Source organism: Synechococcus lacustris str. Tous (genome assembly GCF_003011125.1).
GTDB lineage: Bacteria > Cyanobacteriota > Cyanobacteriia > PCC-6307 > Cyanobiaceae > Synechococcus_D > Synechococcus_D lacustris.
Genome location: NZ_PXVC01000031.1, coordinates 1 through 41,760 on the forward strand (window position 1 = coordinate 1; position 41,760 = coordinate 41,760).

The following is a 41,760-nucleotide window of genomic DNA, read 5'->3' on the forward strand; positions in this document are numbered from 1 at the left end:
GCCCCTGGCAATCCTGCATATCAGCAAAAAAGAAGAGGAGGATCGCCGCTTAAAAGAGGCTGCGGAACAAGCAGCAGTGGAAGCTAAGGCTCAAGTTGCAGCCAGCAAGGTGCAGCCCAAACCAAGCTTTGAAGGGCGCAGCACCAGCAACGATATGGAGGGCCTCACCATGGCCGATCTTCTTGGTGCTGCAGAAAAGAAACGGGAGCCTCAAGCCGTTAGCAGCAGCCGCAGGCAAGTTGATGATTTTGATTTTGATGAAGAAGCTTTCCTTGCCGCCCTAGACGAAAACGAACCGATCGGTGCCACCGGCGATGTAGTTACGGGCACCGTGATCGCCCATGAAAGTGATGGCATCTACGTAGATATCGGTGGCAAGGCTCCGGGATTTATGCCAAAAGCCGAATGTGGCCTCGGTGTAATAACCGAGCTAAAAACCCGTTTCCCCAAAGGTATTGAGGTGCAGGTACTTGTTACCCGCGAGCAAAATGCCGATGGAATGGTAACGATTAGCTGTAGGGCCCTAGCCCTGCGCCAGGCTTGGGAAAAAGTGCGCCAGTTAGAAAAAGACGGCAAGGTTGTTCAAGTGAAGCTCACAGGCTTTAACCGCGGCGGCTGCACCTGCGATCTGGAGGGGTTAAGGGGCTTTATTCCCCGCTCTCAATTAGAAGATGGCGAAAACCATGAAGCCCTTGTGGGTAAAACAATTGGGGTTGCCTTCCTTGAAGTAAATCCCGAAACACGCAAGCTGGTGCTATCAGAAAAGAAAGCTTCCACCAGCGCCAAATTTGCCAACTTAGAAGTGGGCCAGTTGGTGAGCGGTCAGGTTGTGAGCCTCAAGCCCTATGGCTTTTTTGTAGACCTTGGCGGCGTGAGTGGTTTGTTACACCAAAGCAGCATCACCGGTGGTGCCCTGCGCGATCTGCGGGAGGCATTTGAAACCGGTGAAACAATTCAGGCATTAATCATGGAATTGGATCCAGGCCGTGGTCGCATCGGCCTAAACACCGCCCTACTAGAAAATCAACCAGGTGAACTACTGGTTGATAAAGCAAAGGTGATGAAAGAAGCAGAAGACAGGGCTAACCGCGCCCGCAACATGATCCGTCAAAAGGAACAATCGGCGGGATGAATAGCCTGCCGGCGGATTGGGAGCTCGATTACTACTCCCGGCCCCTTCAAGATGCCAACGGCAAAAAACGTTGGGAATTGTTGCTGAATAGCTCCAATAACAGCTTCCGCTGGCAGCGCTTTTGCCCAGCTGAAAGCGTTAATTCCCAGTGGCTTAACCAGGCGCTCAGCGATGCCATCAGCGAAGCGAAAGCCGAGGGCATTGAAATAGCTCCACGGCTGCGTTGCTGGCGTCCATCGATGCGAACGATGGTGCAGCGGGCCGCAGAGCCCCTGGGCCTTGAGGTGATCGGCAGCCGCCGTTGCTATGGCCTAATCGAATGGATTCAAGAACGGGAGGCCGAGGTATATCCAGCCATGGAAGGCTTTTTGGTAGGTCCTTTAGCGCCACCCCCAAGCCCCATCAAGCCCTTGGCCCTGCCCCTACCGGAAGCGGTAAGGGGTGATCAATGGAGCTGGGCCAGCCTTCCAGCTGCAAGCCTGGCGGAGGCAAACCAATGGCCGATCGATTTTGCCGGCTTGATTCCCCTACCTGAGCTATCAAAAGCTGCATCGATTCCTGGCGTGAGGTTATTTAGCCCCAGCCGTGCCCTAGCCCTAGCGGGTTGGTTAAGCGGCCTTGAACCTGTGCGCTTGGAAGTTCGCGATCAACAACTAGTGCTGGAAGCAGGCATTGAGGATCGCTGGTTGGTTAGTGACCTAGCGCCAGAGGCGGCAGATGCCGCTAAGCAGGTATTGAATGAAGCCCGCAGCAATGCCGGCGGCTTGCAATTTTTGGCGGTGCAAAGCAGCGAGGCAGTGAGCAACTTTTCTGGCTTTTGGTTATTGCGAGATCTAGCCGATGGCTGAGGGCCCGTTTAACAAACCCGATAAAGGTTTCAACAACATTCCCGGCTGGACCTGGATTGGCACCTACGGCGGCTACTACCTGCAATGCAACCAACTTGAGGAATTTGAACACGGCTTTTTCACGCGCCAATGGCATGGCCGCGGCCCAGAGGAGCTCGTGGGCTATGTGAGCTCTGGGGTGAGCGTGCATCGCCCCCAACAGATCCATAGCGCCTTGGTGCTCCCAGCCCCCCAGGCCAGCCAAGCGCCATGGCCGGAGGCCGATGGGTTAGTGAGCACAAAAGGAGGGCAAAGTTTGTGGGTGTGTGGTGCTGATTGCACCCCTGTGCTGGTGGCCGATGCCGCCACTGGCCGGGTAGCCGCCTGCCATGCAGGCTGGCGTGGGGTAGCGGGCGGCATCCTCAAAGAAGCAATCCAGCAAATGGAAGCAGCCGGTAGCAAACGCAAGGATTTACTAGTGGCGCTGGGACCGGCCGTAAGCGGGCCCAACTACCAAGTGGAAAGGCAGGTGAGCAGCCAATTGGGCGAAATTGAGCAGCTGCAGGCTATTGCTGCGGTGCTGCCAGATTCAAAGCCTGGCTGCGATCGCCTAGATATCCGTAGGGCTGCCTGGTGGCAACTGAAGCAACTGGGCCTTACGGAAGCGCAAATCAGCAGCTGCCCCCTCTGCACAGTGGCTGAACCAGAGTTATTCCATTCCTGGCGCCGCGATCAGGTAAAAGCAGTGCAGTGGAGCTGCATCGTGAGCTCTAGCAGCGTTGAAATGCAACGGTGAGGTTGTTTGCTGGCATCGGCCAACGGCCAAACAGTTCAAAACCATGGTGCTGGGCAAGGCTGCTCACCTCCCCAAGGCAGCGAAGCCCCCAACTTGGATCTCGCTCCTGCAAGGAGTTATCAAAAGCTTGATTACTTGGGCTTAGCGGCAAGCCAACTTCACGGAAGGGGCCATAGAGCACGAGCAAATTCCCCGGCAGTAAAAGCTGCGCCCCATGGACGAACAGTCCCTCGGTGGCGGCCCATGGGGCGATATGGATCATGTTGATGCAAAGCAGCAAAGCTGGCTGTTCGCCAAGGTTTGGCCAATGGGCCGCCATGGCATCAAGCTCAAGCGGAGCCGCCATGGCAGCTAAACCAAAATGCTTGGCCCAAGCCGCAATGCTGGCTCGATGGGCCGGTTCAGGGTCGCTACCGCGCCAGCGCAAATCAGGGTGGCTGCTGCTAAATCGCTGCTGCAAATAGCAAAGATGTTCGCCACTGCCACTGGCGATTTCCAACACCAAACCAGCCTGCGGCAACAATGGTTCCAACACAAGCGCAATAGCTTCGCGATTACGTTCAGTTGCTGGAAAACAGAGCCGCTCAGCATCCCTAGCTTCAAAAATTCCGTTCACAATTAACTGCATCCGATTATTCATTTTTCAGCATGGCCCATCCCTTTTGGTCGTTGAAACCCTGGTGGTGTCAACCCTGGACAATCCTGCTCACGGGCACGGTTGCTATCACCACCAGTTGGCTAGTGCTGCACATTTGGTGGTTAACCGCTGCCATTGCCGTGCTGGTGCTGGCCTGGTGGTGCCTATTCCTCTTGATTGTTCCCAACATCACCCCCGTTGAGCAATAGCAATGCCGCCACAGGAGCCAAGGCACCAGCTGAACTAATCAGTTGACGGTGATTCCACACGGGTAAACGCTGCACGCTGCCCACCGCTAGGGCGGCACTCCAGTAGGGCATCACCATGGCATCCAGCAAGCAATAAAAGCTGTGGCATTCCACGCCATCGAGGCAGTGCAGGTTCGCATTAAGTGAGTTGAGCAATGGGCTGCCGGGTTTCATATCGGCAATTCCCGGTAAAAGCCAACGGGGACAGGGCAGGGCCGTAATCGTGCCTTGGTGGGGGCTGCCAATGCTCACAAAACGTTTGGTGCGCTGGTGTCCCCCTAGAAGCTGCAACCAGCAACGCAGCACCAACCCACCCATGGAAAAACCCAACACATTTAGGGGTTGCTCCGCTCCATAACGGAGCTGTAATTGCTGCTCTAATTGCTCAGCTAAAGCAATTAATGGCGTGTCGCCCAAGCGATGGGGCAGGTGGGGGCAAAAAATTTCAAAATCTGCGGGGGCGAGATATGCCCTTAAACGATTAAAAACAGCGGGATGATCCCAGAGCCCATGCACAAGAACTAAAGGTGGCGCCATCACCAGGCTGATCTGACCATCTGGAGCCCCTAACCTTAGGGGTCGTTTTGCGATAGCAATTAGGCCATGGCCAATGATCACTATCTCGTATGCCTGGCCCTTCTTAATCAAAATGGCAAACGCCGCCTACCAATTGGCGGGGCATCATTGGCTGAACCCATTGCCGCTGATGCCGATCCAGGCCAACAGGGGGAGGCCTTAGCCCTCGATCTACTGCTTAGGCTCTGGCAACAAACCAACCTTGGACCAATCCAACGCCATGGTGAAGAAACTAATCTGTTATTGCTTGAGATGCCAATGGCAAAGGTATTAGAGGATTTACCTCGTTTAAAAAAAGCTTGGCTTGCCGGTGGTAGCGATGCTGATTTATATAGGGAATTAAGGCAACTAACTGAACGGGGCTGGAGTATTCAAACGGCTAAATACAGCAAACCTAGCTTTCAAATCTGGTGAACAAATTTTTTTCTTTCCTGCTGAGCTTTCTGCTTCTAATTGCCCCCACCGCCAGCTCCGGCGAGCAATTATTTAACCAATATTGCATCGGCTGCCACATTAATGGTGGCAACATCATTCGCCGCGCTAAAACATTAAAACTGGCAGCATTGCAAAAGAACGGCATTTTGGATGCAACTGCCATAAGCGCCATTGCAACCCAAGGCAAGGGTTCAATGGGTGCCTATGGAGCCCTTCTCGGCCCTGATGGCGCCGATGCTGTGGGCGAATGGGTTTGGCAACAGGCTCTCACTAACTGGCCTTCATAGGGCTTGGATCCAGGGATAGATTTCAAAGGCAGTCCAAATACCTTGAAGCCAGTAGATATCGTTTTTGATTAGTTCTTCCACCTGGAGTTTTGTTTCAGCTTCATAGATGCCAAACACATGGCTGGTTGTTTCTGTGGGGCCAAGGGTAATCAAAATCCCTTCTTCCTTTTGACGCCTTAAACCAGCTAGATGCTGCTCCCGATAGGGGGTGCGGGCCTCAAGGGCATTGGAGCAATAGGTGCCCCAGAGCACAAAACGCATGGCCAAAAAAGAAACCGCTGCTGCTTATTTAACTATCAAGGGCTGTGCGCAATTCGCTGCAGAACTGCTGGGCAGCGGCAACAGGCTCAGCCAAAGCCATGCGTTTTACCAAGGCACTACCAACGATGGCGCCATCGGCGCCCCAATCGCGCACCTGAACTGCTTGTTCCACCCCTGAGATGCCAAATCCCACCGCCACAGGGGTTGGACCTAAGGCCTTGATTTGCTGCACTAAGCCAGCAACCCTTGTTTCCATTTGGCTGCGTTCCCCCGTAACACCCGTAACACTCACCAAATAGGTAAAGCCCCTGCTGGCTGCAACGATGCGGGCCATCCGTTGCGGTGGGGTGGTGGGGGCAACTAGCAGCACTAAATCAAGCCCTGCCGCTGCTGCTATGGGTGAAAGACGCTCCGCTTCCTCCAGGGGTAAATCAGGCACCAACAGGCCCGCTGCCCCTGCCGCGGCAGCCTGTTGGCAGAAACTCTCCATTCCACAATTTAAAAGTGGATTGCTGTAGGTGAATAACACCACTGGCAGCTCCAGCTCTCCTTTAAGGCTGCTGAGCAGCTCTAAAACACCAGCAAGGGTGGTACCCGCAGCCAAGGCGCGGCCAGCCGCCGCTTGAATAACGGGCCCATCAGCCAAAGGATCGCTATAGGGGATCCCCAGTTCCACCAAATCTGCGCCAGCCTCCTGGAGGGCCAGCAGAGCAGCCCTAGTGGTGGCGAGATTTGGGTCTCCGGCGGTGAGGAACGGCATCAGGGCGCAACGACCCTCGGCCCGCAAGCGCTCAAAACAGCTGGAAATAGCAGATTTCATTGACCCACTTCCTTGAGCAGGGCCTGCTGCTCCTCTGGGGAAAGGCTTTCAAAACGCTCGCGCAGCTGTTCGGTAGTTAGGGCGTCGTAGGCAGTGCGATAGCGGCGCCTTTGCTCCATGAAGGTCATGCGGCCAGTAACCACCCTGAACAGGTAGCTGCCGGTCCAACCCACAACCAAAAGCACAAGAACTGCCTCTGCGGCGATACCGGCATCAATGCCCCCCAGGCCTGCGGCTTTAAAGCCCCAGTAACCCAAACCACCAAGCACAAATACCGCTAAGCAAAGCCATAGGGCACGGGCTCTGGTCATGGCAATCAAGCCTCACCCTGACCTTGAAGGCGCAGGTTGAGGAAGGGAGCAAAAAGGATTAAGCCCGGAAAAAATAGGAACACCAAGCCGTAAACAAAAGTGCGTTCAAATTTGCCCATCAGGTGCCAGCGTTTATTCATCCAAAGAAAAAGCAGCAGCGGCACCACCAGCAGATAGGCACCAGCCAGAAGGCCATAGGCCAGAAACACCAGCAGGGTGCCTTGGGGCAGCTGGGAGAGCAGGTGCTGAAAAGGCAAGGGGTACTCCTGGAAGAGCTGGTTTTTAAGTGGTGCCCGTGGCGGGATTCGAACCCGCACTGGAGCGATTTTAAGTCGCTTATCTCTGCCGTTGGATTACACGGGCAGGCACACTCAACCATCATCAACTAACGGCCTATCCCCATGGCTGAGGAGCAGCTGCAACAGTTTCTAGAGAAGGTGGCACAACTCAACCAGCTGGTGGCACTGATTGAGGGCAATCCCCAACTGCGAGAACGCCTAAGCGCCTGCAGCAATCACCTGGAGGTGGTAGCCCTCGCTGCAGACCAGGGTCTACAGATCGGGCAACGCTGGGGAGAACCAATATTGCAAACAAATGCGGCTGTAAACAACCTTTGGGCCAGTGCAGCGCCGCCACCAGGCGGCGAACGGGTGCAGTTATTGCTGGAGGGCAAGGGTTTGCGCTTGGAATTAATCCATTCAGTTGCTGCCAGCACCCCTTCTGGCCAGTGGTACAACCAGCCCATGGGGGAGTGGGTTGCCCTTCTAACAGGCAGTGCGCAACTGCGTTTTGCCGATGAACCCACGGCCCGCAACCTTGGGGCAGGGGATTGGTTTTGGATCGCCCCCCACCGTTGCCATCGGGTGGAAGCTTGCAGTGGCAGCAGCGGTTGCCTATGGCTCACCCTGTTCATTGAGCCAAAATTGATGGCAATAGAACAGTTCAACCCCTAGCTTTTTGAAATGAAAATTCCCCTTTTTGCACTGTTGGCCCTTTGCTTTGCTTGCCCAGAGGTGCATGCCCAAGCGGCAAAGCAAACCATGGCAGAAGCAGCCCAGGCCATGGATGTGTGCCGCCGGGTGCCGAAGGCCGACCGCGATGAGATGGTTGGTGAACAGGTGAGCCGCGCCTGGCTTGCTACGGGCCCCAGCGCTGCAGCTGAAAAGCAAGACAAATTAAACCTGTTGCGCAGCATGGTTGATGCCTACGCAAAAGCAATGCAGGCCGATGGCCAGCTGATCGCGATGGGATGCAGCCAAGGGGTTTTAGATCGGGTGCAAAATTTGAATTGGAGCCCGTTTCATGCCGGTGTTCAAACGGTGCTGAAAGCAAATGGATTAGCTGATGTAATCAAGCCTTGAGTTGATTGCCACCACGGCTAATCAACCAATAGGCGGCACACAGGGCCAAGGTGCCAAGGCCAAGGCTTGCCACAAGAAGGGGCTTACCGCCCACATCCGCCGGTAAAACAATGATCTTGCGGGCCATTGCTGTGATGGCGGTTGCCAACACCAACTCCACCTGAATCCTGTGGTCTTTTAGATAGGCGGTGATATTTTCCAGCACTTCGATGGTGATTAACAAAGCGAGCACATCGCCCAAAACCCGCTCTAATTCAGGGCCTAACAGGGGACTATTGCCCGGTGACACCTCAGTGCCAATAACAACCAACAGCTGGATAGTGGCAGCGATTATCACAACCACCATGGCAATGGCTAGCACCTTGGCTAGGGCCCGCTGGAAGCGGCTCAAACCCCGTTGAAAAAGTTGGTCGTTTCTAAAAAATTGGAGCAACATTTTGCTCAATTATTGAAATAATTGGTTTGGGGCTTTGCCTGGGTGTCGCCCGCTGGATTTTCAATGCGCGTGTCGCAGGTGGTGGAACCATCTGGATTGGTAACGCAATTGACGGTTTTCAGCGTTGAGGCGGGCCCAACATTTGAACCAGGTCCCAGGAGATAACTCTCGGATTGGGCCAAAACCGCACCAGGAATTAAAACCAACGCACCCAAGAAACTGAGTGCTAAGCGGCAAAAAATAGAAGCCAAGTTCAGTTCCTAATCAACTACAGCCACTTTGCCCCAAAAAGGTTCAGCTGGCGTCGTTACGAATCGATTGAAGGAGCAGATCGAGCTGGGCTAATTCCTCGCCAACTACCGGCGGGCTGTGGTGCTGCCATTCAGCCTCGATGCTGCAAAGCCTTTCGGCTAAACCCACCACACCGGCTTGCATCACCGTGCGTTGCAGCTCCTGCAATAGGGCTGGCATACGAATCGAGCCAGCCCTAAGGGAGCGCCTTAAATCCGCCTGGGTGCGACCGCTATGGCGCAGCCAATCCTTGAGGAACAGCTCCAGCTGCTCCAGCTGATCTGGATTGAGCGTGGAAGCAGGAGGGGCCATTGCAGCAATTTAGACATCAACCGAAAGTGCCAGTGGCTTCCACCAAACCAGATTGAATCCCGGCACGGCGCAATTTACGCAGGGACCTTTGCACCACCTGACGGCAATATTCGCGGCTGCAACCCATCTGCCTTGCCACCTCTGCCAAGGTGCGCCATTCATTGCTGCCATCAAGGCCGAAACGCAGCATCACAACAGTGCGCTCCTTAGGGGTGAGGCTTGATTCATCGAGGAGGGTCCATACCGCCTGGGAGCGCTCATCCTGTTCAGCCCGCTCCATCGGTGGGATCTCTTCACTGGCCAATAAGTCGAGCAGTTCGGAGGGATCGGATTTTGATTTCACCACCCCCTGCAAACTAACGGTGATGCTGCGCAATTCACAGCCGAGGAGATCTTCCACTTCATCGAGAGGAAGTTTGAGGCAATCAGCCAAATCGCTGCTGGAGGGGGGCCTGCCGGTGGCTTGAAGCAAACGCGCTTTTGCCGCCCGAAGTTTGGTTAGTTTTTCATTCACATTCACCGGAATTCGAATTGCACGACTTTGGGTAGATAGGGCGCGATTTAAACCCTGGCGAATCCACCAATAGGCATATGTACTGAATCTGTGTCCGCGGGTGGGATCATATTTTTCCACCGCACGGGTGAGGCCAATGGTGCCTTCTTGAATAAGGTCGAGCAGATCTAAACCCTTGCCTTGATACCGCTTAGCCAGATTCACAACTAAACGTAAATTTGCAGTGATCATCTGGTTTTTAGCCCTTTCCCCCAAGCGCAGTTGCCGCCTTTCATCTGCGGTTAGTTCAGTTGCACTTTTTTCCAGCAGGGGAGCCATGGCCTGCACCTTGCGGCCAAGGGTTAATTCCTGTTCAGGGGTGAGTAGCTGATGCCTACCAATCTCACCAAGAAAGGCACTGAGTGAACTGCTCATTAGCGAACCTGGGCGGGGGCATTGATTTGAACCTAGGGGAACTGTTTGATTTTCTAGAAACCGTCATAAAGGCTTAGTAGTTTATGTTTTATTCGTTATTGCTTCCAGCTCAAAAATCAACTAACAAATGCTTTACCATTGCAACGAAAAGCCACAAAAGATAGGCCTTAAGGCAATTGAATTCCAAAAAGTAGTGGGCTTGCTCGCAGTGGGCTTGATAAACGGTTACTGTCCCGGCGGTATCGGATTGTTTCGATGGACGCTTCCGTAGTAAGCCGCGCGGGCATGGCCTACGCCCATGAACTGAGCTTCATGCTGTGTTTTGCAGCCCTCACCGCCGAACGCTTTTTAATTCGTGCCAACCCCGATCGCAGCACCGCCACAAAATTAATCATCACCGACGTGGTTTACGGCCTTGCTGCCCTCACGCTCCTGGGCAGTGGTGTGTTGCGGGTGCTTTATTTCGGCCAAGGGGCTGATTTCTACACTGAAAATCCGCTTTTTTGGTGGAAGGTGGGTATCTATCTCAGCGCCGGTGCCCTTTCGCTTTATCCCACCATTACCTATGTGCTCTGGGCCATTCCCCTGCGCAAAGGTGAAACCCCTAACTTTTCCGCCGCCGCTGCCCAACGGATCGGTTGGGTAATAAATGTGGAGTTGCTCGCCTTTGCAACCCTGCCATTCATGGCAAGCCTCATGGCCCGTGGGGTTGGCAGCGGGGGATGATCCCCTGCCCGCCGGTGGAGATGCGGGTTGCAGCCCCAGAGGTTGCCCCTATGGCCAGTATTTCCCCTGGCGATAGGCCAGGCTATGCAGCAGCCCTGGAACCATCGAGAAGGGGTTGGGTAACCCTGCCCTTGTGGTGCGTGTGGGTTGAACCCCCAGGCCCTGATTTATGGAGTAAGCGCTGGCATGGGGCCGTGGAAACATCATTGGCCACCTGGGCCACCCACCTGAAATTAATTCGAGTTAAAAATGCCAGCGATGCCCACCTGAGGCTGTGGCGTCGCAATCCACCCCTGCAGGGGGGCAGAGCCAGTAATGGCAGGGCCCTGCTCAGTTTTGAACTGGTGCAAAGGGGTGGCAAAAAAATAGTTGAACCCCTTGTTGATTTGTTGATTAGCCCCGGCATCCGCCAGGAGGCAATCGAAGCCACCAGCCTGCATGAATTGGGCCATGGCTTTGGCCTATGGGGCCATAGTGATCAGCCCACTGATGTGATGGCAGCAAAACCAGGGCCCACGCCGATTAAACAATTGAGCAAAAGGGATCGCCTCACCTTGAACTGGCTCTACAACCAACCCAGTGGGGTTAGCCCCTAGGAAGCAATGGCGCAAATAGCAACCGTGTGGGCGGTGTTTCAAGGCCTATTGCTAGAGGCATTGCCATTTTTATTAATTGGCGTTGCCATTTCCAGCCTGGCAAGGGCATTGGATCCCAGTGGCCATTGGCTGCAAAAACTACCCAAGGGGGCGCTTTTGGGGCCCCTGAGTGGAGCACTGCTCGGTTTTGCTTTACCCGCCTGCGAATGCGGCAATGTGCCTGTTGCCCGCCGTTTGCTAGCTGTGGGCGCCCCCCTGGGCACAGCATTTGGCTTTTTGTTTGCGGCGCCGGTGCTCAATCCGGTGGTGCTGCTGAGCACCTGGGCTGCCTTCCCAGATAAACCTTGGTTATTGCTGCTGAGGCCCGCCGGCAGTGTGGTGATTGCACTTGTGCTTTCAGGTTTGCTGCAACTGATATCAGAAGCAAAACTTTTAAATTCCGAATTGCTGGCGGAAAGGCGCTTAAGCCAACCATTGGCAGCGTTTTCCCTGCTGGAGCGCTCAACAGGCCTAATCGGCCAACCATTGGCGGCGCTAGCAACGGATCTAAAAGCGAGTGTTCAAAACAAACCAGCTGGGCTACTAAGCCATGGGGTAAATGAATTTCTTGAATTGGGCAGTTTGCTGGTGCTGGGTTGTGCCGTGGCTGCCTTAATTCAAACTTTGATCCCAAGGGATCTGTTCCTTGCCCTGGGCCAAGCACCCACCCTTTCAGTGGTGAGCCTGATGTTGCTGGCACTTGTGGTGAGCGTGTGCTCAAGCGTTGATGCATTCTTAGCCTTGGGTTTTGCAGATCAAGTAACCCCGGGGGCGCTGCTGGCCTTTTTATTACTCGGCCCAGTGATTGATCTAAAAAGTGTGAGCCTTCTAGGCCGGGTATTTACCTTGCGAGCCATGGGGCTTGTGCTAGCTGGTGTTTCCCTCACGGTTTTGCTAATGGGCCAGGCCTTGAATTTGCTTTTGCTATGAAATATCTAGTGCTGGGGTTTCTCGGAGCGGTGCTGCTCAAATGTTGGCTAGATCAACGCCTTAATTTGTTATTGCATAGCAATTTCCATAGCCTTGTTCTAATTGCTGGGCTAGTGCTATTGATGATTGCTATTGCCGGCTTCTGCTCAGCAAAAGTAAGCAACAAAGCAACTAAAATCTGGCCGCTTATTGTGCTGAGCCTCACGGCCATGGGCCTATGGATTTGGCCGCCAAAACCATCACTCTCAACCCTGGCGGCTAATCGCTCAGGCGCCCAATTAGGGCAAAGCGAACTTTCATTTCTTTCGCCACCAGAACAACGCAGCCTCACCGATTGGGTGCGGCTGCTCAATAGCCAACCCGACCCCAATCTCTATGGGGGCGATCCCGTTCAGGTGAGTGGTTTTGTTCTTGATGTGCCGGGTAAACCGCCTGAGATCGCCAGATTGCTGGTGCGCTGTTGCCTTGCTGATGCCACACCGGTGGGTTTGGCCGTTAGGTGGCCCAAAACAAAATCCAGCAACGGCTGGCCCAAGCCAGATCAATGGCTGCAAATAAAGGGGGTGATGGCAGTGGAAAACCACCAAGGCAGCCTGCGATCGGTGCTGGTGGCAAAGCAGATCAAAGCAATAGCGGCCCCAACTAGGCCCCTGGAACCATGAAAAAGTGGTGGCTGGTGCTAGGGGCAGGCCTTGGCCTTGCACTGCTGCAACAGCAATTGCTATTGAGGCGGCCGCCGCGATTGCTTGCAATTGAAGCGATAGCGCCTGGCCGTAATAGCGGAGCCCTAAGCATTCGTTTTAGTCGTTTGATGGATGGGGAAAGCTTGCGGCGCGGCTTGCAACTAAAGCCGCAAGTGGCCCATCAGTTACTAGGCAATGGCAACAATTACACACTATTAATTGAAGCAAAAGGGCCAATTAAGCAGCCGTTTGAATTGCAATTAAAGGGCAAAGATATCCGCGGGGTGCAGTTTAAACAGAGCCGCTGGCTATGGGAGCTGAGGCCAACATTATTAGCCGCAAGGCCAGTGGTAGGCGGTGATCAAATCCAACGCTGGCATGATAATAGCTGGCAGCCGCTATCACCGGTGCGGGGCCTGATTCAAAGCTTTTTACCCCTAGGCAATGGCAGGGGTGTGGCTGTTGTTAATAACCTAAAAGCAATGGATAGCCAGGTGTGGGTGCTGATGCTTTCTGCTCAGGGAACACCGCTACGGGAAAAACAAATTAATAAAAATCCATTGATTTTTGCTGCCCTTAGTAGTGACAATAAAGGTGATCTTTTAGTGCAATCTTCAAACGCAAAGGAACCGGGCAGCCGGGTGGAGTTAAGCAGATTTGAAGCTGCTGATTTACAACAACCCCAACGGCTAGCCGTGGAGGCAAGCGGGCCGATTCAGCTGGTTCCCCAGGGCCATCAGCTGGTGGTGCCACAACTTGATGGTTTAAGCCTGCAAAGCCTGCCTCCACTGCCTGCCAAAAAGGAATTGCTGCCCGGCAGCCGCGACCTGAGTAGTTTTTGCCCGCAACCAGGCCGAGCCCTTCTGGTGCGCCATTGGCCTGATTACCGCCGCTCGCTTGAACTACTGGAGCCAGGAAAAGCACCAAAACAAATTTGGCTTGGCAGTGAGGCCCTTCTGGCAACAGCTTGCGCTGGTGGCGGAGAGAGAATTTGGCTGCTCTTACTGAGTGGCATCCGCAAACCCTTACTTGAGTTAATAGAATTAAATAAGCATGGAAAATTAATGCATAGGTTGCCACTAACTGGCAGGGAGCTTGATCCAGGCAGCAAGCTTCACTACGATTCAACACGCCAAGTGTTGCTACTTTTATTAAAACGCCAAATCAGTGATTACCAAAAATCCCTACCAGCGCAGGTTCATCTTATTGAGGTAAATAATTATTTAATGAAAGCAATTCCAGGGGCAGCCACCCATACCGGCTGGCTGCCCTCAAGGCAGTTGCAGCACCTAAACAACCAACATCCCCGTAAATAACCTATAGTATTGGAACCCACGCCCCCCAGCGGCCACCTCTGAGCCCTGAAATCTCCACTTTAACTTTTTAAAGTTTTAGTAACTGATCGGGCCTGGCCTTATTGGCATTTACAAATCAGGTTATCAACCTGAAAGTTAATTTGTTTTCACCACCGGTGGTAACAAAAGCTGCTTTAGTTTATTGCGAAGGCAACTTTGCAGGGCTAGACGGCAAAACAGCCCATGGTTTAGTTCGCTTCTGTGAGGCTTTCAAAATCAAGGCAGTTATCGATAGCCAATTGGCGGGTAACGATGCCGGACTGCTTCTAGACGGCATCAGCAATGGCATACCAATTGTTGCCGACCTGGCCACGGCGTTGGCCTTAAAGGGGCCACCTGTCACCACATTTATCTACGGCATGGCCCCTGCCACTGGCCTCTATGGAGATGCCGATCGCCGGGCACTGCTAGCCGCCATGGCAGCGGGATTGGATCTGGTGAGTGGCATGCGCGAATTCCTCAATGAAGACCCCGAATTCGCAGCCGCCGCTGCCCAGCACAACGTTTCGATCAGAGATGTGCGACGTCCGCCTGATTTAAAAGATCTACACCTCTTCAACGGCTCAATCGCCACAGCAAGCTGCGTTCGAATCGCCGTACTCGGCACCGATGGCGCCATCGGTAAACGCACCACTGCCACTCTGTTGGTGCAAGCCCTTAATGAAAGTGGCATTCACGCTGTTTTGGTTTGTACAGGCCAAACAGGCCTCATTCAGGGGGGCCGCTATGGCATTCCCCTAGATGCAATTCCATCCCAATTTTGCTCAGGGGAAGTGGAGGCGGCTGTGGTTGGGGCCTATCGCAGCGAAAAACCAGCTGTGATTGTGATTGAAGGTCAAGGGGCCCTCAGTCATCCGGCCTACCTCTCCTCAAGCTTCATCCTGCGGGGCAGCCAACCCCAAGCAGTTGTTCTGCAGCATGCCCCAGCTCGCCGCCAGCTCAGCGACTTCCCATTTATTCCCATGCCCACACCTGCCAGTGAAATTAAGCTGATTGAATCCTTTGCATCAACGCGGGTAATCGGCCTAACCCTGAACCACGAGGGGATGGATGACGCCGAGGTGAGCGCAGCAATCGCCCTTTATTCGGCCGAACTTGCAATTCCCGTAACCGATGCTGTAAGTCGCGCACCCGCTGCCCTAGTGGCAATGGTGCTGCGGGCGTTTCCTGAATTGTGTACCCCAGCCAATCCAAAGCCTTGAGCGCTCCAAGGCTAGAGATTCATCTCGAGCACCTTCAACACAACGCAAGAACGATGGTGAATCGACTTGCGAGCCAAGGCATAAAGATCACTGGTGTAAGCAAATCAACGCTGGGAATGCCTGAAATAGCACGCACCTGGGTAGCAGCAGGGGTGCATTCGATTGGAGAAGCGCGCATTGAATCAATTGAAATCCTGAATCGTTGCGAATTAGGTGTTCCCTTGCTTCTGATTCGTTCACCAATGCTCAGCCAGGTGGAGCGGGTGGTGGCCCATGCGGCCATCAGTTGCAATAGCGAACTAATCGTGCTCAAAGCCCTTGCTGCGGCGGCGGCTTGCCAGGGAGTACGCCATGGGGTGATGTTGATGGTGGAGCTTGGGGATTTGCGCGAAGGCGTCCTCGCCGCAGACCTGGAGGCGATGGTGGTGCTTACCTTGGCGCTACCAAGTTTGTTGCTGGTGGGGATAGGCACCAATTTGGGTTGCCAGCACGGGATCGCTCCTGATCCAACCAACATGGCGGAGCTATCGCGGCTAATTAATGCCATGGAGGCACGTTTTGGCATCAAATTGGAGTGGTGTTCCGGTGGCAACTCCGCCAATCTTCCCTGGCTAGCAAGCGGTGGGAAGCCAGGCCGGATCAACCACCTGCGCCTTGGCGAGGCACTGCTACTCGGCAGAGAACCTCTCACCCGCAAGCAAATACCAGGGCTCTATACGGATGCCATAACCCTGGTAGCTGAGGTGATTGAGTGCAAGCTAAAACCAAGCCAACCGTGGGGAACACCCCACTCCACGAGCTTTTCTAATGAACCAACAACATCACAAATAACTCCACAAATAACGCCAGCTCAACCCATGACAAGGCGAGCCCTACTTGCCCTTGGCGAGCAGGATGCAGATCCAGCGGGCCTTAGCGCAGCTCAACTCACCATTGAGGGAGCCTCCAGCGACCACCTAGTGGTTAGCGGAGCAACCATGAAACTTGGGGTTGGAGACGAGCAACGCTTTCAGATCAGCTACAGCGCCCTATTGAGGGCGATGACTTCACCATTCGTGAGCCGTTGTTTCATCTGAAATATTTTTAGCAGCAAAATTTAATGAATAAAAGAAAGCGCTCCACCCAACACAAGCAAAGTGATCGCTGCTGTTTTTCTATAGGCAATTGCTGATTTTTTCAGCAGTAAATAAGTTCCACCGGCTATAACAGCGGAGCTAAAAAGTGCAGCACTCCACCAAATCAAACTTGTGTTGTCTTTAGGTGCTTCCAAGCCATGCAACATGGCGTGAATTGAAACCGCTGCTGCCACCACAATGCCGCTGATTTTATTTGCGCTGAAGTTATTAGGAAATCTCCAAGACAGCAGAGAAATGCCAGCGAGCACGGATATGGCCAATGCTGCCAACAGCTCAGCTGATCCAAGCTGGAAACCTGAAAAGCCCACTGCGGCGCCAACAACAGCACCAGCAAGGGCCCACAACAGCAGCTGGGAGGAGATGGAAGCCGCTGCGGTGCCAACAGCGATCAGCATCAACAGATGATCAAAACCCAGCAACGGGTGGGTAGCACCGGCAAGGGCACCTCCGGTAGCGCTGCCGTGGGCCATGGCGGCTGATCCAACGCTGAATGCCAGCAAAAGAGCAATAAAGCGTTTCATTGGTTTTTCTTGTTCTAGCCATTAATATAGTTGCGAAAGGCTTGATTTCACAACCAGCCCAAAACCAGTTATCACCATGCGGGACGACGATTTTTCTTTAGCAGACGATATGGCGGAAGATAATGGCCATGATGAACTTTCCTCCATAGCTGATTTAGGTGCTGAGCACTGGCAGGAGGAGATCGAATTCTTGGAACAACGATTACGGGGAGATCAAGGTGAAATAGATAAAGACGACAGGGAAACCTGCCAAGTTGCTTTAGAAATCGCTCGGGATAACCTCCAAAACTGCCTTAAAGGCAAAAAAGATTAAGTTGGGCGGGATTTAGCGGTTTGGCCGGTTTTGCAAAACTCACAATTGGTTTTGGGTAGGAGCTACCAATCACACAACCAACTCGATCTTGGGTTTGTGGATCCATAGTCCACGGTTGATGTAGATATACCGCTGGCACACGGCGTAATTCAGGTAGCCATCTACGAATAAAATTGCCGGATAAATCGTGATCAAGACCTTGCTTAAGGGGGTTATATATACGCACGGTTTTATTTCCCGTGGTGCCAGATTGCATTTGGCACTGGCTCCAATGGATGCCAGGCTCATAATCAATAAATAGGCGGGCTAAATGCATGCCGCTTTCGCGCCAGGGGAGCAGCAGTTGGTAACTCGCAACGGAAATAAGCATTGCCCGCATGCGGAAATTAAGCCAGCCGGTAGCAATTAAAGAACGCATGCAGGCATCTACAAACGGCAGGCCAGTGCAACCCAAAGCCCAGGCCTTTAAACGTTTTTCATTGCTGCTGCGCTGCACAAACCTGCCGCTGTAAAGCTCTTGATATTCAAGGCTGGGCTTACTTTCAAGCTTTTGAATAAAATGGCAATGCCAGTGAAGGCGATTGTCAAAGCGCTGCAAAGATCTGCTCCAGCTGCGCTCTGCGGGGCTATCGGCAAAACAGAAACGACGCTTTCTTGTGAGTTGCACCACTTCACGCAATGAAAGGGTGCCCCAGCTCAAATGGGGGGAGAGGCGGGAGCAGCTGGCGGCCGCGGTTATCGGGCTTGAGATATCAGCCTGGTAGCGACGGCTGCGTTCAGTTAAAAAGCTTGATAGCAACTGAACAGCCTCACGGCTGCCTCCATGCTGCCTGCGTGGCAATAAATCGGGCTCTAGGCCCAGCCCATGGGTAGAGGGAATTTCACCAATTTCTATGCCCTCCAAGGGTGTTAAGCGCTCCGGCGGCGGGGTGAGCATTTCAGCCATGCGGCCCTCCCAGCGGCGGGCCCAACCCTTGCGGTTTTTTAGCCCGCGAATAACACCGAACTGGGCAAATTCATGCCACCTAATCGAATGCCGCCTCGCCCAGGCGGCCACCCGTAAATCACGGGCGTAGGTAAAACCATTACCGGTTTCCTCATGGCTCCAAAGGCCAGCGATGCCAAATTGATGGTGGGCCCGCTCCAACACCTGTTCCACCTGGCCGCAGCGCACCACTAGGGGTTGCCCTAAACGGGCTAAGGACAACCTCAACTCCAACAAGCTTTCAGCACAGAATTGCCATTGCCTCCCAGAACAATCGCTTTGCTGCCAGTAGTGGGGTTCCACCACATAAAGGGGAAGTACCGCACCTAGCCGGCTGGCTTCCAACAGCGGTTTGTGGTCTGCAATACGCAGATCCCGCTTGAACCACACAACCTGCAGGGGGCCCTTCACAAGCTCTAGTGAACCAAAACCGCTTCTTGTTAAAAGATAGAAGAAAAAGCAAGCGATCTAACGGGAAAACTACTTATTCATGCCAGCGCATGCTCTCGAGGTGTTCTAAAATATTTTTACGAACTTCCATTAATTCATTAAAGCATTCTTGATTATGGGCACAATTGCGAAGTTTTGGATCTGGCTTTAAAACCGATTCAATAAACAGATCCAAGCCGCGATTCCACTTATCTTTTTGATCAATCACCAATCAGCCCTCCAGGCTTGCACATAAAAGCAGATTTACTTTTACAAATTTGGATCCGATTTCAATGGTTTTGAGTTGAACTCCTAACAAGGGCGCCATGGGAGCAAAGGGAAACTCCAGTGGCCCAAGCAGATTGGGGCAATTTACTTTCCGCCCTGCACTTATCCAATCTCATTTGCTCAGAGGCTAAGGCGCCAAGCAGAACAAAAAATGCACCGGTAATTATACTCAGCAAAGCGGATAAGGTTTTGGGGTTCGCCTGCCCGTTTAAGGCAGGCTTTACACCCTCATCACTAAACATTGGCTCACCAGAGATTAAACATGATTAGGAGCTCAATGGCCGCAGCTTCTGTATCAAGTGATGCGAAATAACAAAACAACTTTTCAATGGATTTCAGCTTGGCTAGGTTTAGGGCTTGCTTAGCTTTGCTCAAAATGGATATCCCCCTCCAAGAGCAAAATCAAAAGTGGTTTAAAAGCCACCTACTTGATCGATCCATAGAACTTCAGGAGCTCTATGAGCTCCCCCAGGGGGAGCTCGACCTGCTTTTGGCTGAAACAGCGGAGCTGAGGAGCGACTCAGTGAATAGAGATCGCAACCATGGCAAGTGGTGCACTGCGGGCTATTTCCTTGAGCTTGCCCGACTAATTGATCAAAGGCGGGGGCGCGAAACGAGCACCTAGGGGCCATAAAGGGAGGATCTTTACAATCCGTTACAAAGCCTGTAATATTTCGCAACACGCAAACCAGCAATGGACAACTCCGCCAGCAACAGCAAATTGTTCCAAGCCCGCGCCGAGCAGATGACCCACATGGAGCAATTGCAAAAAGTTGAGCGCTTCAATGGCCGTGCGGCCATGGTTGGCATCGTGATTGGAGTTGTTGTAGAAGGCCTCACTGGCTTTGGCATTGCCCACCAGATTGGCCTTGGCGCGTTAGTTGATGGCTACGCCGCCTGCAGAGCTCAATTTTTACCCTTCTGTTTTTGAGTTTATTTTTGAACGATAATTATTTCTAAATTTCTCTTTTTCATCCTGCTTCCAAATTTCTAAAACCTCAGGGAATTGATCTTCCATGCAGGCATCGCAAACTCCATGGCTGAAATTGAGGCTGGATCGCTTAGATAGATACTGATCTAGATATTGCCACTGTCCATCCTCATTTTTTGCTTTGCGACAGTAGGAACAGGTGGAGATAATATTGGGCGAGTGATCCAAACTACAATATGAATCTAGTAATCGCACAGCCCTAAGCCTTAGGTCTAAGAATGAAACCGCCTGCCGTGCAAGCGCTTCCATAATTTTAATTTGGGATTTGTTCAAGGATTTTGGCGTTCTATCAATAACGCAGAGAGTACCAATTCGATGATCTTGATTATTCTGGAGAGGGAAACCTCCATAAAACCTTATATTGGGTTCGCCGCAAACTAATGGATTATCGTGGAATCGTTGATCATTCAAAGCATCTTCAACAATTAAAGGCTCAAATGTGTGAATAGCATGGGCGCAAAAAGACCAATCTCTTGGTGTTTCCAACACATCAACACCAACTTTTGCCTTAAACCATTGCTTATTTTCATCCACCAAACTCATTAATGCAATTGGAGTATCACAAACCTCTGCTGCTATTAATGTTAAATCGTTATAAGACTGTTCCGGCTGGGTGCCAAGAATTCGGTATTCCTGCAGGGCGTGCAGCCGATCTGCTTCGTTGAAAGGAATGCTGGCTGCTTTCATGGCCAATTTCCCATTTGCTCTATCTCTAGGGGATCTATCTCTAGGGGAAATTTGTTCCTAACAAGAATTACTCATTCAAACTTAATCTATTTTTTGTGCAGCCTCTAATTTTCCCTCCTGGGGGCATCCCTTCGGCCCGCCAACACCTCTTGCACCTGCCGCCAGCTAACGCCGTGATGGGCTAGGGCCACCTGAAGGTGAAATAACAAATCAGCAGCTTCTGCGGCAATTTGATCTGGGGCATTGTCTTTACAAGCCATCACAAATTCAACGCTCTCTTCGCCAATTTTTTTAAGAATTCGATTATCACCACCCTCCAGCAATTTATTTGTGTAGCTGCCAGGTTCAGGATCCTTCAGCCGCCCCTGGATAACCCTTGCCAATTCCGTGCAGGCATCGACAGGCGGTGGCAGCGCCGCAGCACCGCCGGAGCTGATTTGGTTTCCAGAGCCATAAAAACAACTGCGGGCACCCGTATGGCAGGCGATGCCGCCCTGCTGTTCGATGCTGAGCAACAACACATCGGCATCGCAGTCGTAGCGAATCGCCTTGAGGTGTTGGAAATGGCCACTGCTGGAGCCTTTGTGCCACAGCTCCTGGCGGGAGCGACTCCAATAGTGCACCTGGCCGCTGGCAAGGGTTTGCGCCAAGGCCTGGCGATTCATCCAAGCAAGCATCAACACCGCCCCATCAAGCCAATCCTGGGCAATGGCAGGAATCAGGCCGTCGGGGTTAAAACGCAGCTCTTCTAGGGGTAAAGCCCAAGGAGCATTCATGGCCGCAGGGGAAACTGATTAAACAAGCTTCGCAGCGCACTGGCGCACCTATGTACACCTGCTCTAAGCAGTTCGAGGGATTCCCCTGCTGCCACCGCCAACCAAACCATCCTGGCCACTGCCATTTTGTGCATGGCTACAGCCGTAGCTTCACCTGTTGGTTTGGCTCAAAAGAACTAAACCAGCATGGCTTTGTGGTGGATTTTTCCAGCCTCAAGGCATTACGTCAGGTTTTGGATCAGCAATTTGATCACACCTTTTTGGCAAATGCCGATGATCCCCTGCTGCCGGAATGGCAGCGGCTGCACGAATTGGGCGCCTTGGATCTGCGCGTGATGGCAAATGTTGGCATGGAAGGCAGTGCCCACTGGGTGTGGGAACAAACCAATGCGCTTCTCTACGCCAGGGATGCTGGCCGCAGCTGGTGCTGGCAGGTGGAAGCTCGGGAAAACAGCAAAAATGCCGCCTATTGGCAATTGCCGCCGCCTTGGGCAAACCAGCAATAGGAATCATTTTTACTACAGTTGCTAAGAACTGGAGTGCTCCATGGTGCTGAGTTCGGCAACCAGGCAAAACCTGCTGCTTGATGTGTTGCGCAGCAGTGAGGAGGAATTAAGTGGTCAAGCCCTCCACGCCCGCATCAAAGCAGAGGGTGGTGCCATTGGCCTCGCCACCGTGTATCGCCATCTGCGCAGCCTGCAACAACAGGGGCAAGTGCGTTGCCGTCATCTGGCCAACGGAGAAGCCCTATATGCCCCTAGGGAAAGGGATGTGCACCATCTCACCTGCGTTGAATGCGGCAGCAGTTCAGCCCTAGCCCAATGCCCCGTGGAACAGCAGTCCCTATCAATACACACGCCAACGGGTTTCACACCCCTATTTCATACCCTTGAGGTATTTGGGATTTGCGCTAACTGCAAACCAGCCAGCTAAACCAAAACACTAAAAACCATCCACGCACCATCACCTAATTGAATGACCGCCACCCCAAACAAAAAACCGATTCCAGTAACCATTCTCACGGGCTTTCTCGGCGCCGGTAAAACCACACTGCTCAATCACATCCTCGCCAACCAGGAGGGAGTTAAAACCGCAGTTTTAGTTAATGAATTTGGTGAAATCGGCATTGACAATGAATTAATTATCAATAGCAGTGATAACACAGTAGAGCTAAACAATGGCTGCATTTGCTGCAGCATTAATGATGAACTGCTGCAAACGGTTTACAAGGTGCTCGATCGGCCGGATCCCATTGATTACATGGTGGTTGAAACCACTGGCCTTGCTGATCCATTGCCCGTTGCCATGACTTTTCTAGGTAGTGATTTACGTGATCTCACCCGGCTCGATTCGATAATTACGGTGGTGGATGCTGAAAATTTTGATGCTGAAGTGCTCAACACCCAAGTTGGTAGAGCCCAGGTTCTTTATGGAGATATCTTATTGCTTAACAAAACAGATCTCGTATCAGCGGAACGCCTTAAAGAGCTGGAAAACCAGCTAGCAGAAGTGAAAAAAGATGCTCGGCTGCTGCATTGTGTTAAAGGGGAGGTGCCCTTACCTTTACTGCTAAGCCGGCGTCATATTTTTCACTTAGCCGGCAAGCGCTTTTCCATAGACGACAGCGATTGGCAAGGGGAGCGCAGCAACCAAATAGTTTTGATCGGCAGAAATTTAAATCAGCCCAAATTACTTAAGCAGCTGCAAGCCTGCGAGGCACCTGATGCAGGCAAGGGTTTTAGTTAGCGTTTTTGCCAACTTTTTAACCGGGGCCATCACCGGGCTACTGGGTGGCTTAGTGATGGCATTGCTTGATTACCTCAGCCAATTGGCTTGGGGGCAACAGGTGCTACGCGGATTTCCCTCCCAAGCGCCTGTGGTATGGCAGTTTTTGCTGCCCTTAATTACTGGGCTTGCCATTGGTCTTTTGCGCCGTGCTGGTGCCCAACCCCTGCCGGAATTGCATGTAACCCTGGCCCAACTGCGGCAAACAAACGAACAGCAACAAAGCCTTGATCTCAGCTTCAGAGGCAGCCACCTTTTGCTGGGGCTGCTTGCCTTAGTGGGGGGTGGAAGCCTTGGCCCGGAGGCGATGCTGAGCCGGATGCTGGCCGAAATAAACCTCAACCTAAAACGAGTTCAACAATCAATAAGCCCAAAAATCAACTTAATCAAATCCCGCTGGAGCTGGCTGGCGGCGCTGCTAGGCGGAATCGCTGGCTTTGGCCTAACCCAAGGTTTCAACAGGTTTGGTGGTGGTGAACAGGGGGTTGCCTTTATTTGGCCGCAAAGCCCCAGCCAGGCGGGCTTGAACCTGCTGTGGGCCCTGGTACTTGGCCTGCTTGGCGGCTGCTTGGGCTTGTTGTTTTTGGGATTGCGGCAGCAACTAAGCAAGCAATGGCAACGCTTCTCGGTGTCAACCCTGAACCAGGCGCTGTTCGCAGGGCTGGTGCTGGCTTTAGTAAATATTTGGCAACCGCTTGCTTTGTTTTCTGGGGAGCAACAATTGAGCCCCCTGCTCCAAGGCGCATTGATGCAGGGGCCAGGGGCACTTTTGCTGCTTGGCCTTCTAAAAATTGGCCTTTGCGCCCTCTGCCTAGAAAGCGGCTGGGTGGGCGGCCTTTTCTTTCCTTTGATAATTGGCGCTGCAGCGATCGCTTCAGGGCTTCATCAAGCCCTAGGGATCATTCCCAACGAGGTGGCGATTAGCGCACTGGTGGCAAGCATTCAAGCTGCGATCTTGGCCCAACCACTGGTGCCCCTATTCGTAACACTGGCGGTTCTAAAGGGCCATGCCTTACCGGCGGCCCTGCTGGGCAGCTTGGTGGGATGGCAACTGGGCAAACAAGGCAAAAAAACAACAGCTCCGCCTTGATCCCACTAGGGTTTCGAAAGATGAACTTTTGTAATGATCGAACCGGCGCTGCTTGGGGCAATCGCTCTTGCCATCGGCATCATTCTCTACCTAAGGCCCAACTCAGACGACGACGACTCGGGCGGCGGCATCCTGCAACCAATCCCGGTTGCCGTGAGGCGTCGCTATTGAACATTTGTTATAGCTATTGAGAAGCACTTGCAAATAGCCCCGTTTTAGTTATAGGTTGAGATCAGTTCTCAACAAGCCTTTGGTTCGTTCGTTTGTTTGGCTTTATTTGCCTGCTTTTTTCTGCTTAGCCGCGGCCCCTGCCGGAGCTGAATCGATCGGGGTTTATTCGGGCCGTCATTACAACAGCGATAAGCAGCTCTACAAACTTTTTAGCCAACGCACCGGCATCGAAGTAAATCTGCTGGAAGCTAAAGATGATGCCCTCATACAGCGTTTACAGGCAGAGGGTTCCGGCAGCCCTGCCGATGTGCTCGTGCTCGTGGATGCAGCGCGGCTTGATCGCGCCGCTGATTTAGGCCTGTTTAAACCACTTAAATCGCCCCAGTTGCTGAGGGAAGTGCCGGTTCAATATCGCGATAGCCGCGGCCGTTGGTTTGGCCTCACCCGCAGGGTGAGGGCTGTAATCGTTAACCCAAAATTGGTTTCTCCGGCTTCAATTCGCACCTATGGCGACCTGGCCAGCCCCCAATTGAAAGGCAAGCTTTGCCTAAGGGATCGTAAAAGCGTTTACAACCAATCCCTAGTGGCAGATCAATTGGTGAGCAACGGAGCTGTTGCCACCAGCAGCTGGATTAAATCGATGCAGGCAAATCTTGCCCAGCCCGTATTCAGCTCTGACACCGCCCTAACTAGGGCTGTTGCCCAAGGGCAATGCGGAGCAGCCCTGGTGAATACCTATTACGTAGCCCGCATGCTTTCCGGAGAATCCGGGGAGGCGGATCAACGCCTAGCAAAAAATCTCAAATTGATAATGCCAAACCCAGCCCACGTGAATATCAGCGGCGCTGGTGTAACAAGCTCAGCCCGCAATCCAGAAGCAGCTCAAAAACTGATTGAATTTCTGGCTTCCCCTAGTGGCGGCAAAGGTTATGCCGAAGCCAACAACGAATATCCACTTAAAGGCTATGGCGATAACCCATGGTTGAAAAGTTTTGGCCCCTTTAAAACCAGTGGCATTTCAGCCGAAACCCTTGGTGCCAACAACAAACTTGCCGTGCAATTAATGGAAAACAACGATTGGAAATAAGGCTGCCCCCCCGTTTCAACCTGCTTGCAATCCTCAGCGGCACTGCAGCCCTCAATCTGCTGCCCCTGCTTGGTCTTTTCTTTTATTGCCTCTCAAGGCCAGGAGGCGCCTTCAGCGCCCTTGGCCGCGAAGGGTTTGAGCAACTGGGCAACACCCTGCTGCTTTTGTTGCTGGTGGCCATTGGTGTGGGCTGCCTTGGCACCGCCATCGGCTGGTTAACGGCATGTTGCAGGTTTCCGGCTAGGGGGCTGCTCACCATTGCCCAGCTGATACCGCTTGCCATCCCCGCCTACCTGGAAGCAGCAGTTATTACCGATCTGGGCAGTCGCCATGGGCTGCGCCTGCATGGAATCAGCTGGGCTGCAGCGGTGTTGATCCTCAGCACCATGCCCTACGTGGTGTTATTGAGCCGCGACAGCTTTCGTCAAAGCGGTCGCCGCCACCTGGAAGCCAGCCGCAGCCTTGGTTTAGCAGCATGGGGCAGCTTCAAACGCGTGGCCCTTCCCATGGCCTTACCAGCCATTGCCAGCGGCATTGCCCTTGCAGGCATGGAAGTGGTGAATGAATTTGGCGCCGTTGAATTACTGGGGGTACCAACCCTTTCCACTGGCCTGCTGCAGCGCTGGCAGGGGGAGGGCGACCCCCAGGGTGCCACAAGCCTTGCCCTCACTTCCCTTGCCGTGGTGGCTTTGCTGGTGGCGGCGGAACGCTGGCAAAGGCGCCTTAGTCGCCGCTGGGATCAAGCCGGCCCCGGCGATCGCTTTGAGGGCTGGCAGCTACATGGCCCTAGGGCCTGGCTTGCCTCAAGCCTTTGCCTCTTGCCGCCCCTACTGAGTGGCGGTATCCCACTGATTTGGATTTGTAGCAGTTGGGACCAGTTGCGCCAGGAAAACCTGGCTGAATTAATTGGCCTCAGCGGCCGCAGCTTGGCCCTTGGCCTTGGCGCTGCAGTGCTTGCCCTTTTTATGGCCCTGATTTTGGCCGTTGGTAGCCGTTGGTTAAAGCTGCCCTGGCTGCAGGCTTCCGTGTTTATGGCTGGCCTTGGCTATGCGGTGCCGGGGGCGGTGTTAGCCCTTGCCCTATTGCTCCTATTTGCCCCCCTTGGCGTACCACCCCTACTGCTATTGCTATGGGGATATGGCAATCGCTTTTTAGCGGTGGCAAAAGGGGGCCTGGATGCAAGTTTAGAAAGGCTGCCCCCCAGCATCGAAGAAGCGGCAGCAAGCCTCGGTAAAAACTGGCAAAGCGTTTTAACAATGGTGCACCTGCCGGTTCTGCGCAGCCCCCTGCTGCTGGCGGGTCTTTTGGTGTTTGTAGACACCGTTAAGGAGTTACCGCTCACCTTTGCCCTGCGTCCATTTAATTTCGACACCTTGGCGGTGCGGGTTTATCAATACGCCAGTGATGAAAGGCTTGGCGCTGCCCTTGCACCTGCACTTTTGATCGTTGGCTTGGGGCTTAGCTCCGCCCTAATGCTGGTGCCGCAACTGCGGGAGGAAACAACAGGGCCTTTGCCCCCGGTTGCAAACTGATTCGGCAAAAACTACCCAGCTCCAACTCCTGCTCAAGGGGCACTTTTAGGCGCAGCAATTCGCCTTGCAATTCAAATTGATAAAGCCATTCATCACCAAGAAATTCCCGGCCCACAAGCTTTGCTGAACCGTTGGCATCAAGCTGCACCGCGAGGCAGTCTTGACGCAGCAACACATCACAATCTGGTGTGGCTGGCGCGCCGGCTACACCAAAGGCAGCGCCACCATCGGCAAGGGCTTGAATGCAACTGAGGGGCAACACATTGCCCTGCAGCACAAATCTGGCCACGAATGCCGTGGCCGGTTCAGCCACCAGCTGGCGGGGGCTGGCGTATTGATGCCAACCGCCATCTTTCATGACCGCTACGCGATCGCATACGGCGAGGGCCTCCTGGGGATCATGGGTAACCATCACCGCACTAACGCCGCATTCAGCTAGCACTTGGCGCAGTTCACTGCGTAAGCGCAAACGCACTTCCACATCAAGGTTGGAGAAGGGTTCATCCAAAAGCAGTAATTGCGGCCCGGGCGCCAGGGCTCTCACTAGGGCCAACCGCTGGCGCTGGCCGCCGGACAGCTCATGGGGATAACGGCGCTTTAATTCATTGATACCCAATTGAACCAATAGCCATTCAGCCCGGCGCTGATCAGCTGCAGTGCGGCAGCCAAAACTGGCATTTTGCCAAGCATCCAGGTGGGGGAAAAGGGCATAGTCCTGAAACACCATGCCCACCCCACGCCGTTCAGGCGGCAGGCAGCGCTGGGGAGAGGAAATGAGCTGGCCGCCAAGGGAAATGCTGCCCTGAACGGGGCGTTCAAACCCAGCAATCAGGCGCAGCAGGGTGGTTTTACCGCAGCCCGAAGGGCCAAGTAAACCGATTAATTCACCAGCTTCAAGTTCAAAACTGATATCTTCCAAGGCCCATTCCCCTGGGCTGTAGTGGTGCCAGAGGTGGGTTGCTTCTAAAAGAGCCATTGCACTATCAAACCGCAGCGGCGCAGGCCCCACACAGGCCCCTCACTGTGAGCCTGGAGCTAAGCAAGCGAAAACCATGTTTGGCAGCGGCATCAGCGCCTGCTTGCAACACCTGGGCGCTATCAAATTCCTCCGTGCGGCCGCAGGCGGCGCAAACCAAATGGTGATGGTCGTGCTGTTCAGCACTTGCCAGTTCAAATCTGCGGCTGCCCTCAGGTAATTCCAATTCACGCAGAAGGGCCATGGAGGCCAGCAGGCGCAGGGTGCGATAAACGGTGGCGAGGGAAACGCGCGCATCTGCCCTGAGCAACTGCAGGTGCACGTCTTCTGCGCTGAGGTGATGGCCGGCGCCAACCCGTTCAAAAAGGTCTAGAACCCTTTGCCGCTGTGGTGTTAGGCGCTGGCCACGGCCATGTAAATCGTGGCGTAAACCCCCGGATACCGCCACAACAAAAGCTAACTTTTCTCAATACTAATTGTTATTGCGAGCGGATTGCAAGCCGTTGGTCGATTTGTGCCCCTGCTGCTGCCAATAATTCCGCTCCAACGCTGATCAAGCGATAGCTCACCAACACCGCAAGCAGTTCAGCCTCTGGAATTAAGCCCCGCAGCCGCGCTAGCAACACCAATTCGAATACACCGATCCCGCCGGGGGCGCCAGGCACCACCAAACCCACCACCCAGGCAAGGCAAAAGGCCGCTAGCCACACCCCAAGGCCAAGGCTGGAGATACTGCTGAAAGTGGCAACGCAACAGCCAAAACCAGCAAAGCGCAGCAATAGAAACGGCAGTTCCAGCAGCAGTGGTTGCCAAGGGCTACCCAGCAATGGAGCATCACTGGAGCATTCCTCGGCCGGGCCCAGCATTGCCCGCTTGCTGCGCAGCAAACGTTCCAGTAATGGGTTCAACCAGCAGGGCCGCAATAACAACAGTGCAAAGGGTGCAAGCAAACCAAGCCCCCACTGCAATCCACCCAGGGGCACCAGGCAAAGGGCAGCAATCATCATCAACAGCGGATCAAGCAACACCGCCAGGAGGGCCCGCCGCCCTGAAACAGCTTGGCTGCGCAGCCAGCGCAAACGGCCCAGTTGATGCCAAATGCCGCCAGGCAAATATTTGTACACATTGGTGCGTATAAACAGCAGCAAAACCTGGGGTAGTGGCAGGGGCACCCTCAACCATTGGAGCAAGGCCCACCAGGCGATGGCGTTTAACCATTGGGCCGCCACCGTGGCTCCAAGCCCAAAAAGCAATAGGGCCCAACCCTCTTGATCGGGAGCCAATTCCAAAACCTGGTTGCCATGGCGCCAAAGGGCAATGCCAAGCAGCAGCACACTCAGGGGACCCACCAGCCAGGAAAGGCGGATTTTTTTCATGGTTGATGGTTTGCCAAGGCAGAGCGCAATTCAGCCCAACCCAAGCCATGCTCCCTTGCCAGCCGCGCCAATTCATCCGCTTCCACCTTCACTCGCCCCTGGGCTTGCTTTGCCTGTACAGGCCCCCAAGGGCTGTTAAGCGTTATCGCTTGTCGGGGTAATACCCACCGGGATTCCAACTTTTCCCTGAGGCCAAGGCTGCTGCTGTGCTGCCACCAGATCGAGCGCAGGGATTGGGCTAGTTCCGGCGGAGCCAAGCTGGTTAAAAGCACACCTGGTCGACCCTTTTTCATTTGAATCGGGGTTGCAAAAACCTCAAGGGCCCCGGCTAAACGCAACTGCTCCTGCAAAAAAGCCAAGGCTTCGCCGTCCATATCATCGATCTGGCACTCCTGCACGAGCAACGTTTCGGTGCTGGCCTGCTCTTCTTGCTTTTGAACAGTTGGTTGCCATAGGCGCAACAGGTTGGGGCGATCCAACTGTTGCTCGCCTAATCCGATGCCCACCATGGCTGGGATATGGGCTGGGGGGGCGCAAAAGCGCTCTACCCAAACACTCAAAAGCGCCATCCCCGTTGGGGTGGTGAGTTCAGCAGCGGGAAAACCAAGGCTGCTGGCCAAGGGGATTTGGCGTTGCCTGGCGATTTCCAATACGGCCGGCACCGGCACCGGCAACACCCCATGGGCACTGCGCACATGGCCATGGCCAGCGGGTGGCGGGCTGGCGAGCAGGTGATCTATGCCGAAATGCAACAGGCCAGCGCATACGCCCACCACATCAACCAAGGCATCAATGGCGCCCACTTCATGGAAATGCACCTGGCTTGGGCTTAAGCCATGCACCCTGGCCTCCGCCTCCGCCAACAAACTAAAAACCTCAATCACCTTGAGGCGCAATGGCTCAGGCCAGGCGGCTGCTTCCAGCTGGGGCTTGAGCTCACGCCAAAGGCGATGGGGGGGTGATTGCTCAAGTAATTCAACTCTGAGCTTGGTGCCCCGCAGGCCGCCATTGCGGCCCTCAGCCACATGCAAACGAAATGCCTCGCCAAGGCCAAGGGCAGCAAGGGGTGCTAACACCACCTCTTGCCCTAAACCCTGGTCGAACAGGGCGGCCAGCAGCATGTCCCCCGCCACACCGGTGGGGGCATCCAAATAGGCCCAATGGGCGGCCATTAGCGGCGGGGGCGCTTTTTAGCTGCGCCACCGCGACGATCACTGCGTTGCGGCATCGGAGCAATTACTTCCCAGTGTTCAATTTGAAGTAATTCCCCCTGTAAGCGCACGCGTAGATCAAGGAAATGGCGCAGATGTTCAAGGGGAATATTGCCCTTGAGTTGCAGCTTGAACGGTTGGGGGCGGCTGCCATCAGCGCGGGGTAATTGGCGGATTTTGATTACCAAATCACCGGTTTCAGGCTTGGTATAGATCAATTCGCCCCGCACGGAAAAGAATCCATCCCCCTCCGGCAGGGAATCAGCCAGATCCTCCCCATCACTGGCCAGGGTGCTTGGTTCCCACACACCCACCACCTGCAGATGCAATTTTTGATCATCTCTGCTGCGGGGATAAACCACCCAGAGGTGTTCCTGCTCCAAATTGAGGTGTCGCTTCACCAAGCTCAACACCCGCCCCAGCAACACCGCATCGATGGCGCTGCCATCGGCAGTGGTGAGGTTGCCGCGGGTGAGCACATCAGTGCTGGCGGGGCAATAGGTACCCCTAACGATTCCGATCGCCCGGAACTGCAGCGGTTCATTAACCGGAGGAATCGGGTGCTGACGCATCAGAAAGGCAGAACCGGGCTGAACCACATTGAAATCTAGCGATCCCCCTGACAGCGCTCGCCTTAAACGGTTTACTAGATAAAAATCAGGCGCATCCCTTGCTTAATAAACCCATTGCAGCAGTGGCAGCCATTGGCCTTGCTGGCTTGGGCGGTTGGTGGCTCGGCCACACCAGCAAGCAAATCGAAGCAGCTGAAACTCCCCAAACGGCCTTTAAACAACGCCGCGCGCCCCTAGAGGCAAAGCTAAAGGGCGGCACTGCTAGTGATGCAGAGCAACTGCAGCTGCTCAAATTACGCCTAGCCCTTGGCGATAAAAGCGGTGCCCTTGGCCTACTTGAAACCCTTAGCGACCAAAGGCCAGAAAATTGGCAGTTGCGCTTGATGTTGGCTGATCTCCGCAGGCAGCAGCAGGATCAAAGCGGTGCGGAAAGGGAAATCCGCCAGGTGCTGAATGTGAAACCACTGCAGCCAGAGGCCTGGCAGCAATTGAGCCAACTGCAGTTGAACCAAGGCAAGGGGGCCCAGCTGGAGGCGCAACTAAAAAGCAGCGCGGTGATAGCAAAAACAAAACCAGAGGGCCTGCCCCTTGGGCTATTGCTTGCTGATGTGCAGCAAAGGCGTCAGCAAAGTAAAAGTGCCGAAAACACCTACCGCGATCTGATCGGTCGCTATCCGGAGGATCCACGGCCCCTATTGGCTTTAGCCCTGCAAAAACAGGAGGCGGGCGAAGGGGAAGCAGCTGTTGCCTTAATTAGGGAGGCGCGTCAACGGGTGCCGGAAAAATCACGGCCCGTTTTAGATCAAGTAGCCGCCAGTTGGATGGTTAAAAGCGTGCGCCAGCAGGCTCAAGGCCCCACTGGCCGCGCCTTGGCCGCTGGGGCCGTTGGTTTATCTAATTGACGCAGGGCTTCATCCACAGCATCACTGGGGGAGGTGGCGCTATCCATCGAGCTGGAATTGCGCAAACGGTTCATCAACTCCATTGGATTAGTTACATCCAGAAGTGAGTTACTCGGTTTTGTGGTGCCGTAGTTGTAGAGATTTTGCTCTTGGATGCTTTCATTTTTGGGATTTGCATGGCCGGCGCCCGATGCAATCAGGCCCAAGAGGGCTGCAGGCAGGACAACACGCAACAGGTTTGTAGCTTGATTAGGCATGGATCAGCTATTAAGTGCAACAAGTTTAAAGGCCACTTTCGGTGCGGATCGCCACTTGGAACGTGAATTCAATTCGCAGCCGGCAGGAACATCTGCTGCGCTGGCTTGCAGCGGCCCAACCTGATGTGTTGGGGCTGCAGGAAACCAAGGTGGAGGATGGCCTTTTTCCGCAGGCAGCAATTGAAGCGGCCGGTTATGAAACAGCCATCAGCGGCCAAAAGAGTTATAACGGCGTGGCCCTTTTAAGCCGGCTTCCATTGGAAGACGTGCGCATTGGTTTTGCTGCTCTGCTGCCGGGTGATCAAGAAGCAGAGCAATTAGGCGAGCAGAAACGGGTAATTAGCGCCTCCGTTGAAGGGGTTCGAATACTCAACCTATATGTGCCGAATGGCTCTGATTTAAAATCAGATAAATACAACTATAAATTAGCCTGGCTGAATTGTTTAAACCGTTATCTAACGGTGCAGAGGCAACAGGGGGAACCCCTTTGCATGATGGGTGATTTCAACATTGCCCTAGAAGATATCGATCTTGCTAACCCCAGCCGCCACAATGGCGGAATCATGGCATCAGCGCCTGAACGGCAAGCCCTAAGGGCATGTATTGGCACTGATTTAGAAGATGCCTTTCGCCTATTTGAAACTGAAGCTGGCCATTGGAGCTGGTGGGATTACCGCTCGGGGGCCTGGGATCGCGATCAGGGCTGGCGAATTGATCACATATATATCAGTGAGGAATTACAACAGCTGGCCATGGGTTGCATGATCCATAAAAGCGAAAGGGGTGAACTTAAACCAAGCGACCACGCCCCTGTAAGCATTGATATTGGTGATGGCGCAGAGGAGGAAGATAACTTCTAGATAACCACCACCTCAGGCGGTAGCTCCAAATGCTGGGAGCGCCTATGGGCTTCAGCGCAGCCCACTGGCGTGGGAAATAATTTACCTGGATTAGCCCGCTGCTCGGGGTCGAACGCTTTACGCACTAATTGCATTGTTTCAAGATCGGCGGCATCAAACATCCAATCAAGAAAACAACGCTTATCACTGCCAACTCCATGTTCACCACTGATGCTGCCACCCACATCAACGCAAAGCCGCAGGATAGCTGCCCCTAAAGCTTTCACTCGATCCTTCACACCTAGTTCTGCGCCGTTGTAGAGAATCAATGGATGCAGGTTGCCATCACCGGCATGGAACACATTCGCCACAGGCAATTGATGCTTCTGGCTGAGTTGATCAATGGCAGCAAGCACCATCGGCAGGCTGCTGCGGGGCACTACACCATCTTGAAGGTAGTAATTGGGATATAAACGACCCAGAGCTGAAATTGCACTTTTACGACCAAGCCAGAGGCGAGCGCGATCTTCAGCAGAGGTTGCTTTTTGCACCTGGCGGGCGCCGGCTTGGCGGCAGAGCCCATCACACAATTGCATCGCAATCTCCACCTCAGGGCCACTGCCATCGAGTTCGATTAATAAAGCTGCCGCTGCATCAACCGGATATAGCTCTTGATCGAGCATTGAATCCACGGCGCGAATCGTGAAGTTGTCCATGATTTCCATGCCCGCCGGCAACAGGCCAGCGGCCGTAACGGCACGCACCGCTTCCCCTGCTGCTTCCATCGAGCCGAAATCAGCCAATAAAACAGCCACCGCTTCCGGCTGGCGCAGGATGCGCAGGGTGATTGAGGTGGCAATGCCGAGGGTGCCCTCACTGCCGATAAAAACACCGCGCAAATCAAGCCCTGGCATTTCCGCTAAGGGGCCGCCCAGGGTGGTGATAGTGCCATCGGGTAGCACCACCTCCAGCTCCAACACATGGTTGCTGGTAACGCCGTATTTGAGGCAATGCACCCCGCCTGAATTTTCTGCCACATTGCCGCCCACGCTGCAGGCCACTTGGCTGGAGGGATCAGGGGCGAAATAAAAACCATCACCACTCACAGCCCGTGTTACCCAGCTATTGATCACACCCGGTTGCACGGTGATGCGTTGATTAGCGAGATCAACTGAAAGCACCTGGCGCATGCGGCTGGTGATCACAAGCAAGGCCGGTTGTTCAACTAAGGCACCACCAGACAAACCAGTGCCACTGCCCCGTGCCACAAACGGAACGCCAAGCTGCTGGCATAACTTCAAGATGGCGGCCACATCAGCGGTGCTTTCAGGCAACACCGCAAGGGGTGGTTGATGGCGTTCCATCGTGAGGCCATCGCAGTTGTAGCTGAGAAGCTCCTGCGCTTTGCTCACAACTGCTTTTGCAGGTAAAAATGCACGTAATTGCTGCTCTAGGGCTCGCCAATCAATGGCAGTGGCTGCACCCACGATTTTTACAAATACACAATCTCAGCCTATAAGGCGCAAAGCTGGGGCGTTTTAGGCGAGGATAGTTGCTTGTGATCTAGCCAGATACCTGGCCCCCAAGCTTTGGTAACAGCTTCAGCCCTGAACACAAGCCGCTCAGAAGCATTGTTTGCAGCGGCCCAAAAGCTGATGCCGGGCGGTGTGAATTCGCCGGTGCGAGCTTTTAAATCGGTGGGGGGCCAACCGATTCTGTTTGATCGGGTGGAAGGCGCCTATGCCTGGGATGTGGATGGCAACCGCTATATCGATTACATCGGCAGCTGGGGACCGGCCATCTGCGGCCATGCCCATCCGGAGGTAATTGAAGCCCTGCATCAAGCCCTAGCCAAAGGCACCAGTTTTGGCGCCCCCTGCGCCCTGGAAAACCAGCTGGCCCAGATGGTTATCGATGCGGTGCCAAGCGTTGAGATGGTGCGCTTTGTAAATAGCGGCACTGAGGCCTGCATGGCGGTGTTGCGGCTGATGCGTGCCTACACGGGCCGCGACAAATTGATCAAATTTGAAGGTTGTTACCACGGCCACGCCGACATGTTTTTGGTGAAGGCCGGTTCAGGGGTTGCAACCCTGGGTTTGCCTGATTCCCCTGGGGTGCCAAGTAGCACCACTGCAAATACGCTCACTGCTCCCTACAACGATTTAGAAGCAGTAAAGGAGTTATTTGCTGCTAATCCAGATTCAATCGCTGGGGTGATCCTTGAGCCTGTGGTTGGTAATGCCGGTTTTATTCCACCGGATTTTGGTTTTCTTGAAGGGCTAAGGGAACTCACCAATGAATATGGCGCCCTGCTGGTATTTGATGAAGTGATGACTGGTTTCCGCATTGCCTATGGCGGTGCCCAAGCCAAATTTGGTGTTACACCAGATCTCACCACCATGGGCAAGGTGATTGGTGGTGGCTTACCGGTGGGTGCCTATGGCGGCCGCGCTGAAATCATGGCGATGGTGGCGCCGGCTGGGCCGATGTATCAAGCCGGAACCCTGAGCGGTAATCCACTGGCGATGACGGCCGGCATCAAAACCCTTGAACTGTTAAAACAACCCGGTTGCTACGAACAATTGGAAGCCCGCACAAAACGGCTTTCAAATGGCATTCAAGCAGCCGCCCAGGCAGCAGGTTTACCCATATGTGGCAGCAGCATCAGTGCAATGTTTGGCTTCTTTCTATGTGAAGGCCCGGTGCGTAATTTTGAAGAAGCAAAATCAGCAGACACAACCAGATTTGCAAAATTACATCGAGCGATGTTGGAGCGTGGGGTGTATCTTGCACCAAGTGCATTTGAAGCAGGTTTTACTTCCCTTGCCCACTCAGAGGCTGATATCGATGCCACAATTGATGCCTTCCGTGAAAGTTTTGCGATTATTGCCTAAATGGCTATTGCTGCTGGGGCTACTGGCTAGCTGTAGCAGCACAAATAGCAACGCACCGGTAAACCTAAAAGCTGGTTTACCGGTGGGGGCTATTTTATCTCTCACTGGTAATGCCAATGTTTATGGGCAAGACCAACGGATTGGCCTCGAGCTAGCCCAGGCAGCATTTAAACCAGGCAGCAGCATCCCTTTAAACCTAAGCATCGAAGATGGCGGCAGTGATGAAGCAGGTGCAATAAATGCCTTTAATTTATTGATTAATCGCGGCAGCGCGGCACTTATTGGTCCCACCCTTTCGCAACAAGCCTTTGCCGCTAGCCCAATCGCGCAACGGCGTGGTGTGCCAGTGGTTGCACCTTCAAATACAGCAACTGGTATACCGGAACTTGGTAATTTCATCAGCCGTGTATCAGCCCAAAGTTTAGTAATTGCACCGCTATCAATCGCTAAAGCATTGCAGCTAAATCCTGCCATCAAACGGGTAGCTGTATTTTATGCAAATGATGATGCCTACAGCACCTCGGAAACAGCAATCTTTCAAAAGGCAATTAAAGCTAAGGCGCTCAACACAGTTACAGTGCAACGTACGCAGCTAAATGATCAAGATTTCCTCAATCAGATCACCTCGGCATTAAGGGCGAAACCAGATATGGTTGTGTTGTCTTTGCAGGCAGTAGATGGTGGTAATTTAATTCGTCAATTGCGGGAACTGGGCTTTAAAGGCACGATCGTTGTAGGTAATGGTATGAATACGCCTAATATTTATCCAATTTGCCAAAAAAACTGTGATGGCATCTTGATCGCTCAGGCCTATAGCCCAGAGCTGCAAACTGATGCCAATCGCTCTTTTGTGGCCCGCTTTAAGGCGCAACAAGCTGGTGCGGTGCCACCGCAATTAACAGCCCAAGCCTATGCTGCCTACCAGGTAATTGCAGAAGCAACAGAAAGGCAAAACAAACGCCAACCATTAGAAGCCAAACCCCTACGTGAGGTGCGTATTTTGCTAAATGAAGAAATTCTTAGGGGTACTTACAACACCCCCTTAGGTAAAATCAGCTTTAGCCCTGAAGGAGAAGTAATACAAGAGAGTTTCTTTGTTGCTCAAGTGCGCATGAACCCCGATGGACGCAGCGGTAAATTTACCCTGTTGCCCTAAATAAGTGCCATGGATGGTTTATTACAGCTCTTAATCAATGGCATATCAATTGGTGCAACCTATGCCCTCTTTGCCCTTGGCTACACGCTTGTATTTTCAGTACTTGGGGTGATTAACTTCGCCCATGGCGCCGTATTCACATGCGGTGCCTATTTCACATACCTATTACTTGGCGGTGCTGTTGGCAGCAATGGCATGTTGGCTGGCATGCATTTCCCCCTAGCCTTACCACTCTTAGTTGCATTACCGCTGGCTGGCATTGGAGCTGCAGCTATGGGCCTTCTAGTGGAAGCCGTTGCTTTTAAACCCCTGCGCCGCAGGGGTGCTGAACCACTGCTCTATCTAATAACCAGCCTTGGGGCAGGTGTTATTTTAGTGAATTTAATTCAGCTCTTAATGGGTGCTGAAGCCTACGCCTTACCTGGAAACCTACTGGGTAGATGGCCAGCAGTATTAGCACTTGGCCATGGTGTTCAAATTCGTACGGTGCAACTACTGCTTTTAATAGTTGCAGGTATAGCAATGCTTATTTTGAGCCTATGGCTTAATCGCAGCAGCTATGGCAAGGCACTTCAAGCAGTAGCAGAAGACGGCACCACAGCACGGCTACTTGGGATTAATAGCGGCGCAATAATTCAATTAGCATTTGCTATCGCTAGTTTTTTAGCAGGTATTTCCGGCGGCCTAGTAGCCCTCAGTGTAAATATTGGCGGCCCCTATTTCGGCATCGGTTATGGCCTTAAGGGGCTTGGAGTGCTCGTGCTAGGAGGCCTTGGCAGCGCGCCTGGTGCAGTGCTTGGTGGTTTAATCATTGGCATTGCCGAAGCCCTTGTGCCCGCAAAACTATCTGCTTATAAAGATGCAGTTGCCTTTGCTTTTTTATTTTTAATGTTGATCTTGCGCCCCCAAGGCCTCCTTGGTAAGCCGCCAATGGAAAAGGTTTAATCACACAATGATTGATATTTCCCTATTTGTGTTGATGCTGCTTGGCGCCCTGCTTGCCCTGGCTGTATACCTACCCCTGCGGGCTGGTCAACTATCCCTTGCCACTCCAGGTTTTTATACAATTGGTGGCACAGTTGCAGCATTGCTATCTACCCAATTACCAGGTTTAGGTGGAAGCGATGCTGTTTATCCATTAACTTCACTACTATTAGAAATGATTGTTGCCATAGCTGTAGCTGGGCTACTAGCATTTTTGATTGGCAAACCAGTTCTTAAATTAAGGGGTATTTATTTAGCAATTGCTACCATTGCCTTGGTAGAAATATTGAGGGTTGTATTACTTAGCAGCCCCTGGTTTGGAGCAGCAGTTGGCATCTTTGCTATTCCCCAGCCATTTGAAGGGCCTGAGGGATATCTAATCGCCTATGGCCTATTACTGGCAATAGTTGCATGGGCATGCGCCCGGCTCGAGCGCCAACCCCTGGGCATGGCAATGGCAGCAATTCGTGATGATGAATTAGCAGCTCGCTGCATGGGCGTAAGCACTGATCAAGTTAAATTAATTGCTTTCGTATTGAGTGCCATAGTGGCAGCTGCAGCCGGCGTATTAGCAGCCCATTATTTCAATAGTTGGAATGCACGCCAGGCAAACTTTGATGCCAGCATCACAACACTAGCCTTTGTAGTGTTAGGTGGTAGCCGCACCTGGCTAGGGCCTGTGATTGGCGGTTTAGTGTTAACGGCACTGCCGGAATTACTAAGGCCAATCGGTGATCTACGCCTCATCGTTTTTGGCCTGGTTATCCTTCTGGGGCCCATATTTATCCCCCAGGGATTAATAAAATCTAAACAATCATGAGTGCACCAACATCCACAAATAATTTATTAGAAATAGAGCAACTAAGCGTTTGCTTTGGTGGCCTGCAGGCATTAGATAGGGTTAATTTAAGCATTAATGAAGGTGAAATTCTTGGTTTAATTGGCCCAAATGGTGCAGGTAAAACCACCCTATTTAATGTAATAACAGGCCTCACAGCCCCAAGCCATGGGAAATTGCGTTGGCAAGGTAATTCGCTAGCTGGCAAGAAACCAGAACAGATTTGCAGGCTAGGTTTAGCACGAACTTTTCAAAACCTACGCCTCTTTCGTGAATTAAGTTGTATCAATAACCTGCAAGTTGCCATGGGCAGCAACAACCGTCGCGCCGCCCTAGAACTCTTAGCATTGGTGCAATTGCAAGAAAAAGCTGATGCTGCAGCTGCTTCCTTAGCCTATGGCGATCAAAGGAAACTTGAATTTGCTCGGGCCTTAGCAACAAAGCCAAAGTTGTTGCTGCTTGATGAAGCAGCAGCCGGCATGAATCCAATTGAAAAGCAGGATTTACAAGCGCTCGTGCAGCGGGTGCGTTGCCAATTCAAAATAACAATTTTAATTATTGAACACCATGTGCCATTAATGATGCAGTTATGTGATCGATTGGCGGTGCTTAATTTCGGCCGTTGCATCGCCCTCGGTAGCCCCGAACAGGTGCGCCGTGATCCCCTGGTGATTGAGGCCTATCTAGGCAGCCAACGATGACAGCTACTCCCTTACTAGAGCTTAAACAACTTGGGGTGCGCTACGGCAACATTTGGGCTGTGCGGCAATTAAATCTTTCGATTGCAAGCGGTGAATGCGTAGCCCTCTTGGGCTCTAATGGTGCAGGTAAAAGCAGCACCCTAAGGGCAATATCTAGGTTGTTGCCGGCAGCAGAAGGCCAAATACTCTGGGCTAATAAATGCTTATCATCCTTTAGAACAGAATCAACAGTGCGGCTAGGCATCAGCCACTGCCCAGAGGGTAGGCGTGTGTTAGCAAAGCAAACGGTATTAGCCAACCTAGAGCTGGGTGCATGGCTGAGGCGAAATAAAAAAGCGATTAAAATAGATTTAGATTATTGCTATCAATTATTTCCACGCTTAGCTGAAAGGCGCCTGCAATTGGCGGGTAGCCTCAGTGGTGGTGAGCAGCAGATGTTGGCGATTGCAAGGGCATTAATGGCAAAACCAAACCTATTGCTATTGGATGAACCAAGCCTAGGTTTAGCGCCCCTTTTAGTTGATGAATTGATGCAGTGCCTAGCTAAATTAAATAAAGATGGTTTAACAATGCTGCTTGTTGAACAAAATGTATATGCAGCCCTTGCAATTGCCCAGCGTGGTTATGTGCTTGAAGCCGGTGAATTGGTGCTGGAGGGCACAGCTCAGGAGCTGCGGAAAAACAGCAACCTAAGGAGGTCCTATCTTGGCGATGAGTGATGAATATGCTTAGCAGAAGATCTTTATTTGGCTTAGCCGGTAGTGGCCAGATTTAAGGCTTGGCCTGTTTAGCGATATCAATAGTAGCTATGGGTCTACAAACTATTTAGATACAGTAGAAGCAGGAATTAAATTTATCCTTGCAAGTAAACCAGATCAAGTGATCTGCGCTGGTGACATGATTGCAGGCCAAAAATGCTGATCGAGCTGCAGCAAATCGTTTTTAGCAGCCAAGAAAGCATCAACTAGGCCTTAATTAAATAATATTTTTGGTTGGTTTGGGATGCATCCAGTGCCAGATATCAAACCAGCAACAAAATTGGGCCCGTGAGCAACTCGCAAGCTCAAGCGCAAGAAAGGCAAAGATACGGATTGCCCTAGAACATTTACCCCTAAGGGGTGTTAGCCGCGGCCGCGATCAACCAGGCGAGGTTCTAGATCAAGCAAACAAACTCCAGCAAATCCTTGAGATTGGTGGCGTACATGCTTATGTAAGTTGGATTTAATTCAGCTAGGGGCAACAGGTAGTGGCCCGCTTCAATTAATTGTAGACACAAACCCCCCGCGCCAAAGCATCACCCTGTTAGACGTATTTTGGCAACAACGGGAAATATCAGAAACCAGCTATAGCTTTCCCGGTGGCAAAGAAATTAATTGGGATGAGTTACCCATCAATTTACCATCACATAATGGTCCACTATTACACCGAATATCAAAGCGTAGTTCAATACTTCATTAAATTATATTTTGAAAACAAAATAAATACTTCCTAAGGTCGCTCTGGCAGCGCCGCCCCCTCAGATCTGCGCGGATCTGCAACACCAAGGCTGCCACCCCCAGGTATTAATTCCACACTATTGGCAGAACCCATCGCCGCTGTTTGCAACAACTTATGGCCTTTGGCTTCTAACAATCTTTGTGTATCAGGGCTGATGCCTTCCTCCATACTTAATTGATCAGGCCAAAGCTGGCTATGCACCCGTGGAACCAACACTGCACTTGCTAAATTCAAGCCATGCAGAATCCTGTTTAATATCACCTGCAACACCGTAGTAATAATCCGGCTACCGCCGGGGCTGCCGGTTGCAAGCCATGGTTCGCCATTGCTATTAAGTACAATTGTTGGTGTCATTGAACTCAATGGCCGTCTACCTGGCGCAATGGCATTGCGTTCCCCTTGTACTAATCCATAGGCATTAGCAACACCGGGCTTGGCGCTGAAATCATCCATCTCATTATTTAGTAAGAAGCCTGCCCCTGGTACTGCAATGCCATTGCCATAGGCAAAATTAAGCGTGGTGGTTAATGCCACCAAGGAACCATGGCGATCAGCTACCGATAGATGGGTTGTGTTA

Annotated in this window: 56 protein-coding genes and 1 tRNA gene; 33 read left to right on the plus strand and 24 right to left on the minus strand. The window is 52.8% G+C overall.

Going from position 1 to position 41,760, the window contains the following annotated elements; translation table 11 throughout:
- From C7K08_RS07750 to pgeF, 3 genes are all read left to right on the plus strand, one after another.
- On the plus strand, nucleotides 1–1,132 hold a 1,132-nt coding region (locus tag C7K08_RS07750; protein ID WP_241537139.1), incomplete at its 5' end, for a S1 RNA-binding domain-containing protein.
- Complete coding sequence (locus C7K08_RS07755; protein WP_106500068.1) at nucleotides 1,129–1,980, plus strand: Tab2/Atab2 family RNA-binding protein; 852 nt, start codon at nucleotides 1,129–1,131, stop codon at nucleotides 1,978–1,980. The genes C7K08_RS07750 and C7K08_RS07755, both read left to right, overlap by 4 nt.
- The gene (gene pgeF / locus C7K08_RS07760) at nucleotides 1,973–2,755 is read left to right on the plus strand and encodes a peptidoglycan editing factor PgeF (protein ID WP_106500069.1); all 783 of its coding nucleotides are present in this window, start codon (nucleotides 1,973–1,975) and stop codon (nucleotides 2,753–2,755) included. The genes C7K08_RS07755 and pgeF overlap by 8 nt, the downstream gene beginning before the upstream one ends.
- Here the strand turns inward: pgeF and C7K08_RS07765 are convergent.
- Nucleotides 2,730–3,395, minus strand: a complete 666-nt coding sequence (locus C7K08_RS07765) for a DUF938 domain-containing protein (RefSeq protein ID WP_241537140.1) — start codon at nucleotides 3,393–3,395, stop codon at nucleotides 2,730–2,732. The genes pgeF and C7K08_RS07765 overlap by 26 nt on opposite strands.
- Nucleotides 3,396–3,403: 8 nt before the next feature.
- Between C7K08_RS07765 and C7K08_RS07770 the strand changes: the two genes are divergently transcribed.
- Nucleotides 3,404–3,601, plus strand: a complete 198-nt coding sequence (locus C7K08_RS07770) for a DUF6737 family protein (protein WP_106500070.1) — start codon at nucleotides 3,404–3,406, stop codon at nucleotides 3,599–3,601.
- Here the strand turns inward: C7K08_RS07770 and C7K08_RS07775 are convergent.
- Nucleotides 3,557–4,258 (minus strand): esterase/lipase family protein, encoded by a 702-nt coding sequence (locus C7K08_RS07775; RefSeq protein ID WP_241537141.1) that lies wholly within the window; start codon nucleotides 4,256–4,258, stop codon nucleotides 3,557–3,559. The genes C7K08_RS07770 and C7K08_RS07775 overlap by 45 nt on opposite strands.
- Between C7K08_RS07775 and C7K08_RS07780 the strand changes: the two genes are divergently transcribed.
- Complete coding sequence (locus tag C7K08_RS07780; RefSeq protein WP_106500071.1) at nucleotides 4,244–4,630, plus strand: hypothetical protein; 387 nt, start codon at nucleotides 4,244–4,246, stop codon at nucleotides 4,628–4,630. The two genes, C7K08_RS07775 and C7K08_RS07780, sit on opposite strands and share 15 nt — an antisense overlap.
- A complete protein-coding gene (locus C7K08_RS07785) occupies nucleotides 4,627–4,938 on the plus strand; it encodes a c-type cytochrome (protein ID WP_241537142.1) in 312 nt (103 codons plus the stop codon). Before C7K08_RS07780 ends, C7K08_RS07785 begins: the two co-directional genes overlap by 4 nt.
- Here C7K08_RS07785 and C7K08_RS07790 read toward each other — a convergent pair.
- From C7K08_RS07790 to C7K08_RS07810, 5 genes are all read right to left on the minus strand, one after another.
- Complete coding sequence (locus tag C7K08_RS07790) at nucleotides 4,933–5,199, minus strand: YciI family protein (RefSeq protein WP_106500073.1); 267 nt, start codon at nucleotides 5,197–5,199, stop codon at nucleotides 4,933–4,935. The genes C7K08_RS07785 and C7K08_RS07790 overlap by 6 nt on opposite strands.
- Nucleotides 5,200–5,227: 28 nt before the next feature.
- Nucleotides 5,228–6,019: a tryptophan synthase subunit alpha gene (trpA, locus tag C7K08_RS07795; RefSeq protein ID WP_106500074.1), complete on the minus strand. Its 792-nt coding sequence runs from the start codon at nucleotides 6,017–6,019 to the stop codon at nucleotides 5,228–5,230.
- Nucleotides 6,016–6,330, minus strand: a complete 315-nt coding sequence (locus tag C7K08_RS07800; protein ID WP_106500075.1) for a DUF3007 family protein — start codon at nucleotides 6,328–6,330, stop codon at nucleotides 6,016–6,018. Before C7K08_RS07800 ends, trpA begins: the two co-directional genes overlap by 4 nt.
- A gap of 5 nt (nucleotides 6,331–6,335) precedes the next feature.
- The gene (locus tag C7K08_RS07805) at nucleotides 6,336–6,587 is read right to left on the minus strand and encodes an NAD(P)H-quinone oxidoreductase subunit L (RefSeq protein ID WP_106500076.1); all 252 of its coding nucleotides are present in this window, start codon (nucleotides 6,585–6,587) and stop codon (nucleotides 6,336–6,338) included.
- Between the two features lie 30 nt (nucleotides 6,588–6,617).
- A tRNA-Leu gene (locus C7K08_RS07810) sits at nucleotides 6,618–6,693 on the minus strand.
- A 38-nt stretch (nucleotides 6,694–6,731) separates the two neighbouring features.
- Here C7K08_RS07810 and C7K08_RS07815 point away from each other — a divergent pair.
- Together C7K08_RS07815 and C7K08_RS07820 are read left to right on the plus strand one after the other, a co-directional pair.
- Complete coding sequence (locus C7K08_RS07815; protein WP_106500077.1) at nucleotides 6,732–7,283, plus strand: Nif11 domain/cupin domain-containing protein; 552 nt, start codon at nucleotides 6,732–6,734, stop codon at nucleotides 7,281–7,283.
- A 9-nt stretch (nucleotides 7,284–7,292) separates the two neighbouring features.
- Nucleotides 7,293–7,691, plus strand: a complete 399-nt coding sequence (locus C7K08_RS07820; protein WP_106500078.1) for a hypothetical protein — start codon at nucleotides 7,293–7,295, stop codon at nucleotides 7,689–7,691.
- Here the strand turns inward: C7K08_RS07820 and C7K08_RS07825 are convergent.
- The 4 genes from C7K08_RS07825 to C7K08_RS07840 all read right to left on the minus strand — a co-directional run bounded on the left by C7K08_RS07825 (nucleotide 7,681) and on the right by C7K08_RS07840 (nucleotide 9,658).
- Nucleotides 7,681–8,127 carry a phosphate-starvation-inducible PsiE family protein gene (locus C7K08_RS07825; protein ID WP_133165183.1) on the minus strand — a complete coding sequence of 149 codons (447 nt, stop codon included), beginning with the start codon at nucleotides 8,125–8,127 and terminating at the stop codon, nucleotides 7,681–7,683. The genes C7K08_RS07820 and C7K08_RS07825 overlap by 11 nt on opposite strands.
- A gap of 5 nt (nucleotides 8,128–8,132) precedes the next feature.
- Nucleotides 8,133–8,309 (minus strand): hypothetical protein, encoded by a 177-nt coding sequence (locus C7K08_RS15970; protein WP_315856095.1) that lies wholly within the window; start codon nucleotides 8,307–8,309, stop codon nucleotides 8,133–8,135.
- Between the two features lie 112 nt (nucleotides 8,310–8,421).
- The gene (locus C7K08_RS07835) at nucleotides 8,422–8,730 is read right to left on the minus strand and encodes a hypothetical protein (RefSeq protein ID WP_106500081.1); all 309 of its coding nucleotides are present in this window, start codon (nucleotides 8,728–8,730) and stop codon (nucleotides 8,422–8,424) included.
- 16 nt (nucleotides 8,731–8,746) lie between these two features.
- Nucleotides 8,747–9,658, minus strand: a complete 912-nt coding sequence (locus C7K08_RS07840) for a sigma-70 family RNA polymerase sigma factor (protein WP_106500082.1) — start codon at nucleotides 9,656–9,658, stop codon at nucleotides 8,747–8,749.
- 255 nt (nucleotides 9,659–9,913) lie between these two features.
- Here C7K08_RS07840 and C7K08_RS07845 point away from each other — a divergent pair, with 255 nt between their 5' ends.
- The 7 genes from C7K08_RS07845 to C7K08_RS07875 all read left to right on the plus strand — a co-directional run bounded on the left by C7K08_RS07845 (nucleotide 9,914) and on the right by C7K08_RS07875 (nucleotide 16,265).
- The gene (locus C7K08_RS07845; protein WP_106500083.1) at nucleotides 9,914–10,384 is read left to right on the plus strand and encodes a DUF2214 family protein; all 471 of its coding nucleotides are present in this window, start codon (nucleotides 9,914–9,916) and stop codon (nucleotides 10,382–10,384) included.
- A complete protein-coding gene (locus C7K08_RS07850) occupies nucleotides 10,381–10,980 on the plus strand; it encodes a zinc metalloprotease (protein ID WP_106500084.1) in 600 nt (199 codons plus the stop codon). Before C7K08_RS07845 ends, C7K08_RS07850 begins: the two co-directional genes overlap by 4 nt.
- A 6-nt stretch (nucleotides 10,981–10,986) precedes the next feature.
- Nucleotides 10,987–11,949, plus strand: a complete 963-nt coding sequence (locus C7K08_RS07855) for a permease (RefSeq protein ID WP_106500085.1) — start codon at nucleotides 10,987–10,989, stop codon at nucleotides 11,947–11,949.
- Nucleotides 11,946–12,611, plus strand: coding sequence for a TIGR03943 family putative permease subunit (locus C7K08_RS07860; RefSeq protein WP_106500086.1), 666 nt, complete (start codon nucleotides 11,946–11,948; stop codon nucleotides 12,609–12,611). The genes C7K08_RS07855 and C7K08_RS07860 overlap by 4 nt, the downstream gene beginning before the upstream one ends.
- The gene (locus C7K08_RS07865) at nucleotides 12,608–13,948 is read left to right on the plus strand and encodes a hypothetical protein (RefSeq protein ID WP_106500087.1); all 1,341 of its coding nucleotides are present in this window, start codon (nucleotides 12,608–12,610) and stop codon (nucleotides 13,946–13,948) included. Before C7K08_RS07860 ends, C7K08_RS07865 begins: the two co-directional genes overlap by 4 nt.
- A gap of 101 nt (nucleotides 13,949–14,049) precedes the next feature.
- Nucleotides 14,050–15,189 carry an N-acetyltransferase DgcN family protein gene (locus tag C7K08_RS07870; protein ID WP_106500088.1) on the plus strand — a complete coding sequence of 380 codons (1,140 nt, stop codon included), beginning with the start codon at nucleotides 14,050–14,052 and terminating at the stop codon, nucleotides 15,187–15,189.
- Entirely contained in the window at nucleotides 15,186–16,265 is a 1,080-nt protein-coding gene (locus C7K08_RS07875; RefSeq protein ID WP_106500118.1) for an alanine/ornithine racemase family PLP-dependent enzyme, read from the plus strand. Before C7K08_RS07870 ends, C7K08_RS07875 begins: the two co-directional genes overlap by 4 nt.
- 20 nt (nucleotides 16,266–16,285) lie before the next feature.
- On the opposite strand, the gene C7K08_RS07880 is transcribed toward C7K08_RS07875, so the two are convergent.
- Nucleotides 16,286–16,846 carry a HupE/UreJ family protein gene (locus C7K08_RS07880; RefSeq protein ID WP_106500089.1) on the minus strand — a complete coding sequence of 187 codons (561 nt, stop codon included), beginning with the start codon at nucleotides 16,844–16,846 and terminating at the stop codon, nucleotides 16,286–16,288.
- A gap of 76 nt (nucleotides 16,847–16,922) precedes the next feature.
- Here C7K08_RS07880 and C7K08_RS07885 point away from each other — a divergent pair, with 76 nt between their 5' ends.
- On the plus strand, nucleotides 16,923–17,159 hold the full coding sequence (locus tag C7K08_RS07885) for a hypothetical protein (protein WP_133165185.1): 237 nt from the start codon (nucleotides 16,923–16,925) through the stop codon (nucleotides 17,157–17,159).
- Here the strand turns inward: C7K08_RS07885 and C7K08_RS07890 are convergent.
- Together C7K08_RS07890 and C7K08_RS15975 are read right to left on the minus strand one after the other, a co-directional pair.
- On the minus strand, nucleotides 17,140–18,555 hold the full coding sequence (locus C7K08_RS07890; protein WP_106500091.1) for a cryptochrome/deoxyribodipyrimidine photo-lyase family protein: 1,416 nt from the start codon (nucleotides 18,553–18,555) through the stop codon (nucleotides 17,140–17,142). The two genes, C7K08_RS07885 and C7K08_RS07890, sit on opposite strands and share 20 nt — an antisense overlap.
- Before the next feature lie 73 nt (nucleotides 18,556–18,628).
- Nucleotides 18,629–18,805 carry a hypothetical protein gene (locus tag C7K08_RS15975; protein ID WP_162842894.1) on the minus strand — a complete coding sequence of 59 codons (177 nt, stop codon included), beginning with the start codon at nucleotides 18,803–18,805 and terminating at the stop codon, nucleotides 18,629–18,631.
- Nucleotides 18,806–19,237: 432 nt separating this feature from the next.
- Between C7K08_RS15975 and C7K08_RS07900 the strand changes: the two genes are divergently transcribed.
- A complete protein-coding gene (locus C7K08_RS07900; protein WP_106500093.1) occupies nucleotides 19,238–19,486 on the plus strand; it encodes a hypothetical protein in 249 nt (82 codons plus the stop codon).
- A 69-nt stretch (nucleotides 19,487–19,555) separates the two neighbouring features.
- Nucleotides 19,556–19,792, plus strand: a complete 237-nt coding sequence (locus C7K08_RS07905) for a chlorophyll a/b-binding protein (RefSeq protein ID WP_106500094.1) — start codon at nucleotides 19,556–19,558, stop codon at nucleotides 19,790–19,792.
- Here the strand turns inward: C7K08_RS07905 and C7K08_RS07910 are convergent.
- A complete protein-coding gene (locus C7K08_RS07910; RefSeq protein ID WP_106500095.1) occupies nucleotides 19,775–20,539 on the minus strand; it encodes a GAF domain-containing protein in 765 nt (254 codons plus the stop codon). The genes C7K08_RS07905 and C7K08_RS07910 overlap by 18 nt on opposite strands.
- A 104-nt stretch (nucleotides 20,540–20,643) precedes the next feature.
- Nucleotides 20,644–21,315, minus strand: a complete 672-nt coding sequence (gene hisIE, locus C7K08_RS07915) for a bifunctional phosphoribosyl-AMP cyclohydrolase/phosphoribosyl-ATP diphosphatase HisIE (protein WP_106500096.1) — start codon at nucleotides 21,313–21,315, stop codon at nucleotides 20,644–20,646.
- Between the two features lie 50 nt (nucleotides 21,316–21,365).
- Between hisIE and C7K08_RS07920 the strand changes: the two genes are divergently transcribed.
- From C7K08_RS07920 to C7K08_RS07945, 7 genes are all read left to right on the plus strand, one after another.
- Nucleotides 21,366–21,821 carry a 6-carboxytetrahydropterin synthase gene (locus C7K08_RS07920; RefSeq protein ID WP_106500097.1) on the plus strand — a complete coding sequence of 152 codons (456 nt, stop codon included), beginning with the start codon at nucleotides 21,366–21,368 and terminating at the stop codon, nucleotides 21,819–21,821.
- A gap of 40 nt (nucleotides 21,822–21,861) precedes the next feature.
- The gene (locus C7K08_RS07925) at nucleotides 21,862–22,248 is read left to right on the plus strand and encodes a Fur family transcriptional regulator (protein WP_106500098.1); all 387 of its coding nucleotides are present in this window, start codon (nucleotides 21,862–21,864) and stop codon (nucleotides 22,246–22,248) included.
- A 42-nt stretch (nucleotides 22,249–22,290) separates the two neighbouring features.
- Nucleotides 22,291–23,061, plus strand: a complete 771-nt coding sequence (locus C7K08_RS07930) for a CobW family GTP-binding protein (protein WP_106500099.1) — start codon at nucleotides 22,291–22,293, stop codon at nucleotides 23,059–23,061.
- Nucleotides 23,039–24,190, plus strand: coding sequence for a chloride channel protein (locus tag C7K08_RS07935; RefSeq protein ID WP_106500100.1), 1,152 nt, complete (start codon nucleotides 23,039–23,041; stop codon nucleotides 24,188–24,190). Before C7K08_RS07930 ends, C7K08_RS07935 begins: the two co-directional genes overlap by 23 nt.
- Before the next feature lie 33 nt (nucleotides 24,191–24,223).
- Nucleotides 24,224–24,361 (plus strand): hypothetical protein, encoded by a 138-nt coding sequence (locus C7K08_RS15980; protein WP_162842895.1) that lies wholly within the window; start codon nucleotides 24,224–24,226, stop codon nucleotides 24,359–24,361.
- A gap of 79 nt (nucleotides 24,362–24,440) precedes the next feature.
- Complete coding sequence (locus C7K08_RS07940; RefSeq protein WP_241537144.1) at nucleotides 24,441–25,448, plus strand: extracellular solute-binding protein; 1,008 nt, start codon at nucleotides 24,441–24,443, stop codon at nucleotides 25,446–25,448.
- Nucleotides 25,439–26,980, plus strand: coding sequence for an ABC transporter permease (locus C7K08_RS07945; protein ID WP_241537145.1), 1,542 nt, complete (start codon nucleotides 25,439–25,441; stop codon nucleotides 26,978–26,980). The genes C7K08_RS07940 and C7K08_RS07945 overlap by 10 nt, the downstream gene beginning before the upstream one ends.
- Here C7K08_RS07945 and C7K08_RS07950 read toward each other — a convergent pair.
- From C7K08_RS07950 to C7K08_RS07970, 5 genes are read right to left on the minus strand one after another with little or no spacing between them, the layout of a single operon-like run.
- Entirely contained in the window at nucleotides 26,907–27,989 is a 1,083-nt protein-coding gene (locus C7K08_RS07950; protein ID WP_341272147.1) for an ABC transporter ATP-binding protein, read from the minus strand. The genes C7K08_RS07945 and C7K08_RS07950 overlap by 74 nt on opposite strands.
- The gene (locus C7K08_RS07955) at nucleotides 27,964–28,404 is read right to left on the minus strand and encodes a Fur family transcriptional regulator (protein ID WP_106500102.1); all 441 of its coding nucleotides are present in this window, start codon (nucleotides 28,402–28,404) and stop codon (nucleotides 27,964–27,966) included. Before C7K08_RS07955 ends, C7K08_RS07950 begins: the two co-directional genes overlap by 26 nt.
- Nucleotides 28,405–28,435: 31 nt before the next feature.
- Nucleotides 28,436–29,332 (minus strand): lysylphosphatidylglycerol synthase domain-containing protein, encoded by an 897-nt coding sequence (locus C7K08_RS07960; RefSeq protein WP_106500103.1) that lies wholly within the window; start codon nucleotides 29,330–29,332, stop codon nucleotides 28,436–28,438.
- Entirely contained in the window at nucleotides 29,329–30,504 is a 1,176-nt protein-coding gene (larC, locus tag C7K08_RS07965) for a nickel pincer cofactor biosynthesis protein LarC (protein ID WP_106500104.1), read from the minus strand. Before larC ends, C7K08_RS07960 begins: the two co-directional genes overlap by 4 nt.
- Entirely contained in the window at nucleotides 30,504–31,115 is a 612-nt protein-coding gene (locus C7K08_RS07970; RefSeq protein WP_106500121.1) for a hypothetical protein, read from the minus strand. The genes larC and C7K08_RS07970 overlap by 1 nt, the downstream gene beginning before the upstream one ends.
- A 98-nt stretch (nucleotides 31,116–31,213) precedes the next feature.
- Between C7K08_RS07970 and C7K08_RS07975 the strand changes: the two genes are divergently transcribed.
- The gene (locus C7K08_RS07975) at nucleotides 31,214–32,017 is read left to right on the plus strand and encodes a tetratricopeptide repeat protein (RefSeq protein WP_106500105.1); all 804 of its coding nucleotides are present in this window, start codon (nucleotides 31,214–31,216) and stop codon (nucleotides 32,015–32,017) included.
- Here the strand turns inward: C7K08_RS07975 and C7K08_RS07980 are convergent.
- A complete protein-coding gene (locus C7K08_RS07980; RefSeq protein ID WP_106500106.1) occupies nucleotides 31,963–32,274 on the minus strand; it encodes a hypothetical protein in 312 nt (103 codons plus the stop codon). The two genes, C7K08_RS07975 and C7K08_RS07980, sit on opposite strands and share 55 nt — an antisense overlap.
- Nucleotides 32,275–32,315: 41 nt before the next feature.
- Between C7K08_RS07980 and xth the strand changes: the two genes are divergently transcribed.
- Nucleotides 32,316–33,134: an exodeoxyribonuclease III gene (gene xth, locus C7K08_RS07985; RefSeq protein ID WP_106500107.1), complete on the plus strand. Its 819-nt coding sequence runs from the start codon at nucleotides 32,316–32,318 to the stop codon at nucleotides 33,132–33,134.
- On the opposite strand, the gene C7K08_RS07990 is transcribed toward xth, so the two are convergent.
- Complete coding sequence (locus C7K08_RS07990; RefSeq protein ID WP_106500108.1) at nucleotides 33,131–34,600, minus strand: FAD-linked oxidase C-terminal domain-containing protein; 1,470 nt, start codon at nucleotides 34,598–34,600, stop codon at nucleotides 33,131–33,133. The genes xth and C7K08_RS07990 overlap by 4 nt on opposite strands.
- A 120-nt stretch (nucleotides 34,601–34,720) precedes the next feature.
- Here C7K08_RS07990 and hemL point away from each other — a divergent pair, with 120 nt between their 5' ends.
- Genes hemL through C7K08_RS08020 form a run of 6 tightly spaced genes read left to right on the plus strand, consistent with a single transcriptional unit; the run spans nucleotide 34,721 to nucleotide 40,405 of the window.
- Complete coding sequence (gene hemL, locus C7K08_RS07995) at nucleotides 34,721–36,007, plus strand: glutamate-1-semialdehyde 2,1-aminomutase (protein ID WP_106500122.1); 1,287 nt, start codon at nucleotides 34,721–34,723, stop codon at nucleotides 36,005–36,007.
- Nucleotides 35,973–37,163 carry an ABC transporter substrate-binding protein gene (locus tag C7K08_RS08000; RefSeq protein WP_106500123.1) on the plus strand — a complete coding sequence of 397 codons (1,191 nt, stop codon included), beginning with the start codon at nucleotides 35,973–35,975 and terminating at the stop codon, nucleotides 37,161–37,163. Before hemL ends, C7K08_RS08000 begins: the two co-directional genes overlap by 35 nt.
- Nucleotides 37,164–37,172: 9 nt before the next feature.
- A complete protein-coding gene (locus tag C7K08_RS08005) occupies nucleotides 37,173–38,108 on the plus strand; it encodes a branched-chain amino acid ABC transporter permease (RefSeq protein WP_106500109.1) in 936 nt (311 codons plus the stop codon).
- Between the two features lie 7 nt (nucleotides 38,109–38,115).
- The gene (locus tag C7K08_RS08010; RefSeq protein ID WP_106500110.1) at nucleotides 38,116–38,967 is read left to right on the plus strand and encodes a branched-chain amino acid ABC transporter permease; all 852 of its coding nucleotides are present in this window, start codon (nucleotides 38,116–38,118) and stop codon (nucleotides 38,965–38,967) included.
- Nucleotides 38,964–39,686, plus strand: a complete 723-nt coding sequence (locus C7K08_RS08015; RefSeq protein WP_106500111.1) for an ABC transporter ATP-binding protein — start codon at nucleotides 38,964–38,966, stop codon at nucleotides 39,684–39,686. The genes C7K08_RS08010 and C7K08_RS08015 overlap by 4 nt, the downstream gene beginning before the upstream one ends.
- Entirely contained in the window at nucleotides 39,683–40,405 is a 723-nt protein-coding gene (locus tag C7K08_RS08020; RefSeq protein ID WP_106500112.1) for an ABC transporter ATP-binding protein, read from the plus strand. The genes C7K08_RS08015 and C7K08_RS08020 overlap by 4 nt, the downstream gene beginning before the upstream one ends.
- Before the next feature lie 769 nt (nucleotides 40,406–41,174).
- On the opposite strand, the gene C7K08_RS08035 is transcribed toward C7K08_RS08020, so the two are convergent.
- A partial coding sequence (locus C7K08_RS08035) for a gamma-glutamyltransferase (RefSeq protein ID WP_193464824.1) occupies nucleotides 41,175–41,760 on the minus strand: 586 nt, incomplete at its 5' end.

Excerpts from the sequence above, each read along its gene's own strand:
- C7K08_RS07755 (WP_106500068.1), top strand. The coding sequence starts at position 1,129 with ATGAATAGCCTGCCGGCGGATTGGGAGCTCGATTACTACTCCCGGCCC.
- pgeF (WP_106500069.1), top strand. The coding sequence starts at position 1,973 with ATGGCTGAGGGCCCGTTTAACAAACCCGATAAAGGTTTCAACAACATT.
- C7K08_RS07765 (WP_241537140.1), bottom strand. The coding sequence starts at position 3,395 with ATGAATAATCGGATGCAGTTAATTGTGAACGGAATTTTTGAAGCTAGG.
- C7K08_RS07770 (WP_106500070.1), top strand. The coding sequence starts at position 3,404 with ATGGCCCATCCCTTTTGGTCGTTGAAACCCTGGTGGTGTCAACCCTGG.
- C7K08_RS07780 (WP_106500071.1), top strand. The coding sequence starts at position 4,244 with ATGGCCAATGATCACTATCTCGTATGCCTGGCCCTTCTTAATCAAAAT.
- C7K08_RS07790 (WP_106500073.1), bottom strand. The coding sequence starts at position 5,199 with ATGCGTTTTGTGCTCTGGGGCACCTATTGCTCCAATGCCCTTGAGGCC.
- trpA (WP_106500074.1), bottom strand. The coding sequence starts at position 6,019 with ATGAAATCTGCTATTTCCAGCTGTTTTGAGCGCTTGCGGGCCGAGGGT.
- C7K08_RS07800 (WP_106500075.1), bottom strand. The coding sequence starts at position 6,330 with ATGACCAGAGCCCGTGCCCTATGGCTTTGCTTAGCGGTATTTGTGCTT.
- C7K08_RS07815 (WP_106500077.1), top strand. The coding sequence starts at position 6,732 with ATGGCTGAGGAGCAGCTGCAACAGTTTCTAGAGAAGGTGGCACAACTC.
- C7K08_RS07820 (WP_106500078.1), top strand. The coding sequence starts at position 7,293 with ATGAAAATTCCCCTTTTTGCACTGTTGGCCCTTTGCTTTGCTTGCCCA.
- C7K08_RS07825 (WP_133165183.1), bottom strand. The coding sequence starts at position 8,127 with ATGTTGCTCCAATTTTTTAGAAACGACCAACTTTTTCAACGGGGTTTG.
- C7K08_RS07835 (WP_106500081.1), bottom strand. The coding sequence starts at position 8,730 with ATGGCCCCTCCTGCTTCCACGCTCAATCCAGATCAGCTGGAGCAGCTG.
- C7K08_RS07840 (WP_106500082.1), bottom strand. The coding sequence starts at position 9,658 with ATGAGCAGTTCACTCAGTGCCTTTCTTGGTGAGATTGGTAGGCATCAG.
- C7K08_RS07845 (WP_106500083.1), top strand. The coding sequence starts at position 9,914 with ATGGACGCTTCCGTAGTAAGCCGCGCGGGCATGGCCTACGCCCATGAA.
- C7K08_RS07850 (WP_106500084.1), top strand. The coding sequence starts at position 10,381 with ATGATCCCCTGCCCGCCGGTGGAGATGCGGGTTGCAGCCCCAGAGGTT.
- C7K08_RS07855 (WP_106500085.1), top strand. The coding sequence starts at position 10,987 with ATGGCGCAAATAGCAACCGTGTGGGCGGTGTTTCAAGGCCTATTGCTA.
- C7K08_RS07860 (WP_106500086.1), top strand. The coding sequence starts at position 11,946 with ATGAAATATCTAGTGCTGGGGTTTCTCGGAGCGGTGCTGCTCAAATGT.
- C7K08_RS07865 (WP_106500087.1), top strand. The coding sequence starts at position 12,608 with ATGAAAAAGTGGTGGCTGGTGCTAGGGGCAGGCCTTGGCCTTGCACTG.
- C7K08_RS07880 (WP_106500089.1), bottom strand. The coding sequence starts at position 16,846 with ATGAAACGCTTTATTGCTCTTTTGCTGGCATTCAGCGTTGGATCAGCC.
- C7K08_RS07885 (WP_133165185.1), top strand. The coding sequence starts at position 16,923 with ATGCGGGACGACGATTTTTCTTTAGCAGACGATATGGCGGAAGATAAT.
- C7K08_RS07900 (WP_106500093.1), top strand. The coding sequence starts at position 19,238 with ATGGATATCCCCCTCCAAGAGCAAAATCAAAAGTGGTTTAAAAGCCAC.
- C7K08_RS07905 (WP_106500094.1), top strand. The coding sequence starts at position 19,556 with ATGGACAACTCCGCCAGCAACAGCAAATTGTTCCAAGCCCGCGCCGAG.
- C7K08_RS07910 (WP_106500095.1), bottom strand. The coding sequence starts at position 20,539 with ATGAAAGCAGCCAGCATTCCTTTCAACGAAGCAGATCGGCTGCACGCC.
- hisIE (WP_106500096.1), bottom strand. The coding sequence starts at position 21,315 with ATGAATGCTCCTTGGGCTTTACCCCTAGAAGAGCTGCGTTTTAACCCC.
- C7K08_RS07920 (WP_106500097.1), top strand. The coding sequence starts at position 21,366 with ATGTACACCTGCTCTAAGCAGTTCGAGGGATTCCCCTGCTGCCACCGC.
- C7K08_RS07925 (WP_106500098.1), top strand. The coding sequence starts at position 21,862 with ATGGTGCTGAGTTCGGCAACCAGGCAAAACCTGCTGCTTGATGTGTTG.
- C7K08_RS07930 (WP_106500099.1), top strand. The coding sequence starts at position 22,291 with ATGACCGCCACCCCAAACAAAAAACCGATTCCAGTAACCATTCTCACG.
- C7K08_RS07935 (WP_106500100.1), top strand. The coding sequence starts at position 23,039 with ATGCAGGCAAGGGTTTTAGTTAGCGTTTTTGCCAACTTTTTAACCGGG.
- C7K08_RS15980 (WP_162842895.1), top strand. The coding sequence starts at position 24,224 with ATGATCGAACCGGCGCTGCTTGGGGCAATCGCTCTTGCCATCGGCATC.
- C7K08_RS07960 (WP_106500103.1), bottom strand. The coding sequence starts at position 29,332 with ATGAAAAAAATCCGCCTTTCCTGGCTGGTGGGTCCCCTGAGTGTGCTG.
- larC (WP_106500104.1), bottom strand. The coding sequence starts at position 30,504 with ATGGCCGCCCATTGGGCCTATTTGGATGCCCCCACCGGTGTGGCGGGG.
- C7K08_RS07970 (WP_106500121.1), bottom strand. The coding sequence starts at position 31,115 with ATGCGTCAGCACCCGATTCCTCCGGTTAATGAACCGCTGCAGTTCCGG.
- C7K08_RS07980 (WP_106500106.1), bottom strand. The coding sequence starts at position 32,274 with ATGCCTAATCAAGCTACAAACCTGTTGCGTGTTGTCCTGCCTGCAGCC.
- C7K08_RS08000 (WP_106500123.1), top strand. The coding sequence starts at position 35,973 with ATGCCTTCCGTGAAAGTTTTGCGATTATTGCCTAAATGGCTATTGCTG.
- C7K08_RS08005 (WP_106500109.1), top strand. The coding sequence starts at position 37,173 with ATGGATGGTTTATTACAGCTCTTAATCAATGGCATATCAATTGGTGCA.
- C7K08_RS08010 (WP_106500110.1), top strand. The coding sequence starts at position 38,116 with ATGATTGATATTTCCCTATTTGTGTTGATGCTGCTTGGCGCCCTGCTT.
- C7K08_RS08015 (WP_106500111.1), top strand. The coding sequence starts at position 38,964 with ATGAGTGCACCAACATCCACAAATAATTTATTAGAAATAGAGCAACTA.
- C7K08_RS08020 (WP_106500112.1), top strand. The coding sequence starts at position 39,683 with ATGACAGCTACTCCCTTACTAGAGCTTAAACAACTTGGGGTGCGCTAC.